Annotated in this window: 37 protein-coding genes (2 of these 37 cut by a window edge); 26 read left to right on the plus strand and 11 right to left on the minus strand. The window is 33.3% G+C overall.

Going from position 1 to position 57,671, the window contains the following annotated elements; translation table 11 throughout:
* Positions 1–85 carry the 5' end (the start) of a DUF2490 domain-containing protein gene (locus AC1Q5Z_RS13100; RefSeq protein ID WP_492445179.1) on the minus strand. Its footprint begins 683 nt before the window's first position, so 85 of the gene's 768 nt are visible here — the first part of the coding sequence; the start codon lies at positions 83–85; its stop codon lies beyond the left edge, outside the window.
* Between the two features lie 297 nt (positions 86–382).
* Here AC1Q5Z_RS13100 and AC1Q5Z_RS13105 point away from each other — a divergent pair, with 297 nt between their 5' ends.
* The 17 genes from AC1Q5Z_RS13105 (at position 383) to AC1Q5Z_RS13185 (ending at position 33,816) form a co-directional block, all read left to right on the plus strand.
* Positions 383–1,003 carry a TetR/AcrR family transcriptional regulator gene (locus AC1Q5Z_RS13105; protein ID WP_198856232.1) on the plus strand — a complete coding sequence of 207 codons (621 nt, stop codon included), beginning with the start codon at positions 383–385 and terminating at the stop codon, positions 1,001–1,003.
* Between the two features lie 24 nt (positions 1,004–1,027).
* Positions 1,028–2,269: a TolC family protein gene (locus AC1Q5Z_RS13110; protein WP_492445180.1), complete on the plus strand. Its 1,242-nt coding sequence runs from the start codon at positions 1,028–1,030 to the stop codon at positions 2,267–2,269.
* A gap of 11 nt (positions 2,270–2,280) precedes the next feature.
* Complete coding sequence (locus AC1Q5Z_RS13115; protein WP_343584447.1) at positions 2,281–3,183, plus strand: HlyD family secretion protein; 903 nt, start codon at positions 2,281–2,283, stop codon at positions 3,181–3,183.
* 9 nt (positions 3,184–3,192) lie between these two features.
* A complete protein-coding gene (locus tag AC1Q5Z_RS13120) occupies positions 3,193–4,143 on the plus strand; it encodes an ABC transporter ATP-binding protein (protein WP_278021042.1) in 951 nt (316 codons plus the stop codon).
* Positions 4,133–4,876 carry an ABC transporter ATP-binding protein gene (locus AC1Q5Z_RS13125; protein ID WP_198856228.1) on the plus strand — a complete coding sequence of 248 codons (744 nt, stop codon included), beginning with the start codon at positions 4,133–4,135 and terminating at the stop codon, positions 4,874–4,876. Before AC1Q5Z_RS13120 ends, AC1Q5Z_RS13125 begins: the two co-directional genes overlap by 11 nt.
* A 1-nt stretch (position 4,877) precedes the next feature.
* The gene (locus AC1Q5Z_RS13130; protein WP_492445796.1) at positions 4,878–5,984 is read left to right on the plus strand and encodes an ABC transporter permease; all 1,107 of its coding nucleotides are present in this window, start codon (positions 4,878–4,880) and stop codon (positions 5,982–5,984) included.
* Positions 5,981–7,105, plus strand: coding sequence for an ABC transporter permease (locus AC1Q5Z_RS13135; protein WP_343584444.1), 1,125 nt, complete (start codon positions 5,981–5,983; stop codon positions 7,103–7,105). Before AC1Q5Z_RS13130 ends, AC1Q5Z_RS13135 begins: the two co-directional genes overlap by 4 nt.
* Before the next feature lie 335 nt (positions 7,106–7,440).
* The gene (locus AC1Q5Z_RS13140; RefSeq protein WP_492445183.1) at positions 7,441–9,429 is read left to right on the plus strand and encodes a fibronectin type III domain-containing protein; all 1,989 of its coding nucleotides are present in this window, start codon (positions 7,441–7,443) and stop codon (positions 9,427–9,429) included.
* A 4-nt stretch (positions 9,430–9,433) separates the two neighbouring features.
* Positions 9,434–14,557, plus strand: a complete 5,124-nt coding sequence (locus AC1Q5Z_RS13145) for a T9SS type A sorting domain-containing protein (RefSeq protein WP_492445185.1) — start codon at positions 9,434–9,436, stop codon at positions 14,555–14,557.
* Between the two features lie 3 nt (positions 14,558–14,560).
* Positions 14,561–20,104: a hypothetical protein gene (locus AC1Q5Z_RS13150; protein WP_492445187.1), complete on the plus strand. Its 5,544-nt coding sequence runs from the start codon at positions 14,561–14,563 to the stop codon at positions 20,102–20,104.
* A 2-nt stretch (positions 20,105–20,106) separates the two neighbouring features.
* On the plus strand, positions 20,107–21,132 hold the full coding sequence (locus AC1Q5Z_RS13155; protein WP_492445189.1) for a hypothetical protein: 1,026 nt from the start codon (positions 20,107–20,109) through the stop codon (positions 21,130–21,132).
* A 264-nt stretch (positions 21,133–21,396) separates the two neighbouring features.
* Entirely contained in the window at positions 21,397–22,242 is an 846-nt protein-coding gene (locus AC1Q5Z_RS13160; protein WP_492445191.1) for a hypothetical protein, read from the plus strand.
* A gap of 20 nt (positions 22,243–22,262) precedes the next feature.
* Complete coding sequence (locus tag AC1Q5Z_RS13165; RefSeq protein WP_492445193.1) at positions 22,263–23,570, plus strand: IPT/TIG domain-containing protein; 1,308 nt, start codon at positions 22,263–22,265, stop codon at positions 23,568–23,570.
* Positions 23,571–23,651: 81 nt separating this feature from the next.
* Entirely contained in the window at positions 23,652–24,995 is a 1,344-nt protein-coding gene (locus AC1Q5Z_RS13170; RefSeq protein WP_492445195.1) for a PKD domain-containing protein, read from the plus strand.
* 7 nt (positions 24,996–25,002) lie between these two features.
* Complete coding sequence (locus AC1Q5Z_RS13175; protein ID WP_343584427.1) at positions 25,003–27,459, plus strand: hypothetical protein; 2,457 nt, start codon at positions 25,003–25,005, stop codon at positions 27,457–27,459.
* A gap of 89 nt (positions 27,460–27,548) precedes the next feature.
* Positions 27,549–32,219, plus strand: a complete 4,671-nt coding sequence (locus AC1Q5Z_RS13180; protein ID WP_343584424.1) for a hypothetical protein — start codon at positions 27,549–27,551, stop codon at positions 32,217–32,219.
* Between the two features lie 199 nt (positions 32,220–32,418).
* A complete protein-coding gene (locus AC1Q5Z_RS13185) occupies positions 32,419–33,816 on the plus strand; it encodes a DHA2 family efflux MFS transporter permease subunit (protein WP_198856217.1) in 1,398 nt (465 codons plus the stop codon).
* Between the two features lie 82 nt (positions 33,817–33,898).
* Here the strand turns inward: AC1Q5Z_RS13185 and AC1Q5Z_RS13190 are convergent, their stop codons facing one another.
* Complete coding sequence (locus AC1Q5Z_RS13190) at positions 33,899–34,465, minus strand: helix-turn-helix domain-containing protein (RefSeq protein WP_492445198.1); 567 nt, start codon at positions 34,463–34,465, stop codon at positions 33,899–33,901.
* Positions 34,466–34,851: 386 nt separating this feature from the next.
* Here AC1Q5Z_RS13190 and AC1Q5Z_RS13195 point away from each other — a divergent pair, with 386 nt between their 5' ends.
* The 3 genes from AC1Q5Z_RS13195 (at position 34,852) to AC1Q5Z_RS13205 (ending at position 37,498) form a co-directional block, all read left to right on the plus strand.
* Positions 34,852–35,430, plus strand: a complete 579-nt coding sequence (locus AC1Q5Z_RS13195; protein ID WP_198856215.1) for a Crp/Fnr family transcriptional regulator — start codon at positions 34,852–34,854, stop codon at positions 35,428–35,430.
* Positions 35,431–35,592: 162 nt separating this feature from the next.
* A complete protein-coding gene (locus AC1Q5Z_RS13200; RefSeq protein WP_343584401.1) occupies positions 35,593–36,450 on the plus strand; it encodes an SDR family oxidoreductase in 858 nt (285 codons plus the stop codon).
* 40 nt (positions 36,451–36,490) lie between these two features.
* Complete coding sequence (locus AC1Q5Z_RS13205) at positions 36,491–37,498, plus strand: VOC family protein (protein WP_492445200.1); 1,008 nt, start codon at positions 36,491–36,493, stop codon at positions 37,496–37,498.
* A gap of 65 nt (positions 37,499–37,563) precedes the next feature.
* Here AC1Q5Z_RS13205 and AC1Q5Z_RS13210 read toward each other — a convergent pair whose 3' ends face one another.
* From AC1Q5Z_RS13210 to AC1Q5Z_RS13225, 4 genes are all read right to left on the minus strand, one after another.
* Positions 37,564–38,355, minus strand: a complete 792-nt coding sequence (locus tag AC1Q5Z_RS13210) for an SDR family NAD(P)-dependent oxidoreductase (RefSeq protein WP_343584396.1) — start codon at positions 38,353–38,355, stop codon at positions 37,564–37,566.
* A 50-nt stretch (positions 38,356–38,405) separates the two neighbouring features.
* On the minus strand, positions 38,406–38,987 hold the full coding sequence (locus AC1Q5Z_RS13215; RefSeq protein WP_492445202.1) for a TetR/AcrR family transcriptional regulator: 582 nt from the start codon (positions 38,985–38,987) through the stop codon (positions 38,406–38,408).
* A 277-nt stretch (positions 38,988–39,264) separates the two neighbouring features.
* A complete protein-coding gene (locus tag AC1Q5Z_RS13220) occupies positions 39,265–40,080 on the minus strand; it encodes a hypothetical protein (protein ID WP_198856212.1) in 816 nt (271 codons plus the stop codon).
* Between the two features lie 86 nt (positions 40,081–40,166).
* Positions 40,167–40,967 carry a helix-turn-helix domain-containing protein gene (locus tag AC1Q5Z_RS13225; protein WP_343584390.1) on the minus strand — a complete coding sequence of 267 codons (801 nt, stop codon included), beginning with the start codon at positions 40,965–40,967 and terminating at the stop codon, positions 40,167–40,169.
* A gap of 264 nt (positions 40,968–41,231) precedes the next feature.
* Between AC1Q5Z_RS13225 and AC1Q5Z_RS13230 the strand changes: the two genes are divergently transcribed.
* From AC1Q5Z_RS13230 to AC1Q5Z_RS13245, 4 genes are read left to right on the plus strand one after another with little or no spacing between them, the layout of a single operon-like run.
* Complete coding sequence (locus AC1Q5Z_RS13230) at positions 41,232–42,485, plus strand: TolC family protein (RefSeq protein ID WP_198856210.1); 1,254 nt, start codon at positions 41,232–41,234, stop codon at positions 42,483–42,485.
* Positions 42,486–42,535: 50 nt separating this feature from the next.
* Complete coding sequence (locus tag AC1Q5Z_RS13235) at positions 42,536–43,546, plus strand: efflux RND transporter periplasmic adaptor subunit (protein ID WP_198856209.1); 1,011 nt, start codon at positions 42,536–42,538, stop codon at positions 43,544–43,546.
* 48 nt (positions 43,547–43,594) lie between these two features.
* Positions 43,595–43,894, plus strand: coding sequence for a DUF190 domain-containing protein (locus AC1Q5Z_RS13240; RefSeq protein WP_198856208.1), 300 nt, complete (start codon positions 43,595–43,597; stop codon positions 43,892–43,894).
* A 4-nt stretch (positions 43,895–43,898) separates the two neighbouring features.
* Positions 43,899–47,015 (plus strand): efflux RND transporter permease subunit, encoded by a 3,117-nt coding sequence (locus tag AC1Q5Z_RS13245; protein WP_492445205.1) that lies wholly within the window; start codon positions 43,899–43,901, stop codon positions 47,013–47,015.
* A gap of 51 nt (positions 47,016–47,066) precedes the next feature.
* Here AC1Q5Z_RS13245 and AC1Q5Z_RS13250 read toward each other — a convergent pair whose 3' ends face one another.
* The gene (locus AC1Q5Z_RS13250; RefSeq protein WP_492445207.1) at positions 47,067–47,534 is read right to left on the minus strand and encodes a hypothetical protein; all 468 of its coding nucleotides are present in this window, start codon (positions 47,532–47,534) and stop codon (positions 47,067–47,069) included.
* A gap of 636 nt (positions 47,535–48,170) precedes the next feature.
* On the opposite strand from AC1Q5Z_RS13250, the gene AC1Q5Z_RS13255 reads away from it, so the two are divergent.
* Both AC1Q5Z_RS13255 and AC1Q5Z_RS13260 read left to right on the plus strand, forming a co-directional pair.
* Entirely contained in the window at positions 48,171–51,257 is a 3,087-nt protein-coding gene (locus tag AC1Q5Z_RS13255) for a SusC/RagA family TonB-linked outer membrane protein (RefSeq protein ID WP_198856205.1), read from the plus strand.
* A gap of 10 nt (positions 51,258–51,267) precedes the next feature.
* Entirely contained in the window at positions 51,268–53,232 is a 1,965-nt protein-coding gene (locus AC1Q5Z_RS13260) for a RagB/SusD family nutrient uptake outer membrane protein (protein ID WP_343584378.1), read from the plus strand.
* Between the two features lie 189 nt (positions 53,233–53,421).
* Here AC1Q5Z_RS13260 and AC1Q5Z_RS13265 read toward each other — a convergent pair whose 3' ends face one another.
* The 4 genes from AC1Q5Z_RS13265 to AC1Q5Z_RS13280 form a co-directional block, all read right to left on the minus strand.
* The gene (locus AC1Q5Z_RS13265; RefSeq protein WP_492445210.1) at positions 53,422–54,360 is read right to left on the minus strand and encodes a LamG domain-containing protein; all 939 of its coding nucleotides are present in this window, start codon (positions 54,358–54,360) and stop codon (positions 53,422–53,424) included.
* A 55-nt stretch (positions 54,361–54,415) separates the two neighbouring features.
* On the minus strand, positions 54,416–55,807 hold the full coding sequence (locus AC1Q5Z_RS13270; protein WP_492445211.1) for an endo-1,4-beta-xylanase: 1,392 nt from the start codon (positions 55,805–55,807) through the stop codon (positions 54,416–54,418).
* A 132-nt stretch (positions 55,808–55,939) separates the two neighbouring features.
* Entirely contained in the window at positions 55,940–57,043 is a 1,104-nt protein-coding gene (locus AC1Q5Z_RS13275) for a hypothetical protein (protein WP_343584372.1), read from the minus strand.
* A gap of 8 nt (positions 57,044–57,051) precedes the next feature.
* Positions 57,052–57,671, minus strand: the 3' portion of a protein-coding gene (locus AC1Q5Z_RS13280; RefSeq protein ID WP_198856200.1) for a RagB/SusD family nutrient uptake outer membrane protein. It continues 904 nt past the right edge of the window; only the last 620 of its 1,524 coding nucleotides appear in the window; its start codon lies off the right edge, out of view; its stop codon occupies positions 57,052–57,054.

Genomic DNA, 57,671 nt, shown 5'->3' on the forward strand with positions numbered 1-57,671 from the left:
GTTGGTTAATTTCTTTTTTCTGAGTTTGCCCTAACGCACATAGAGGAAGCAGTGAAATTAGGACTCTGATAAAATTGTTTTTCATAGAGAATACGATAGAAATAAGTTAAAAAGTAAATTTCTTCTAAATCGGTCTAAGGCAATTATGGAAACAATTATAAAGAGTAAAGGTATTCTTTTTTGATGAGAACTTGAATTGTAACTTTAATATTTAAATTGTTTTATGTCAGATAATTAGGTGTTTTTTTATGTTTCATTTTTAATCGGCAACGTGTGCATTAATTTTATTTTTTAGATGTTAATCAAAATATTTAATCATTTGATTAAAAAAAGTGTTTAGCGTATTTAAAAATAATTTACATTTGCATATAAATCATTAAAAATGAATGCTTCAGTAAAAGATTCTACGACCGAAGAAAAAATTAAAATAGCGGCAAAAACTGTTTTTTATAAAAAAGGTTTTGCGGCTACAAGAACAAGAGATATTGCTGAAGAAGCAGGCTTGAATCTTGCTTTGCTGAACTATTATTTTAGAAGCAAGGCTAAACTTTTTGAGATTATAATGGCAGAAACCTTATCAGGTTTTGTAAACAGTATGAAAGTGATTTTGAATGATGAAAAAACTTCTTTAGAAGAAAAAGTAAAAGTTATTGCCGAACGATATATTGATTTTATTACTGCAGAACCAGAAATTCCAACTTTTATTCTCACAGAAGTTCGAAATAACCCAGAGGGACTTTTAAAAAGATTGCCAATCAAAGAAATTGTAAATGAATCTGTTTTTATTAAACAATTTCAAGAAGCTGTTCAAAATAAAAAAATAACAGAACCAAACCCGTTGCATTTTATGATGAATCTTATAGGATTGGTTGTTTTTCCATTTGTGGCAAAACCGATTGTTATGGGAAGCAGGAATTTGGATAGTGCCCAATTTCACGATTTAATGCAAGAGCGCAAGAAAAAAATCCCGATATGGATTACTATGATGTTTGCAGCGGTCTAATACTAACTAGAGTTAATTTATTTTATGATGAGGAAATTATATTTTAAATATATCGGAATCTTGTCCTTTATGACGGCGCAGGCGCAAACCTTGACCATTGATCAAAGTTATAAGCTAGCTGTTGAAAATTATCCTTTAATCAAACAATATGAACTAATTGAAAAAAGTAAAGAATATACTTTGAGTAATGCAAATAAAGCTTATTTGCCTCAAATAAGTCTTACAGCTATTGAAGGATATGTTTTTGGTGATTTTCCAACTTTAGGAAATTCTGGAAATGATAGTAAGTTTAAGTTTATTGGTCTTGGACAAGTAAATCAAACCATTTGGGATGGGGGAGCGACCAAAACGCAGAAAAAGATTATTGAGGCATCATCCAATGCAGATAAAGCCTCACTAGAAGTTTCGCTTTATGATCTTCGATCGAGAGTGAATCAGCTTTATTTTGGCGTATTGCTTATCGATGAACAGCTCAAACAATTGCAAATTCAAAATGCTATTCTTTCCAATAATATTGATAAGGTTAAAAAGCTTCATGAAAATGGTTTAGCCTACAAAACAGATGTTGATGAAATGAGAGCCGAACAGCTGAATCTCAGCCGACAGAAAAAAGATTTTGAATACACTAAAGCAGGTTATCAAACAATGCTTTCTTATTTGATAGGGAAAAATATCAGTCAGGAAAAATTGGGTAAACCTTTAAATTCTATCGGTATTGATACCATTATTAAACGTCCAGAGCAATTACTTTTCGCGAGCCAGCGAAATCTCATAAATGCGCAATCAGATATGCAGAAAGTTAGCCTGATGCCAAAAGTTGGATTATTGGGCGCAGGCGTAGTTCTAGCTCCAGGAATTAATTTGGGAGCTAATAAAATTTCGACTGTTGGAGTTGCCGGACTAAGTGTTGGTTGGGATATTAAAGGATTATATAAAAATTCAAACGAAAAACAGCTGACCCAACAGGAATTGAAAAAAATAGAAGTTCAGGAAGAAACTTTTCTATTTAATACCCGATTTCAAATGAATCAAAAGACAGCAGATATCGAAAGGCAAAAAGCAATCTTAAAAGACGATGATGATATTGTAAAACTGCGCCAGACAATTCGAGAAGGATATCAGTTAAAATACGATACTGGCGTAGGACCACTAATAGATTTGTTGAATTCTGTTGAGAAAGAAGGAAATGCACGAGCTGAAAAAGCCATGCACGAAATTCAATTGCTTATGTCAGAATACGAGTATCAAACAATCAAAGGAAATTAACTCTATAAATTATGAAAAAGATAAAGCTTTTATATTTTCTTATGCCAACGATTTTGATGTTTTCGTGCCATAATAAAGAGAATGATTTTGATGCTTCTGGATCTTTTGAAGCTGTCGAAACGATTTTATCAGCCGAAGCAAATGGCCAGATTTTGCAATTGAATGTAGAAGAAGGCCAACAATTGCAAGCGGGGCAAAAAGTTGGTTTTATAGACAGTACACAATTGGCTATTAGTAAAATGCAATTGCGCCAGAATGAAAAAGCGATTTTAAGTGGCAAACCTCAAATACAAATTCAGACTGAAAGTTTGAAGAAACAACTTGATAATGCCATTTTAGACCGCAATCGAACAGAAAGATTAGTAAAAGGCGGAATAGCTTCGCAAAAGCAACTTGATGATGCAAATTCTAAAGTTGCCGCGTTGCAAGCTCAAATAACCGCACAGAAAAGTTCGTTGGAAACCACAACTGAGAACTTGACACAGCAAGGGAATACAGTTGGAGTTCAGTTAAAAGGAATTCAAGATCAATTGAGCAAAAGTGTGATTGTAAATCCGATAAAAGGAACAGTATTGGCAAAATATGCAGAACAATATGAAATGGCTGTAATTGGAAAACCATTGTACAAAATTGCGAATCTCGAAACTCTAGATTTAAGAGCTTATATTACAGGGACACAATTGCCTCAAATTAAAATCGGACAGGAAGTAAAAGTACGTATTGACCAAGGCGAAAAGAAATATAAAGAATATCAAGGAACTATTAGCTGGATTTCGAACAAATCTGAATTTTCTCCAAAAACAATTCCGACCAAAGATGAAAGAGCCAATTTGGTGTATGCCATAAAAGTAAGAGTGAAAAACGATGGTTACTTGAAAATAGGAATGTATGGTGAAGTTCTTTGGTCAAAATAAAACGGAAATATGGCTTCAGTTACGCTAAAAAATATTACTAAAAAGTATGGCGATTTTGTCGCTGTAGATGAGGTTTCTTTTGAGGTGGAGAAAGGAGAGCTTTTTGGATTAATAGGTCCAGATGGCGCTGGAAAAACTTCTATTTTTCGCGTTTTAACCACATTATTATTACCCGATGGCGGAACTGCTTCTGTTGAAGGGCATGATGTGGTTAAGGAGTTTCAGGAAATTAGAAATAAAGTGGGGTATATGCCAGGAAAATTTTCTTTGTATCAAGATCTCACTGTAAAAGAAAATATTGAGTTTTTTGCGACTGTTTTTGGTACTACGATTGAAGAAAATTATGAATTGATAAAAGATATCTACGATCAGATAAAGCCTTTTAACGATAGACGTGCCGGAAAACTTTCGGGCGGAATGAAACAGAAGTTGGCTCTGTGTTGTGCTTTAATTCATAAACCTGAAATTTTATTTTTGGATGAACCTACTACTGGTGTTGACGTAGTTTCTCGAAGTGAATTTTGGGATATGCTAGCTAAACTTAAAAAGCAAGATATTACCATTGTAGTTTCAACTCCTTATATGGATGAGGCAAAATTATGCGACCGAATTGCTCTTATTCAAAACGGAAAAATAATGACGGTTGACACGCCAAAGCAAATTATAAAAAGTTTTCCGAAAACACTTTTTGCTGTAAAAGCAGATCATATTTATAAGCTTTTGCAAAATCTTAGAGTCGAAAAAGAAATTGAAAATTGTGATGCCTTTGGAGAATTTCTTCATCTAACATTAGTATCAGAACAGGCAAATGTTGAAATGGTCAAATCGATTGCACAAAAGTATAATCCTGAAAATTTAGAAGTAAAAGAAATAGAACCAACGATCGAGGACAGTTTTATTCGTTTGATGCGAGAGCAAGATAATTCAACAGAATCAAAAGTAATCCTGCATGAAAAATAAAGCTATAATTTGTAAAGATTTAACCAAACAGTTTGGTGATTTTAAAGCGGTTGATAAAATTAGTTTTGAAGTCAGCGAGGGTGAAATTTTTGGTTTTCTAGGCGCCAATGGAGCGGGAAAAACGACAGCGATGCGTATTCTCTGCGGACTTTCTTATCCGTCTTCTGGCGAAGCAAGTGTAGCAGGATTTGATGTTTATAAACAGCAGGAAAAAATTAAAAAGAATATTGGTTATATGAGTCAGAAGTTTTCTTTGTATGATAATCTGACTATTCTTGAAAATATTGAGTTTTTTGCTGGCGTATATGGCGTTTCTCGACCTGAAATTAAAGAAAGGAGCACTGATTTAATTTCGACTTTAGGTTTAGAAAAAGAAGCAAAAAAGTTGGTTGGCGGATTGCCTTTGGGCTGGAAACAAAAATTGGCTTTTTCGGTTGCAGTATTTCATCGTCCGAAAATTGTTTTTTTGGATGAACCAACTGGCGGTGTCGATCCTATAACTCGAAGACAATTTTGGGAAATGATTTATGAAGCCACAGCCAACGGAATTACCGTATTTGTAACCACTCATTATATGGATGAAGCCGAATATTGCGATCGAATAAGCATTATGGTTGATGGGCGCGTAGCCGCAATAGATTCTCCGTCTGCATTAAAAAAACGTTTTGATGCAACTTCTATGGATGAGGTTTTTTATGAATTGGCGAGAAATGCCAAAAGAACATCAGATTAATATGAAAAGATTTTTGGCTTTTATTCGAAAAGAATTTTATCATGTTTTTAGAGATCAGAGAACGCTTTTGATTCTCTTTGGGCTTCCTGTTGTACAAATTGTTCTTTTTGGTTTTGCTTTAAGCAGTGAAGTCAAAAATATTGGAATTGCTATTCAGGATAATTCACATGACATTCATACAGAGAAAATTATAAGAAAGATAGGATCAAGTTCTTATTTTCATGTCGAAAAGTCAATTTTGAATTACAAGGATATTGAAAATAGGTTTAAAGATGGAAGCATTAAATGTGCGGTTATTTTTCCATCAAATTTTGGTTCGAATTTGCAGCGTCTTGGAGGAGCAAAAATTCAAGTAATTGCCGATGCGTCAGACCCAAATACAGCAACAATTGTAACGAATTATTTAAATGCAATTGTGAGAGATTACCAGCAAGAATTAAATCCTACGACAAGATTCAATTATCAGATTTTGCCTGAGTTAAGACAGCTTTATAATGAAGAACAGAACGGTTCGCTTAATTTTATTCCAGGTGTAATTGCTTTAATTTTTATGATTGTCAGCACTGCCTTAACCTCGGTTTCGGTTGTTCGAGAAAAAGAACTGGGAACTATGGAAATTTTGCTCGTTTCGCCTTTTAAACCCATAATGGTTCTAATTGCAAAGGCAATTCCGTATTTAGTGCTTTCCATTATCAATTTTGTTATCATTATTTTCCTTTCGGTTTATCTGCTCAATGTTGAAATAAAAGGAAGTTTTCTGCTTCTTTTTGCAGAAAGTATTTTATTTATCATTACTTGTCTTTCGCTTGGTTTATTGATTTCGAATGTAACGGCTTCGCAACAAACAGCGATGCTAATATCGATGATGGGAATGATGTTGCCCACTTTACTGCTAACAGGATTTATGTTTCCGCTAGAAAATATGCCTTGGATATTTCAAGCTATTTCTCATTTAATTCCTTCACACTATTATTACATCATCGTAAAAGCGGTTATGCTTAAAGGTTTAGGTTTTTCTTATATATGGAAAGAAACTTTAATACTTGTTGTAATGACGATTCTTCTGCTGACTATTTCTCTGAAAAAATTTAAAATTAGATTGTCATGAAAGTGCTGCGTTTTATATTACAGAAAGAATTTCGCCAGATCTTTCGAGACAAAACAATATTGGCAATGATGTTCTTTGTTCCGATTTTTCAGCTGATTATTTTGCCTTTGGCGGCCAATTTTGAAGTCAAAAGTGTAAATATTGTTTATGTAGACCACGATCACAGTTCGTATTCTCAAAAGTTAATTAATAAAATTGGTTCTTCGGGATATTTCCATATTGTCGGAACTCCCTCTTCTTATCTAGAAGGCTTGAAATTTATTGAAAGAGCAGATGCTGACTTGATTCTAGAAATTCCTTCTGGATTTGAACGAAACTTAATTAGAGAAGGAAGTCAGAAAGTTAATATTGCTGTAGATGCCATTAACGGAACCAAATCAAATATTGGAAATGCTTACCTAAATGTTGTATTGGCAGATTTTAGCAATGATTTAGATATTCGGGTTAAATTGCCACAGCAATTAAGCGCAGTTTCTCCGTCAATAATTACCTTAAACAGTACAAATTGGTACAATCCAAGAGCAGAATATAAATATTATATGGTTCCTGGTATTTTAGTATTGCTGCTTACTTTGATTGGCGGATTTATTACAGCGCTAAATATTGTAAAGGAAAAAGAAATAGGTACAATCGAACAGATTAATGTAACGCCTATTCAAAAGTGGCAATTTATTCTTGGGAAACTGATTCCTTTTTGGATTGTTGGAATGACTGTATTTACAATTGGCCTTATTGTAATGTATTTAATCTATGGGATATTTCCGCTTGGTAGTCTTTTGGTTTTATATCTTTTTGCAGGAGTTTATTTAACTGCATTATTAGGTTTGGGACTTCTGATTTCAACTTTTGCTGATACGCAGTTACAAGCAATGTTTATTGCCTTTTTCTTTATGATGATTTTTATGCTAATGAGCGGTTTTTTTACCAGCACCGACAGTATGCCAAATTGGGCAAGAATAATTTCTGAATTTACTCCTGTTACACATTTTATAAAAGTGGTTCGCCTTATTGTTTTGAAAGGAAGTGGCCTACAAGAAGTGGGGACAGAATTATTGTATCTGATTGTTTTTGCAATTGTATTGAATGCTTTGGCGATTTATAATTACAGAAAGACAAATTAAATGAATTTTTAAGGCTTTGTTTTTATCACTAGCAAATGTCTTCTTAATAGGAAATATTTTATAAAAATATTAAAAATGATATTTTTTGATTGAATTTATAAGAAAAAAATCGTAAGTTTTTAGTGTATGTTTCTGTGTGTTAGTGTGTTGCATGTTTTTTGTTTGCATGTTGTTACATTGTAGTACGGGAAACCGTATTTAAATAATAATTAAAAAAACTACTTTTGTTTTTTTTAACATGGAAATAATTACATCTTATGTCCCCAAATAAGTTTATTTTTTTCTTTTTATTGTTTATATCCGTATCCTATTCGCAGACTAAACGTGCTGCTGTTATGGTGAATGCCAGAGCACAAAAGGATCAAATCTTAATTCGCTGGGCCGTTAACTCTCCAGCCGAATGGCAGAAAGCAAATAAAAAAGGATTTACAATTACCAGAACTACAGTTTTACGCGATGGCGTTGTCTTACCTAAACCTGAAAAAACGCTTCTTACTCAAAAGCCATTAACTCCCGAACCATTAGATTCTTGGATCGATTTTGTACAGAAAGATAGTAATGCAGCTATAATTGCACAATCTATTTATGGCGAAAGCTTTGAAGTAACTGGTGCAAAAGAAGGTGATCTAGCAAAAATAGTAAATATGGCCGACGAGCTTGATCAGCGATATACTTTTGCTTTATATGCTGCAGATATGAGTTTTGAAGGAGCTGTAAAAGCAGGTTGGGGATACATAGATAAAAATGTAAAGAGTAATGAGGTATATGCTTACCAAGTAAAGGTTTTTGAAAGTCCGCAGGTAAAAGAATCCTCTTATATGATTGGCTTGAGAGACTATACTGTTCTTCCTGCTCCAACAGATTTTATTGCAGTTCCAGATGATAGAAAGGTACTTCTTTCTTGGGATTATGAAACCTTCAAAAGAATTTATACCTCGTTTATGGTAGAAAAATCTTCAGATGGAATTAATTATACTCCAATATCCAATACGGCACTCGTTAATTTAAATGATAAAGACGAAAATCCGTCTAAAAACATGTATTATGTTGATACACTTAGTGTAAACGACAAAGTCTATCATTATAGATTATATGGTGTCACTTCGTTTGGAGAAAAAGGAGAATTTACAAAGCCTATAACGGCAAAAGGCGTTGCAGCTATAGTAACTCCTGCAAGAATGGTAGATTATTCTATTTTAAATTCAAATGAAGTCAATCTTGAATGGGATTATCCTAAAGAATCGGAAAGTTTTATTCAGGGTTACGAAATTAATTTAGCGAATAATGATAAAGGACCATATAAGGTTGTTTCAAAAATTATTCCGCCATCTCAAAGAAAACTCAATTTTAAAGAAAGTCTTTATCCATCTAATTATTTCACGATTTCGGTTGTCGGAAAAAATAATCAAAGATTAACCTCGCAAAGCATGTTGGTTCAGCCTGTCGATTCTATACCGCCAGCTAAACCAATTGGTTTGGAAGGTGTGATTGATAGTCTCGGAACGGTTAGACTAAAATGGAAACCTAATCAAGAAAAAGATTTACGAGGATACAGAATTTTAAGAGCAAATACGTCAGGTGAAGAATTTGTAGATATTTACCATCAATCTTATATCGGTACAGAGTATAAAGATAGTGTGAGTTTAAAAATGACCAATAGCAAAGTTTATTATAGAATTGCTGCTGAAGATATGCGTTATAATATTTCGGATCCTTCTGATATTTTGGTATTAGATAAACCAGATAAAATTCCGCCGGCAGCGCCAATCTTTAAAGATTATGACAATAAAGATGGCAAAGTGCACTTAAAGTGGATACGAAGCTATAGTGAAGATGTTGTAAGTTATAGCCTGAGAAGAAGAGAAAAAGGACAGGAAAAATGGCTTGAAATAAAACAGATAAACGATACTATCCAAGAATTTACAGATGATAGAATAGAGAATAAAAAGACCTATCAATATGCTATTTTGGCTAAGGATAAAAGCAATCTTTGGTCTTCATTAGATCATTCTGTTATAACGGTTAGTGTATTAAATTTTACGCCAGTAAAGGTTATTACATTTTTGCAAGGAACGGCAGATAGAGAAAACAGAAAAATAGTTCTTTCTTGGGATTATGCCAAAAATAAGAACAAGGTTTTGGGTCTTAGCATTTATAAAAATGAAAAAGGTCTTCCGCCAACTTTATGGAAAGAATTAAACAGCACTGTTTTTACTTTAGAAGATAAAAACTTAAAAATTAATAAGGAATACGAATATCATCTGGTTCCAAATCTAGAAAATGATAGTCCGGCAAAAGCAGAGACCCTAACAGTAATTTATTAAGCCTATGAAAAAATTTTACTTATTTGTTATTTTGTTGGTTTATGGATTAGGGCATGCTCAGGTAAATTTATCGGGAAGCGCTAATTACCATGCAATAATTACTGCCGAAATGGGAAATGCTACTGGTGATGGTTGTAATAATGGTGGATTAGGAAGAGTTAGTTTAGATGGTATTGGAGCTTTAAGTTCTTTAAAAGATGATAGCGATTTTTGGCAAGATAAATCGGGTAGTTTTGAAAGAGATTATACCGAAAGTAATTTGGCAACCAGTGTTTCTTTGTATACCAGAAGGAGAACAAGAAGTGGAGGATGTAAGATTACACAAGAAAAAGCAGTCACTGTTCCAGTAAGCAGAAAACAAGATATTACCTATAAAGATTGGGACGATGCCAATGTCACAGGTGTTTTTGCTTATTATGTTTATGGAACATTTAGAGTTCAAACTTATCCTGTAATCAATTTAACTAACCCAAATACTCTTAATAATATAATTGGTACCGAAAGTTTAATTAATATACCAGCAATTTCGGGTGTTAAAAAGGAATATTTCGATTGGATGTACCATATTGAAGGCGAAAGAAGACAAATTAAAATAGGTTTTATAACGATTTGGGTAGATGTTTGGAGAAGTCTTCCTGTCCAATACCAAGGCATAAATTCACTAAACATATTATGCAAAGATTTTTTGCCTTATGAAGCGGTTGGTAAAAAAATAACGTTAAGAGCTAATGAATATGGCAGTACTGTTGAATTGCTTTATGTAAGATCTGCTCCGCATATTTTATCGGTAGAGCCTATTGAGACAAGTTGTTTTGATACTAATGATGGTAAGGTAAAAATAAATTTTAGCAGACCCTTAGATCCTGGAGAAATTTTATCGCTTGATTTTGACGGAATGAATGGAGAAGATGTTCCTAACATTACCAAAGATGGAATTCTTGACGGGAAAAAGTTAGAGGCCGATAATTCCTATACAGTTGGAAGTTTAAACAAAGGGTTAACAACCCTTAAATTGCTAGGGTATTTTCAACAAGGATCTTTTAAGGCTAATACCTATGTAATGGATCCAGAACACCAAACGAGTTTCACAATTGTATCTCCAACACCAGTAGATTTTTCTATTGAAAAGAAAGATATTAGTTGTTTTGAAGGAAAAGATGGTGCAATTGATGTAGTAGCTACAGGAGGAACTGCGAATGGCATTTACCAATATTCACTAGATAGTGGAGCTACGTGGATCACTTTTTTAAATGCAGATAAAACTACGATAAGAGACCTTGGTCTTGGAGAACATTTTGTTAAAGTTAGAAAAATAAAAGATGTTAATGATACTATTGGCTGTATAGCAAAAACATCAGATGATAAAGAAAAAGTATTGTCAAAGATAATCGATCAGCCTAAAACTCCTCTTGCTCTTTCGAGTGATATAATTCTTAGTCACCCTACTTTTTATAGAGCTCAAAACGGATCTGTTATAGCTTCAGTAAAAGGAGGGACTCCAATTAACGGTAATAAATATTCTTATGAATGGAGAAACGAAAAAGGTGATCTTATAGATGCAACCAATTCAACGGCAAGTTTTTTTGATGGAATTTATACAATCAGGTTAAATAATGTTCCTGAGGGAAAATATACTTTGATAGTGACAGATAATTTTAGCTGTGATTTAACATTAAAAGATGCTGCTATTTTAGATGATCCAGAACCAATTTCGATAAAGTTAAAAGTTAAACAAGACATTTTTTGTAATTCAGCAAACCTTGGTGAGGAAGGGAATAAAAAAACTGAATTAGCATCAAATGGTAGTTTAGTAGCTTTAGCTTCAGGAGGAAAAGTATTCGATAAAGGATTGCCTTATATTTTTCATTGGAAGAAGTTGGTTTCTAAAGATGTTTGGGAGGATTTGAATGTAAATGATTCAATAATAAGTGAACGTCCTAAAGGAACTTATTCGATAAATGTGGAAGATGCTAACGGAATAATGCACGGAACTTATACATTAACAGAGCAAACTCCAATAGCAGTTGAGATTTCTATAGATGAACCTGAAGCAATGGAGGTTGTATTTGACTCAACAGATGTTTCTTGTTTTGAAGGCGCCAATGGTCGAGTTAAAGCATCTATTAAAAACGGAAAATCTACCTATACTTATACTTGGTACGGACCAGGCAAAAATGCTGTAGTAGGAGACGAAATAAAAGATTTGGTTGCCGGAACTTATTATGTTGATGTTATCGATCGCATAAAAGGTTGTTTTGTAAAAGACAGTATTGAAATAAAGCAGCCTCTTAAAGAGGTAATGATTGATTATTCAACAATAAAAATCCCTACTTTTTCAGGTGCAAACGACGGAAAACTTGTAGCAAAGATTACAGGAGGAACAGCATTTGATCCGGCAAAAAATCAAGATAGACTATATGATTACGAATGGAAAAATTTAGAAGGGATCGTACAAAATGCAACTGCCGAAATTGAAAATGGTGTATATACCATTACTTTAGATAATGTTCCAGCAGACTCTTATTTTTTAACCATCAAAGATAAAAATTACAATGAAGCAACTGGCCAGACAGTTAATTGTAGTGTAGTAGAATCTAAATTTAAATTAACAGAGCCAGATCCTTTAAAAGTAGTTTTTGAAATTGTTAGGGATATTTCGTGTAACTCGAAAAATGAATATGGAGATAAAAAAGATACAACTCCAAAAGATGGACAGCGTGACGAATCGCAGGACGGAATTTTGCTGGCTCACGTTACAGGCGGTACTCCTTTGGAAGCTTCAGCAAATAACAGATTGCCTTATTATTTCTCTTGGAAAAAACAAAGAGATAATGGCACTTGGGAAGATTTAGCTGTACAAGATTCTATCATTTCTAATCTTTCTTACGGAAATTATGCCCTTAATGTTAAAGATAGAAATAATGTTATTTTAGGGACTTATACAAATGGAAATTGGATCGCAAAAGATTCAATTCAATTAATGGAACAGCCTCCGGTATTATCAGTGAAAATTGATAAAGGAGATGCATTTTGTTATGGAGGTAACGATGGATGGGCAACTGCAATTGCAGAAGGAGGAAGCGGAGGTTATACTTACGTATGGTCTAATGAATATAAATCGGACAAAAATACGGTTCTAAAGAAAGGAGATTATTGGGTTATCGCAACAGATAAAAAAGGTTGTACTGCGTATGCTGAAGTTTTTATTGATGGACCCGATGCACCACTTTCTATTAAATATACTGAAGTTTTAAATCCGAGTTTTTATAAAGCCACAAATGGAAAAATTGTAGTTGAAGTAACAGGCGGAACAATAGCAGCAGATAATACTTATTGGTTTGAATGGAAAAATAGTAAAGGAGTAGTGCAAACTACCACAACGACAAGTTTTAGTGATGGCATTTATACAATAACCTTAAGCGGACTTCCAGAAGAAACTTATAGTTTAACAGTTCGTGATGCTAATTACAATGTAGCAATAAATAAAACAAGTTGTATAGTAGCCAATTCTGTTACAGAATTAGACGATCCAGATCCGCTTGAAGTTACTTTTGAAGTGATTCGTACTATTTCATGTAATGTGAGTAATGAATTTGGAAATGAAACAGATGCTAATCCATTAGATAATCAACGAGATGAATCGCAAGATGGTATTTTAAAAGCGCATGTAACGGGAGGTATTAAACTTGCAGGAGGAAAAAATAACGGATTACCATATTATTATACTTGGAAGAAAAAACAAGCCAATGGTTCTTGGACTATTTGGAATAATACAGGGGATACAGCAGAATATCTTTCAGAAGGTACTTATGCGTTAAACATTGAAGATGCCAACGGAATTAAACTGGGTACTTATGTGAATAATGTTTTAGTTAAAGAAATAGACCTTGAGAAGTATATTCCACAACCAGATCCGTTGAAATTGACTTTTACTAAGTTTGATGTGGGTTGTACAACTGGAGACGATGGTTGGGCAGATGCGCATGTAACAGGTGGAACACCTCCTTATACATACGAATGGACAAACGGAGAAACAACTCATAAAATAGAAAATATTACAACAAACAATTATTTTGTAATAGTAAAAGATGCAAAAGGATGCGTGGTTCAAGGAAGTATTTTTGTTGGAGATCCTAACGGAATATTTACTACAGAAACAGTAAAAGATCCTATTTGTTATAAAGGAAATGACGGATCGATAACGCTTAATGTTACAGGAGGCAATTTGCCATATTCTTATGTATGGAATACAGGTGCAGTTACAAAAGATTTGAATAACCTTACTGCTGGAAATTATGAAGTTACTATAACTTGCCCAGATTGTTGCGTTTACAAAAAGAGATTTGTTTTAAAAGACCCAGATCCTGTTATTGTCAATGTTGGTCCAGATAGAACTTTATGCATTGATCAAAGTTTAGATTTAGATGCATCAATTAAAGATCCGCAGGCACAATACAGTTGGACATCTACAAACGGATTCACTTCAAATGAAGCCAAAATCAATGTGTCAAAAGCAGGAACTTATCATGTAAAAGTAACTACCGCTCTAGGATGTATTGGCGAAGACGAAATTGTAATTAAGACAAGCCAAACAGCAATTAGTGCAGAATTTTTATTGAGTTCTCAAGCTTATTTAGACGAAGAAGTAATTTTGGTTAATACAAGTAATCCTTTTGGAGAAAGTACAGATTGGGTTGTTCCAGACGGAGTAAAAGTTGTAGAACAAAAGGAAAAATACATCACTTTAAAATTTGATGCAACTGGAGTTTATTCAATTGGCTTAAAGCAGACACAAGGAGAATGTTATGCAGTTTACACCAAAAACATTATGGTAGAACAGCGCGGAACGCTACCAAATACTGACACTGCATCACAATTTATTATAGATTTTATTGTAACCCCAAATCCAAGCAATGGTAATTTTAAAGCAATTGTAAATTTAGAAAACAGTAGTGCGATAAATTTAAGACTGTTCTCATCTTCAGGACAAAATACCATGATTCAAAAACAGGAATCAGGAAAGAAAAAGTATGAGGTAGATTTTAATACCTCATTACAATCTGGTATTTACATAGTCGTACTAGAGACTGGACAGCAAACATTGGTTAAAAAAATTATCATCAATTAAAAAATGAAGAACCTTTTCAATAACATATATTTCTTTGTTCTATTTCTGTTTTTTAATGCAGTTGGATATGCACAATTATATCCAGTTCAGTTAACACCAGTTTTTAATAGTCCGTACAGTGTCAAAATATCCGATTATGCAACAAGCATGGATACAAAGATGCAATTGTTGATTAATCCGACCGATATTTCGATATCGCAAAGAAGAGTACGATTAAAACTATACATACAAGGCAACGGACTAAATATCCAAACGTCTGATTATGCACAAGAACAAAGGCCGATATATATAAATGGAGGGGAACTGCAAACCTTAACCAATGTTGATATTGCATCGCTTTTTAGGTTAGAAAACCTGCAAGGAATGACTCCAGCGCAATATGCGAATCCGTTGCCAGAAGGAATGTATAATTTTTGTTTTGAGATGTACGATTTTGTAACCAATCAAAAAATATCTCAAAAAAGCTGCGCCAATTTATATTTAATATTAAATGATCCACCGTTATTAAATACGCCGCAAAAAAACGAGCAAATTGCTTCGACAGAGTTTCCTAATATTTTATTTACATGGACACCACGTCAGATCAATGCAACAAACATATCCTATAAATTTGAGCTAAAACAGCTTTTAGATCCAACATTAGATCCTCAAATTGGGTTTCAAATGTCGCCAACTTTATATGAAGAAACTTTGTATGGCACAGCTGTTTTGTACAATTTGAGTATGCCAATACTTACTCCAGGTTTGCGTTATGCATGGAGAGTAAGGGCAATTTCTACAACTGGACTTTCAGAAAATTCTGTTTTCAAAAATGATGGATATAGCGAAATATATTCTTTTAAATACACCGCGTCTTGTGCTGCGCCAACGTTTTTATTAAGCGAAGCCCAAAGTTCAAAAAGTGTAAAAATTACTTGGGAAGGAATTCCAGAACACACAAGATATCAAGTACAATATAAAAAACAAGATGTTCGTAATGCACAATGGTTCTCGTCAAATAGTTTAAATAGGCAGAGTTTAATTACCAATTTAGAGCCAGGAGTTACCTACGAATTTAGAGTTGGATCAAGTTGTGATCCAGCCGAAGATGGCGTTCAGTCGTTTACTTACTCCAACACTAGTACTTTTACAACACCAACTGAAAGTAATGGAGTTCCTGCATACAATTGTGGTATTGTACCGCAAATCAATATCCAGAATCAAAAACCGCTTACCAATTTAATTCAAAGCGAAACTTTCAAGGCCGGCGATTTCCCTGTTACAATTTTAGAACTGCAAGGAAAAAACAGCCCATATTCAGGACGTGGTTACATAATTGTCCCTTATTTAGCCGATACTAAAATTGCAGTAGAGTTTAAGGATATCGTAATAAATACCGATTATCAATTAATAAGCGGGGTTGTTGAGACCAGTTATAATCCAGATTGGAAAAATGTCACTGATGTAGAAGATTTTACTGGAGAAGGAAAAGGTGGGCAAATTGAAGAGAAAGTTCCTTTTATAATTAAAGATATCGTCATCAATGCCAATGGCGATATAGTTGTAAATGGTGAAAATGGCGAGCAAATCACTATTCCAGGAGGAAAAGATACCGTAATTACTGATAGCGGAGTTGTAGATAAGGATGGAAAAGTTATAGTTCCTCCAAAAGTGTATACCGTAGACAGCGAAGGAAATGGAAGCAATCAAGGTGTTGCAGTTGCCGAAGGCGGAAAACCATTACCAGAAAATACAGATGGTGTAGATAAAAGTGGTCAAGCTACAGGATTTACGGCAAAAGGTATTTCGATTGCTTTTTCTGGAAACGGAAGCAAATATGCTTTTGACGTAATGCCAGATAATGCATCTGCTGCTTTAAAGAAAATGTACGCAAAGGCTGGTGATAATGTATTGCCATATAAAGCAGTTTTAAATGGCGATTCAGATACGGTTATAGCGACAGTAAAACTTACAGATTCTAACATAAAATTAGACAGTATAGTTTTTAAAACCCAAAACGGAGCAAAAATTGACTTTAAAAGAACTGATAATGTATTTGTTCTTACTGTAAAAGGAAATTTAAGTTATGCCGAAGAAGAAATATTAGCTACTGTAAAGCAAGGCAAAAAATGGCAGGTTATTGGTGCCTTTATGCTAGTACATATCTCGTCTAAAGATGTTAATGTTGCACTTGTTCCTACTTATGATAATTCTGAAAATAGGCTTAATGAAATTGTTGCTAAAACTCAGGAGATTTACAGTAAAATTGGAGTTAAAATTAACTTTAAGAAAGAGGCAAAATTAAAAGATTTTGATGATGTTGTTTCAAAAGATGTAAGTGTAATTCAGACAGAAAAGAATACTATTACATCTACTTACAGTACACAGCAACAAGCTATAAATGCACTTTATAAAGGAGGTAGCGGTAGTTATGTTCTATTCGTAACCAATAAAACTTCAAGTACAGGACAAGAAGGTTACATGCGTTTGAATGGTCAATTTGGATATGTATTTACAAAGGCTAATAGTCAGGAAAACCTAAATACAACGGCTCATGAGCTAGGGCACGGAATCTTTAAACTAGAACATCCTTTTGAGAAATATAAAACTGTAGAAGGAAGTACTGATTTCTTAATGGATTATAGCTCAGGAACTGTTTTAAATCATATGGATTGGAAACAGATTAATGATCCTGCATTTAAATTGTATGCATTTCAGAGTCAGAGTAGTGGTGAAAAAGTGGATAAGGAATTTGTACTTAAAGAAGACGGTTACTTCTTAACTCCTGCAAACAAATTGATAAAACTGCCAAAAGGTACAGAGATTATCTTTACTTGTGATCAGCCACAAAGTATTAATAATGGTGCATTATATTCATTTAAAACTCCGGATGGTATTTACTGGCACAGTACTTTAAATCCAAATAAAGGAGTTACTGAGACATCGTTTAAAGGTTATTTTAAAGCGACAGCCGAGAATTGGATTAAGGCTAAAGGACAATTAATTTCATATTCGGATTCAAATTTCAAGTATAATTCTGCTGGGAAATATGCAGTGTATATTATCAATATGCTTTCTATTGATAATCAGAAAAAAGAATACCGTATTTTAAAACAGGAAATGCAACTTAGTGCTCAACAAATAAGTGCAACAAGCTTCTTTGATGGGAATATTACTAAGTTATCATATGAAGGTAATAATGGTCTAGTTGAAACAATATCATCAACAGGTTGTTCTACTAAACCGGGAGAAGAAAATGATGATAACATTGCAGACATAAGTTATAAAGATTATTTAGTTGGTTTAGGAAAAATTGCAAATAAAGGGTATAAAGAAGACCTTGTAGAAGTAAATGCTTCCGAGTCTCATTTGTATGATTATTCGGGAGTTATTTCTGCGAACGAAAAATTAAAAGTTTTTGCTCAAATACAGAATATTAATGATACATCAGGTTTAGTTACAAAAATATTTATTACTGACTCACAAACTCTTCCGTCAAAGAAAAAAGAAGTGACAGATTACTTAGCAAGTTTATCAGGTTCACAGATAGCACTTTGGGTTGATTTTGATTCATCTGGAAAAGCAACAGTAAAAACTATTCTTGGAAATAGTGTTAGTGGCAGTGGGAATAAAGATGTAAATAAATTTTTGGCTCTTCTAAGTGAAGTTATTCCTAAATTTGATGGTACTTACAAATATTTTAACCCTCTTACAGCAATTTTGGATGGCGTAGCAAGTATTGTTACAAAAGTTAAAATACCAGAAAGATTTTTTAATCCTGAAATTACAAAAGATTATAATCCTGTTTTATTTTATTTAAGTTTAGTCGACCCTTTTGCTTGGAGCCTTTTAATTAATGATCAAGCTCTGGCAGCATGGAATATAAATATCACAAATTCAAAAGAGGTAACTATGAATCATATCTACTTTGCATTTAAATGTGGTATGTGGAATGGCTTTGTAGATCAAGTAAAAGGTCTTGCAGAAATGGCAGCTATTGTTACTAATATTATTGATGGTGGTGAGCGAGCGGGAGAAATGTGGGAAGGATTAAAAAAACTTGGTATTTTTTGTACAGCAACTACAGAGGAAGAGGTCTGTATTTGGTCGTTAATAAAAAAATCACATACGGGTCAAGCATGCCAAATTGCTGAAACTGTTGGTTATGATCTGGCTAATATTATAACTATTGCGGCATCATTTACAAAAGCTGGTAAACTTGCGCAAATTTCTCAAGTAATGGAGTCTTTAGACGCCATAAACCTGATAATGAGGGCTGCTGGAAAATTCATAAAAGTAACCGTAAAAACTTCTGGCACCGTTCTTAAATTTAGTTATGCTGTTACCAAGGCTTTTATTATACCTGGATTTAAAATTGTAAAAAATGGAGTTCCTTATTGTACCGTTTTTCCTATTATCATCGATTTAACTGAGAATGTTGAGAGTGCGGTCAAAAAAGCTAACGAACTTCTTAAAAAGACTCAACAAGATTTTGGTAATCAATTAACAATAATATCTCCAGCTGATATGGATGGAAATATTATTGCTGAAATAGTTGAAAATGGAAAAAAGACAAAAGTATTATTAAATGAGAATGAAGATAAATTAAGAAAAAGTGTTAGTGAACTTATTGAAGAAGCAAGCGAAACCCTTTTAGCTCGTTTAAAAGAGTTAGGTTTAACGGAAGAAGAAATAAAGAATGTTTTAGATAAAATAGGTAATTCGCTTGACAATACTAACAAATTAACAAACATACTTGAAAAGGCTCCTTTTAAGGATGATATTGCTAAATTAAAAGTTTTTGTCAACGATATAACTCAAAGTGCAGATTTACAAGCTTTAATTAGAGAAGGGAAAGATTTTAGTAAAGAATGGCTTGTTTTAGAAGCTTATCCAAGCTTAAGAAAACTTACTGTTCATATTGAGAAGGTTGAAGTTTTATTAGCTAAAGGGCATGTTAGTGCTGATGATCTAACAACTATTCTTACTGTTAATAAAGGTTTAGGAAGAAGAGCAACAGATTTAACCAATTTCTTAGACGATTTGGATAATTTTGCCTTATATAAAAATCAAGATGGTTTTAGTACTATAGTTTCAGGATTAAAAGCTCATTGGTTTAATGGAGCTGGAGCTGACGGAGCCAATTGGGTAATTGCTGTTTTACGAAAAGAAGGCGATAAAGTTTTTATACCTTCGAAAACTAATTTCGAAATAAGCGCATTAGGAAACACTCGTAGATATGATGCAATAGTAGGCGAAGTTGGAAATAAGACAGCAAAATATTTTGAATTCAAATCTTACAGTAAAGTTCCACCAACTGATTTTGCAAAACAATTTTTAGGTGATTTAAGTAATGGAGATATTGTTGATTTAAAACAATTACAATGGTTATTTGATGCAGGTAAAAACCCTCCAAATTTTGAGAGTAATTTGAAGAAGTCAATTGATGCAATTGAATTAACTGATGATATGGCAAAAAAATTCTTGAAAGATGTGGAAAATCCAACTGTTTCAAAACTTAGAAAATATATAAAAGATGATTTCGATGAAATCTTTAAATTGAAATAGATATGAAAATTATTAGTAAGATAGATAATGTAAAAAGCGATTTGTGGAAAATAGATTCCAATATTGTTATACAGAAAAAAGATAGTCTAATTAATTTAGTTACTGAAAAAGAGTTTTATTACGAGAATGAAGTAATAAGATGTTTTTATAGTAACGATTATATTTTTACTATAAGAAAAGAAGAAATTAATATACTTAATAGTGACTTTTCAGTTTTAAACTTTATAAAATATAGTAAAGCAACTGGTATTTCTATTTTTAATGTAAACGATTATGCTATTTGGTTTGAGAATGAAAATGAAGATGAATTTTTTAATTTATATCTAAATAATAAGTCAAAAGGCATAAGTGAGTCTTTTTTCGGGAAATTTCTAAACTCAAATTATAGCTATAGATTTAAAAACAGGAGAAATAGAGAATCGTTTAGATTATCTAGTTTATTGAATGATAAAGATTTCTTCGAATTTCAATGTACAACTGATGAAGAGATAGTTGGAGAAATTATTAAACATGAAGAAAGGATACTATTTTACACCAAAGAAAATGCTAAAGAGTTATACGATTCTAAATTTTGGATTAATGTTTTAGATATCAAAACAGGTGATATAATTTACAAAATTCTCGTTGAGCATTATGGAGCAAGTTTTGATTATGAAAAGGGACAATTTGTTTCGATACAGGGATCAAATCAGAATAAAGAAATAATAAAGAGATATGAGATTGTGGATGTTAATAATGGCAAGTTAGAAAAGGGCAACTTTCATTTTTCAGAAGAAATGCATGCTGTAGGTACCGCGGTTCAATGTATAGATAACAATAAATTATATTTTGTTGATAATATATATTCTTATGAAGAAGAAAAAAGAAAATCTCCAAAAATTGGATCTTTTGATATATTGACAAAAGAAATAGTCTTTTTTGAAGAGTTAAACGAACCTGAAGGAGTTTCTATAAATCAGATTATTGTAAATGATAATATTCTTTATGTAAAAACAGAAAACAACAATGTTTATGTATTAAAAGCCTAGTTTTTATGGAAGTAAGATTATTAATTTAAAGAAGAGAAAATATGAATTATAAATTTTCACTGAAATAAAAAAACACAGTTTTGTAGGAGGTTGAAAAGAGCACAAAGTCGGTAGAGCTCGCATAGTTGGTAATAGCTAGAAGAATAACTAATACTAATTAAAATGGAATTTGTTTTATCAATAATAAGCTATTGATTAAAAGTTTCCCCATTAGCATTTTGTTCCTGAACACAATATGATTTTGAAAAAAATAAAAATTTACACATGAAAAAATATTATTTAACCCTAATAGTAATGCTAATTAGCCTTTGCAGTTTTGCACAAAAATTAAAAATTGACAAAGGAGAAATAAAATTAGACGATAAAACAATAGGATTTGTAGAGGGCAAAAAGCCGTTGTTTACAATTTTCAGTGTAGATAAAAATTATTCCATAACGGCAGAATTAAAGAAAGCTCCAAACGAAGAATCTTTGGTATTGCCATGGATTGAAATTAAAGATGAAACGACGGGAAAATCAAATGAATTAGAATTTAAGAACAAAAGCAGAAAATTCAGTGCCTTCAATTACGATCGCAGTATTGTCTATGAATTATTAGACAGAGATATGATAGGAGTAGAAGGCTTAAACAAAGAAGTAATCGAAAGTTTTATTAATGGGACATCGGCAGGTATAGCGGCGAAGCGCTTGGGAGTTCAAGGAGAAATAGATAATGCTAATAAAATTGCAGATACGTATCAGTTAGCGATTGATGATTATGGTACTATTTTTAGCATTAAAGCACAAAATGAGAATATAGACGATAAAAGAATTGGGTTTATAAAAGTGACTTCACCTTCTCCAAACGGAGATTTAAAGTATGAGGTTATAGATCTTGATAATAATTTAATTGGTACATGGTTCGCCAGAGGCGGAACTTTTAGCGGATATGAAAAGTTGTTAAATCAAGAGGTAATTACATTTAACGGAAAAGTCTTTAAAGCAGCTTTCGAAAATAGAGGAAATCCAGTAGGTTACAAAATGAGCCAAGATATTACAGCAATGAATGTTGTAAGAGCATTGGTTGGTAATGGTTATACTTTAGGTAGCAGATATAATACAGCTAAATAATTATAGAAATAGGTAAAATAATGAAAAACAAAATTTTAGCAATTACATTATTACAATTCTTATTGGTGTTAAATGGTTGTAGTTCAGATTCAAATGATTCAACACCAGAACAGCCAGAAGTGGTGGTAAAAACACCAAAATTAACGGCGTATTCTAAAAACGCTGGTGAAGTAGGTGAAACAATTACAATAACTGGAGAAAATTTTCCAGACAAAATAAGTGACATCAAAATAACTTTTGATGGATTGGCAGCAACAATTGTTTCGACTTCAGCTACCGAAATTAAATTCGTTTTGCCACAAACCGAAAAAATACTACCACAGATTATTATAACAATCTTAGGTAAAGAGATCTATAATGAGATTGCGAATGGTTATAACGGAAATGTTGCTATTCTTCCAGCTCCTTCACTGACAAGTTGGGTAACGCAAGAGAATACGCTAAAAGAGGATGGTGGAATACCACGCATTATGGTTATTAATGATAAAGTAATGTATCTAAACTCAGATATAACTGGGGCTCGTGTTTATAGAACATTAGATGGTGGAGTTACTTGGAATCAATGGGCAGTTAATGGTTTTAGTGCTGGATTCTATGCTACTAAGAATGATGAAGGGTGGTCTCACACAGGTTTTGGAATTTCAAAAATTGCTAAAGGAGGTTATTTAGGAATTGACACATTTGCAAATTTTGGTGAAGTAAAAGATGTGCAGACTTCATATTGTTTATATGTAGACGATAATATGACAAATGGAACTATTGTTACGCAATTTGGAGATGTTTTCACAACTTCTAACGGAGTTGACTTTACACAAGTCTATAATGCACATTTAAACGATGAAGGTTATGATAGAGGATCTGTCAATAAATCTATAGAAATTGATAACAATCATATCTGGGTAGCTGGACAAAAAACGATAAAAACAGTAAGATACCCATTTGTTTTGTTTAAAAATAATGAAACAGATGGTTGGAAAGAACACTATTTGGAGAATGAAGCAAATTCGTCTGTTAATGAAATATCTTTCGCTGATAAAGCAAACGGTTTTCTTTTAATTAATGGAGCAACTTCTAGCACCTTTTATAAAACTACAGATGGTGGCGATACTTGGGCTAAAGTTTATACAGGAGAAAAATTTACAAAATTCACTTTTAAAGACGGTAATACAGGCTGGGCTGTTTTAGAAAATAAAATCTACAAAACAGTAGATGGCGGTGTGACATGGACTCTTGATTATACACATGGACAGCTTATAAAATCAATTGCTTACAAAAATAATATTGTTTGGGCTTTAGCTACAGATAAAATCATCAAACGTTACTTGTAATTTTTAAGGGATAGAAATTCAAATTATACAATAAAAAGCACTGCGGTTTTTTAATAACTGCAGTGTTTTAAAATGCACTGAATGAAAAAAACTTTACTCTTATTCTTATTTTTTGTTATTACTTCTTGTTATCAAGAGACTGCTATAGCCATAGAAGGTGAGTTTACCACTTCTTATGTCGATCAGGATGAATCTATACCCGTTATTATTAAAATTGATAATAAAGTAACGGGTGCAGATACGTATGAATGGACATTTGAAGGAGGGAATCCTTCTGTTTCAAATTCTAAAAATCCTGGCGAGATTTTATACAGCAAGCAGGGAACTTATACCATTAAATTAATAGCAAAAAATGTAGACGGAGAGAGTCAAGAATTCACTAAAACTGTTGAAATAAAAGACGGAATCAATATTGAATTTACTCATGAAATTGTAAAAAGCAATTATTCTCCTGTTGAGGTAATTCTAAAGAATTCAACTATTGGAGAAGGATTAACTTTTAAATGGGAATTTCAGGACGGTTCGCCAGCTTCTTTTACAGGAAAAACACCTCCAAACGTAATATTTACAACTCCAGGAGAACATACCATAACTTTGACGGTATCGAATGGCTTTGAATCTGATAAGCAGACTAAGACTATTACAGTAAATCCATATTTGGTGAGTCTGTTTACCTATGAACCAAAATTTGAAGATGATGATTATGAAGCTCCTGTAACAATTGATTTCACAAACAAATCAGTCAGTGCAACAAGCTATAAATGGACATTTGAAGGCGGAAACCCAGCGGTCTCTACAGAAGAAAATCCAACAGTTGTTTTTGCAAGTTCAGGAACTCATGAAGTTATTTTGGAAGCGTCTAACGACAAAACAAGCCAAGTTTTCAAATCGACAATTAAAGTGTTACCAGACACAAACCTTCGCACATTTACCAATATAAAATTAGGAATTAACACAGCACATAATGGCAACAACATTGGTGCAATGTTTTCTACAGTAACACGCGAAGTTTACAAAGCAAACGAAATTAACAATGAGAATAGTGCTTTAATAGATATTGTATTTCAAGGGTTAAACAGCAATTTTACATACAATAGATTTATCTCTCCAGATCAGGCCAATAACTACGGGTTTTTAGCATTAAAAAATGCGCAAAGCACCATTTTTGTAAACTCACAAAACTTGTGCAATTGCGGTTTAAATTTTACCGAAGCGCAGTTTGATAGTATGGAAAATGATACGCCTATAAAAGCATTAAATATAAGTTACACCGCTGGAGGAGCACAGGAATTTGGTTTTACCTATCCGAAAATTATTTTATTTAAGACACAAGACGGCAGAAAAGGCGCCATTAAAATTAAAGAAATGGTAAAGAACGGTACAAGTTCTTACATTTTATGCGATATCAAAGTCCAAAAACAATAACCAGTAAATGAAGATAATAAATAATAAAATCTTGTTTTGGTTATGTATCGTTTTGGCCTGTTGTTTTTGCAGGAAAGGATATGCACAGGATATAGATTTGCAGAATTTTTATAAACCTAATTTTAAGGTAACAGGTAATATTAATGCCAATATGATGTACTACAATTCTAATATGGAAAATTCACGTGAACCTTTCACGTATCTCTTTTCAGGAAGTTTGAACATTAGTGCTTTTAATTTTAGTGTTCCGTTATTTTATAGTTTTACCAACCAAGGAAATAATTTAGGATATACTGCTCCATTTGATTTTAATAGATTAAGTATTATGCCTAAGTACAAATGGGTAAAAGCATATATTGGAAATGTAAGTATGACATTTTCTCCTTACACATTAAGCGGTTATCCGTTTAAAGGAGTCGGATTAGAGTTGACGCCAAATAGTCCCTTTAAAATATCTTTGATGGGAGGACAGCTTCTTAAAGCAGTTTCAGCAGAAAATGCTTCTGGCGGAGTTCCGATATATCAGCGTTTTGGTTATGGAGCAAAAGTAGGTTTTGAGAAACCGCAATATAAATTAGGGTGGATTGGTTTTTATGCTAAAGACGATGCGAGTTCATTAAACATGGTAAATGATAATGGAGTTACGCCAAAAGAAAACTTTGTAAACAGTTTGATTTTTAGTACTTCTTTGGTAAAAAACTTAAATCTTAATGTAGAGTATGCTTTGTCTGTACTAACAGATGATACAAGAAGTGAAAGTATTTCTGGCGGAGGTTTTCGAGATAAGATATTTTCTGGCAAAGAAAGTACAAGCTACATGAACGCCTTCAATGTTAATTTTGATTACAATATTCAAAAAAGTACTGTTGGATTAACCTATGAGCGTATTGACCCAAATTATAATACGCTTGGTGCATTATATTTTAATAATGACTTGGAAAACATTGCGTTGCGTTTTGCAAGACCTTTTTATCATGATAAAATTACAGTTTCTACCAGTTTAGGATTTCAAAAGGATGATTTAGATAAAGTCAAAAAACAAGATACAAAGCGTGTCGTTGGATCTATTAACATGAATTACAGAGTTACAGATCAAATCAACATTACGGGAAGCTATTCTAATTTTTCTACTTATACCAATAAAAAGTTAGATCAGTTTGAGCTTATAAACAATCCAAATGTTGTGCAAGCAGATACGTTAGACTACAGACAATTGTCTCAAAATGCCAATGTAAATATGTCGTATGCTTTCGGAAAAAAAAGAAATCAAAATTTAAACTTCAATTATAGTATTGCAGGACAAGCTAATGAACAAGGAGGTGTAATCAGAAAAGGTCAAGCAAGCACGGTTCAAAATTATAATTTGGCGCATACGGTTAGTTTTCTTACCACTAAAGTTTCCTTAAATAGTTCGCTTAATTATACTAAAAATGAAGTAAGCAGAAATAACAATTCTTCTTTGGGTGCTTCAGTTGGAGCTTCTAAAAAACTATTTAAAGACAAGCTGAATACCAATCTTGGCTTCCTTTACAATAATTCGCAAGGCAATATGAATTCAAGTTCTGTTTTTGGAATTAAGTTTAATAATAGTTATGTAATGTATCAGAGACATAATTTTGGTTTAAATGTCATTTCAATGTTTAGAAGCAGTACCAATACCGAGAAATTCAACGATTTAACAGCTACTTTAAATTATACTTGTTCATTAGATAAAATAAAACTGCCAGCCAAAAAAGAGCCTAAAAAAGAAAAAGAAGAGGTTTTAAATCCTATTCTAAAAATAAATTACAAAGATAAAACATACGAAGGAACAAGAGACGAAATTATCAAGCAACTACAGGATATGCAGTCAGCACTTCGTCCGATGCCTAAAGAAGATTCAGAGGAGTTACAGCATCTATTAACGCTAACTACTTTGACTCCCGATGATGATAGCTTCAAAGAAAAAGCTTTAAATTATTTAAAGGCGTACGATTTAAATAATGACATCTTAAATAAATACGACAATTATATTCATGAAACTGTAAAAAGTTTGAGAGAAGAAATGGTTCGTAAAGACGAAGGATACGAGAATGACTATGTTATGGCTTTAGGAAGAGTTAATAAACATAAAATGCACGGTGTAGATGCAAAAGATGTAACAGATAAAGTGAGTTACAATTCGTATTTGAAACTCGTAGATCGAAAAAATAAAAAGTTACAGCCTTTACTAGTTCATCGATGGATGTATAATGAGATGGGAATACTTTCAAATACACCTGTAGATCAAATTCATCAAAATGAAAATCTTTCTGCTTTTAATAAAGAAGAACTTGGGGATTTCTTTAAAATGATGAAAGAGAAAAAAACAGAGGCAGCTATAATCGAAGAAATAAAAATCAAATTAATTCCATTCTATCATGATTTAGCACTTAAAAATGTTAAAGATGATGAAGTCGATTTTAAGTTTATAAAGAATAATTAATAGAAAAAAAACTCTTTATAGTTCGAAAGAGTCAAAATATAAAAGAAGTTGGTATGCTTTATTTTTCAAAAAAACAGAATGATTTGCTTATGAAAAAAAAATACAAAATACATTTTGCGGCACTGCTTATCATGCTTTCGGTTGTTTTTTCTTATGGACAGGAGATTGCACCTCCAAAAGAATTAAGCGCTGCTTCAAGTTCAATACAAAAGATTGAAGCCGCTGACCGTTGGGTAGATAAATTTTCAAATCAAGATTTGGTAGAACTGCCTATTGGTATTCGTAATACAGTAAATAACATTCAATATTCTATTGGAGTTACAAAGGCCACTTTTACGCCAGAGTATACAACTTTGACTGTTTTCTGTAGAGTTGATATTCCGCAGAAAGATAAAAAAACTGGACAGCCCATGCAGCTTTTCTTTGGTGCAGATAATGTAAAATTATCGCATCAGGGAGGTATTATGGGTGAAGCCAAATTGGTATTGTTGGGTAATGTTGACATTCCGTTTAATGAGGATAAATGGCAAGTTTCTCTCTATGGAGGTTTCGATATGGCGACAGGAAACGTAAATGATCTGACTTATGTAAAGATAGATTGTGATGGTTTTAAAGAAATGAAAATTTCTGGGGCAGTTGAGTTTTCTAGAGATTTAATTCTGCCAATTGATCCGTTGACAAAAACAGTTGATGAAGCAAAAACAACAATTCCTAAAACATATTATAACGGAAAAACTGTTCCAATACCAAATAGAGTTCGAGGAGAATTTAGTTTTACAGCAGGAAGTTGGAATGATATTTTGTTGAATGTAAGTTTGCAACCATTCGTTTTAAAAGACAAACGAAACGGAAAAGATTTTGATGGCAATTTTCAATTTTTGGTAAACAATGCTGTTTTAGATTTAAGTGATTTAAAAAATGATCCTGTAGTTGTTTTTCCAGAATATTATGCAAAAAACTCGCTTTTGGTTCCAAGTCAGGAATCATGGAAAGGGGTTTTTGTCCAGACTTTTGATGTAGGTCTGCCAAAAGAATTTCAAACTACAGATACTGCTTCAAGTAAAGAAAGGCTTCATGTAGGTGCGCAAAATCTTATTATCGATAAATTTGGAGTTTCGGGAACTTTTTATGCAGACAATGTTTTTCCTTTAGATCGAGGAATCACCAGTCAAGAAAAATCATGGGCCTATTCTTTAGACCATATAGATGTAACTATTGCCGCTAATACTTTTGTAAAAGCAAATTTAAAAGGACAGATTCTTTTACCAATTAGCAAAGCTGCACCAGAGAAAAAAGAAACGGCTACAACTCCAGCAACCAATACAGGAACCGATTCTGCTAAACCAAAACAGACCAATAGAGCTGGTTTAGAATACAACGGATTTATTTCTATGGAAGAACAACAATTAGTTGTTATTACCAAGGATTCTATAGCTTTTGATATCTGGAAAGCCAAAGCATTATTGTTGCCCAATAGTTCTGTCGAGTTAAAATTAGTCAACGGACGATTTTTGCCTAAAGCCAATCTAAACGGTTCGGTTTCTTTTGGAACCAATAAAGGAGCAACTGACGATAAAGATGTCGAAGGCAAGAAAATGGTAGACTTTAAAGGAATTTCGTTTGAAAACCTTCAATTGCAGACTGTTTCGCCTATTATTTCGGTTAGAAATATGGGGTACAAAGGCACTGTTGGTTTTGCTAATTTTCCTGTTTCTATCGGAAACATTAATGTAGCCATTAATGGAGATGATTCCAGAATTGATTTTGATTTAGGAATTAATTTAATGGAAAGCATTGGAGCAGGAGCTACAGCTAGAATTGGAATAAAAGGTAAGATGTACGATGATGGGTATAGGCAAAAAAGCCGATATGACGGTCTGGATCTTTCGGCCATAAACATAGATTGCAAGTTTAGTGGATTAATTATTAAAGGTGGTCTTATCCTAATGGAAAATGACCCTGTATATGGTAACGGATTTAATGCTGACTTGATGGTTGATGTTGTTGGTGTTGTAAATGTTCAGGCAAAAGCTATTTTTGGGCGATCTACTTTTAGGTATTGGTACTTTGATTCTGCTGTAAAATGGCCACCTGTGCCTTCGCCATTTATGATTAATGGTTTTGGCGGCGGAGCCTATTATAAAATGCGAAGAAATCAGGATCTGTCCATTGCAGATTTTTCGCTATCAGGATTGAGCTATACTCCAGATGAAAAGATAAGTTTAGGACTTAAAGCTTTAATTTATTTTTCTATTGGTACAGAATCTGTTTGCGATGGTGAAGCTGGTTTTGAAATTGCATTTAACTCAAATGGAGGAATAAACAGATTAGCTATTTTTGGTAAAGCCAATGTTATGGCCAAAATTCCAGGACTTAAAAATGTTACCGATTTAATGGGTAAAGTAGCTTCAAATGTTACAGCCAAGAAAAGCTTTTTAGGAATAACAGAAAATGACCTTAAAGGTTCTTTTGCCAGTAAATATATTCCAGCAGCAAAAGAGTCAATACCAGGCGATTTATCTGCTGCAGTAGGAATAAAAATGGCAGCAGCTATCGAATTTGATTTTGAAAATAAATCGATGCATGCCACTACCGATGTGTACATTAATACACCAGGAAATTTCATTTCGGGAATTGGAGAAGGAGGTAGAGCCGTTTGGGGAGTTTTCCACAAAGATCCAAAAGATTGGTACATGTACATGGGAACGCCAGACGATCGATGCGGTATTAAAATAGGAGTTGCCGGAATGTACTTAAAAACTACCAGTTATTTTATGGCAGGAACGGTGCTCCCTGGAAGTCCGCCGCCGCCGCCGCAAGTAGCTCAAATTTTGGGTGTCGATTTAAAAGAATTGGACTATATGCGCGACGAAAATGCGTTGGCAAATGGAGGAGGTGTTGCCTTTGGAGCTAGTTTAGATTTTGATACAGGAGATTTAAGCTTCCTGCTTTTTTACGCACGTTTTCAAGCAGGAATGGGATTCGATATTATGCTAAAAGATTACCAAGAAGCAAGATGTTCTAATACAGGAAGTAAAGTTGGTATAAACGGGTGGTATGCCAATGGACAATCTTATGCCTACCTGCAGGGAGAACTTGGAATTAGAGTTAAATTATCATTCTTAAAATTAAAAGTTCCAATTATTTCTGGTGGAGCAGCCGTTTTATTACAGGCAAAATTGCCAAATCCAGTTTGGATGAGAGGCTATATGGCCGGAAACATGAATATCTTAGGCGGATTGATAAAAGGAAAATTCAGGTTTAAATTTGAAATTGGTGAAGAATGCCAATTTGAAAATGCATCGCCATTAGGAGGTGTAAAACTGATAACCGATGTAACTCCAAAACAAAGCTCAACAGACATAGATGTTTTTGCTGTGCCACAAGCCGCATTTTCAATGAAAGTTAATGAAGCTTTTGTAATTCCTGAAGATTCAGGCGATGTGACTTACAAAGTAATATTAGAAAAATTTAAAGTATTTGACGGAACAAAAGAAATTCCTGGAACTTTTGAGTGGAGCGCTTTAAAAGACAAAGTTAATTTTGTTTCAACTGACATTCTTCCGCCTCATAAAGAATTGAAAGTTCAAGTTGAGGTAAGTTTCCAAAAAATGGTAAATGGCGCATTCCAACCTATAAAAGTAGACGGAAAAATTGCTACAGAATACGAAGAAAGAATGTTTACAACCGGAGGAGCACCAAATCATATTCCGCTTAATAATATTAAATTTTCGTATCCAGTTGTAGATCAAAAGTATTTCCTTGAAGAAGAATATCCTAAAGGATACATTCAGCTTAAACGCGGTCAAGATTATTTGTTTGAAGACTCAAGTTGGGAGACAAGTATTAAGGTTGATCAAGACGGAACTTCGAACTCAAAAGCTATCGTATTTAATTATGATACGTCTTCAAATGAAGTGTATTATAACTTTCCAAATATTGACCAGGAAAAGAAATATAATTTCTCAATTGTTAGTAATCTAAAGCAGAATAATGCATCGAAAAGTACAACATCGAATACAAAAGCAAATACGATTAGCGACGAAGGTAATGATATACAAATAAAAGAAAATCAGGCAGATGCTTTGTCTAAAGCTGAAGGAAGTATTGATCGTTTAACGTATTCATTCAATACAAGTAAATACAAGACTTTTTCGTCTAAGATGAATGCAATCAATACACAAAGCTATAACTTTGGAGTTTTATATTCAGATGTTATTTATTTAAGTAACACTATTTCAAGTCAAGAGGCTTTTGATTTAGTAGAATTAAGAGGAGTTGCTTATACTGACAATAAACCTGTAATAACGGCAGAATCTAAATTAAACGATCAATATTTTACAACAGATATCTATCCTTATTTATACAAAGATTATCCTTTAAATGGCACTTTTTCTATAACAAATAGAGATACTGCTGAGTTAGGAGTTATTCCTGCAAAAGCAATTCCGTTAAATGCGTACTATATGACCAGCTTAGAAAACGATATTAATCAGGCATGGACAAAAAGTAATTTTCCATTTAAATACAATATGCCATTGCTTTACAAAGAAGATTGGGTCGATTTAAATAACCAAATAATCAACTCACACATTAACGGAGAACCTGGTTTTGCAGCACTCTCTCAACGATTTGTTAGTAGTATTTTCCAATTTATGCGATATGGAAATTACGAAATAGTAATGAAGTATAATTTGCCAGGAAATAAACAAGCAAATGAATATGTTTACAAATACAGAAACAATAATAACTTTAGGTAAGTTATAGAAACAGACTCTAAAACTTTATGATTCTTATTTGAAAAAAGATCGAAATAAATAGATAAATAAGCGCAAAACCCGTTTGAGAATTCTCAAACGGGTTTTGACATTCTAGACATTTAGATTTCTTAACGATTTTTAAGTTTTTTTTATTAATTTACGTAGGCTTAAAAATCAGTGTATTATCTAAAAGTAAGAAATGCAGGATAACAAAGAAGAAAAGAAAGAACAAAATGCAGTATATCTGCTTCCGTGGGTAACGGCAATTGCCATGTTTATGCAATCATTAGATGGTACAATTCTCAATACTTCGTTACCGTCTATAGCCAAAGACATGGGATATTCGGCAACCGAAATGAATTCGGTTATTGTAACCTATACGCTCACATTAGCTATGTTTATTCCGCTTTCTGGCTGGCTGGCAGATAAGTTTGGAACTAGAACGATGTTTATGATTGCTGTATTTCTATTTATCATGGGATCTTTGTTTTGCGCTCTTTCCGTTGATTTAAGAACACTCAATATGGCGCGTGTTTTACAAGCAGTTGGCGCTTCTATGATGGTGCCCATTGCCCGACTGGCTATTTTGTATCAATACCCCAAAAATCAACTGCTTAAAACAATGAATTTTATTACCTTATTTGGATTATTAGGAATGGTTGCCGGTCCAAGTTTAGGAGGTTTTCTTTCTGATAATTTTAGCTGGCATTGGATTTTTCTAATAAATATTCCAATAGGCCTTATCGGAATTTCGATGGCGTATCGTATTATGCCTAATTTTAGACATGCAGTAGGAAGATTCGATTTTAGAGGATTGGTGTATTTTAGTTTGGCATTGATTTCTATTACTTTGGTTTTAGAACTTATAGGAAGCGGAAGAATGCATATGATTGTAATATTAAGCCTATTGTTTCTATTTGGGCTGCTTTCTTTGTTTTATTACATTCACTATAAAAAAACCGAAAAACCTATTATCGATTTGCATCTTTTAAATATTAGAACCTTAAAAATAGGATTAATGGGAAGTTTAATTACTAGACTAGGAATTGGCGGACTGCCGTTGCTTTTGCCGCTAATGTTGCAGACTAGTTTTGGTTATTCGGCTTCTGTTTCAGGTTTATTGCTGTTGCCTTCTGCTATATCCAATGTTGCAGTGAAACCTTTTATGGTAAACATCATAAAGTTTTTTGGATACAGAACTGTATTAATAAGCAACACCATTTTGCTCGGAGTGGTTTTAATTGTTCTCGGATTTGTAACAAAAGAAACCCCGATTGGTTACTATATTTTGCTAATGATATTTTACGGAGTTTTTACCTCTATACAAATGTCTGCTATGAATACCATTACGCTTTCAGATTTAGATCAAGATACCGCCAGCGGAGGAAATACAATGTTAGTTATCATGCAACAGCTTTCAGTAAGTTTTGGAGTTTCTGTTTCTAGTCTTGCACTTTCTTTATTTCAGGATGGTATATTTAATTTAAACCCTATAAAAGCATTTCAATATACTTTTATTGCATTGGCTGTCTTTACCATTTTTTCAAGTTTTACTTTTTCAAAATTAAGTAAAACTGACGGAGGAGGATATGTATAATTTTAAGTTGCCTATATAAGTTGTAAATTTCTGTAATTTGCAATTTATATAGGCAATCAAAATGGTTTATTATTAGTTTATTCTAATTGTCAAAGAAATAGACAATCAGCATTTTGCACGGCTTAGAGCTTTTGTTTATTGGCACGTGTTTTAATCTTCCATCAAAGAAAAGAGAATCTCCTTCTGTTAAAGTATAAGTTTCATTGGCAATCAAATAATCTACTTCGCCAGAAAGAATATACTTATATTCATAAGCATCTGTCGTAACTTGATCTCTATAACTATTTGGTTCTAAAGTCAAAAAGACGATATCTACGGTCGAATTTTTTATTGTACGAGTCAAGAAACGTTCATACAAGAAACCATTTGAGCCTTCTTTTTGAAATTGATCATAAGTATCTTTCCTTTTTATAATAACCAATTCTTCTTCTTGCGAAATATCTTTAAAAAATTCGCTAAGATTTACTTGCAAGGCTGTAACTATACTCAAAAGAACCGTTAAAGATGGTATGCTTTTTCCGTTCTCAATTTGAGAAATCATTCCTTTTGTCACACCGCTTAAATCTGCAAGTTCCTGTAACGTAAAGCCTTTCTCGGTTCTATATTGTTTGATGCGTTTACTAATTTCTAAAATTGTAACTCTTTCCATGCTTAGTATATGTATACAAAGTTTATTTTAATTAGATATTATCACATCTTTTGTTTATATATAGTAAACAAAGGTGTAGTGATATTGCACGGTAAAAATAAACAAAAAATATGGAATTAACTGTGTTTGATAAAGGCTGGCACTACAGTCCAAGACGAAAATAAAGTTGGAAAAGTAGGAGATACTATGTCTCTTACAGCAAGGAGAAAATGCAAAATGTAGCTTGGTAGTTGGAGTTACAACGGGCGCATATCTTTGTGTTAAGAAAAGTGATTTTTTATTTGGCAAAAATTGTTTTATATAATGTTAGATAAAAAAAGAAACGTAATTTCTATTAGCTTGCAAAAATTTGTTCTTCAAATGCCTTTTGTATAATTTTACATGCTATGTATGAAATATTCCAAAAGTATCTAGAAGAAAAAACGGAACTGACACAATCAGAATCAGAACGTATTCAATCATTTGCTATTATTAAAAAACTACGTAAAAGACAATATCTGCTTCAAGAAGGAGATGTCTGGAAATATGATGCTTTTATTACGCAAGGCTGTGTTAGAACTTATACAGTTGATGAAAAAGGAAGCGAACACGTAAACAGCTTCAGTATTGAAAATTGGTGGACAGGAGATCGTGAAAGTTTAATGATGCAACAGCCATCTCGTTTTAATATTGATGCTATTGAAGATACAGAACTTGTGCTTTTTACCCACGAAAATTTTGAATTGCTTTGTAGAGAAATTCCAGCTTTTAATAATATGGTAAATAACATTCTGCAAAGAAGTTTTATAGCTGCTCAAAACAGAATTCAGGCGTCATTGACTTTAACAGCCGAAGAAAAGTATCTAAACTTTGTAAACAAATATCCAGGTTTTGCTTCTAGAATTCCGCAAACCATGATTGCCTCATATCTTGGCATGACACCAGAAACACTAAGCCGTATTCGGAAACAAACGGCAAAGAAATAATATATAAGGAGCTTTTAAAGCTCCTTTTTTTGTGCCTTCTTCAAACTCTTGATCTATATCAAGTTTTTACTTATTTCTAATCAATGTGCAGGTTTTGCATTCGTCGCAACTTTGTAATGTTCAAAAGAAACAAACATTATAAACATTTAAATAATAGAAATCATGTCAAAAACAATTTTCATTACAGGAACAAGTACAGGCTTCGGGAAATTAACAGCTGTAACATTAGCAAATGCAGGTCATTCGGTAATTGCAGGAATGCGCAATACGAATGATAAAAATGCCGCTGTTGCGAAAGAATTGCAAGAAATCGAAAACATTGAAGTAGTAGATATCGATGTTACAGATGATGCATCAGTTAGTAAAGCAATCGAAAAAGTATTAGTTAAATACGGAAAAATTGATGTTCTAATTAATAATGCAGCAGTAAGCGGTTTTGGTTTACTTGAAGGATATTCAATTGATCAAGTTCGTAAAATGTTTGACGTAAACGTTTACAGCGTACTTCGTATGTATCAAGCAGTGCTTCCTTCTATGAGAAAAGAAAAAAATGGGCTTGTAATTAACATTACAACTGGGGCAAGCGGACATACACTTCCCTTTATGGTTCCGTACATCGCATCAAAATTAGTTGTAGAAAGCTTTACGGAAGGTTTACAAGATGAACTTGCAGATTACGGAATTGAAAACGTAAGTATTCAGCCAGGCGTTTATCCTACAGAAATGAATAACGGTTCTAAAGCTGGAATTCATGCCGATAAAGAAGCAATTATTGAAGAATATGGAGAGGCTGCAACCGAAAAATTCAATGCTTTAGGAACAGCATTATTTGGTAAAATGGCCCAGTTTGATATGAATCCACAAACTATTGCAGATGGTATTTTAGAATTGGTAAGCATGAAAAAAGGAGAGAGACCACTTCGTTTCCCATTAGATGCCATTGCACAAGGAACCGATAAAGAATTTATTGAAGCTCGTGCCAACATTAAAGCAAAATGGGTAGCAGCTTACACGAATTAATTTTTCAAAACACTAAATAATTAAAAACATAGAAATAATCATGAAAACAACTCATAATAAATCAAATAAAAAAATACAAACTTCGGCAGCCGCAATGCTTAATTTATTAATACTCTTTTCTGCTTCAGAGAAAACTGTAGCGCAAACTAGCGCAGAAATAGTCGGAATCGATCATGTCGGAATCAATGTTCCAGATCTTAATAAAGCCGTTACATTTTTTAGTGATGTACTTGGATTTGCACCTGTGACACAATTAGGACCAATTCCGCTTGATGCTGATTGGAAAAAACTAAATAACATTAATCCAAATACAGGAGCCGTTACCATAAAAATGATCAATGCAGGAAACGGTTCAAGTATTGAAATATTTGAGTACGCAGACAACAAAGGAAGTAAAATACACCCAAATACAGATGATATTGGAGCATCTCACATCGCTTTTTATGTAAATGATATTAAAGCATCAGTTCAATATTTAAAAAGTAAAGGTGTAAAAATTTTAGGAGAACCTTTTACAATGCCTTCTGGCGATACAGCTGGAGAAACTTGGGTGTATTTTGAAACACCTTGGGGCTCTAAAATGGAGTTGGTTTCGTATCCAAACGGAAAAGGATATGAAAAAGCGAATCCAAAAACAGTATTATGGTCCCCAAAAAACGCAACAGAAAAAAAAGTTTCTGAAGCAGATTTTGATGCTAAAAAGAATACATCAATAGTAGAAAATCATCTAAAAATCTGGAATGAAAAAGATGAGGTAAAACGTAAAGCTTTATTAAATCAAGTGTATGCTTCGAATGTCGAAATGGTGGATCGTCATTTTATTGCCGAAGGAATTGAGGATATCAGCAAGTTTATTGTAGAACTTCAAACTAAAAATCCTGATTTTAAATTCACTGTAAAATCTCTTGAAACCAATCATAATATTGCCCGATTGTATTGGCAATTTGGTTCGAAAGCAAAACCAGCTGTAGTAAGCGGAATGGATTTGTTTGTGATTGAAAATGGAAAAGTGCAGAAACTTTATGTTTTTGTAGATCAAAAAGAATAACTTTTGATTCATTTTAAAAGTTTTAAAAAGCCAGACCAATAAGGTTCTGGCTTTTTAAGTTTATATTAAATGGTTTTTAAAACTCCACCATCAGCTCTTAGAGAAGCACCATTTGTTGCTAGAGAAAGAGGACTTGCAAGATAAGTGGCAAGCGATGCAATTTCAGATGGATTTATGAAACGCTGCAATAAAGAATGCGGATTGGTTTGCTGCATAATGCTATTTTTCATTTGTTCTACCTCGATATTCTGCAAGGAGGCTATGTGTTCTATGACAGCCGCAACTCCATCAGAATAAGTTGGTCCGCCTAGAATGGTATTTACGGTTACTTCTGTTCCAATGGTTAGTTTAGATAAGCCATTGCTCACAGCACTCATTGCTGCTTTAGTCATTCCGTAATGAATCATATTTCCGGGAATATTGACCCCTGATTCACTACTTATAAAAATGATTCTTCCTGATTTTTTCTCCAGCATTTGCGGTAAAAGTTTCTTGGAAAGACGAACAGCACTCATCACATTAACTTCAAATATTTTATACCAATCTTCATCTTCAATTTCTTCGAAGTTTTTTAGATCAAATAGGCCAACATTATTAATTAGAATATCGATGTTATTTAATTGACCAAGTAGTGCTTGTATTTCCTCTTTTTTGCTAAAATCTGTTGCAATTCCCGACACTTTACAGTTAGGAAATTCAGTTTTCAATTTTTCGACCGCCAGATTTGTTTTTTCTTTATCTCTTCCGTTGATAATTACTTCTGCTTTTTCATTTAGTAATTGTTGTGCAATTGCAAAACCAATTCCTTGAGTTGATCCGCTGATGAAAGCTTTTTTACTTTCTAATTTTAAATCCATTTTTTTATTATTTATTTTTGTAAGGATTGATACATAAATAGTCAAAAAAATTAGCTGATGACAGCTAATTGCATTTCGATCTGATCTTTTAATATTTTCTTGTCAGGATACATTCTGCGGAGTGTATTAAGTCCGCACCAAAACGTGATGAGGTATTTTCCTAGAATCTCAGAAGAAGTTTTAGATTGTATGTTTCCTTTTATTTGTTCGGTTTTTATGGTTGCTGTAAACATCTGTTCGACTTCTTTTAAAATCTGCGCAGCATTTGCTTCAAGATCTTCATCTATATAAGTCATTTCGACAACTGTATTAGCGATAATACATCCTTTCAAATGTTCATTTGTGTCGGCTTCTGCGATACTTCTAAAAAACTCTTTAATTAATTCCAAAGGCGAATCACTTTTAGCAAGTTCATTTTTAAAGGCATTAAAAGCTAGTCTGCGTTCTTCAATAGCTTTTTTAAAAACTTCTTTTTTTCCGCCTTTAAAAGTATTGTAAAAACTTCCGGCTCCAGCTCCAGTTGCTTTTTGTAAATCGCTTAAAGAGGTTGCACTGTAGCCTTTCTGCCAAAAAACTTCCTGAGCCTTTTTTATAATATTAGAATCTTGATAGATTGTGGGTCTTCCTCTCATTTGATTTTATTTTGTAATGATCGATACAAAATTATATGAAAATAATTATTCTGCCAATTTAAAAAAAAAAAAAAATGTTATGCTTTACGAAGATTTTTCTCAGATGTTCGTGTGCTGGGTATTCTATTTTTTCGATTGGAAAAATTCATAGCAAGTAATTTAACACCAAATAGTTTCGTCTAATTGAACTATAAAATTAGACGAAACTATTCGGTGTCTGTTATATAATTACGTTTGCTAATTGTTTAATTAAGAGGTTATAAGCGATAGGAGTTGTTTACCTAATTCGCTTAAATTTAAGAGTATCTGTTTTGGTTGTAATAATTAAATCGGCTTTATGCAACCTATGTTTTCCTTTTAAATATTCTTCAGTGTTATTGTCGCCTGATTTTAAAATTAAAGAATCTTTTGTAAACGAATATTCTCCATTTACAATGCTTTTTGCCTGATCTGTTTTGTTAATTTGAAAATTATTCATGTTTTCAAAATGTAACCTTTCCTTGGTTTGAAGATTTTCCCAAGTTCCATAAAATTCGTCTTCTTTCATATATTTATTTTTCAAAATACTGAACATGATAAAAAAACCGATGAATACGGCAGGAATATAAACAAACTTGATTACGCTAATCTTATTAAGCCAGTTAGGTCTATCACTGTTTTGGTACAATGGAGGTTCTTCTAAGAAATATTTAAGGAAGACTTTATAATCAGAGAAAAATACAAACAACGCCATTAGCGTCAATATTATCGCAATTTCTTTTGCATTAATATCATATGCAAAATCTGTTAGAAGAATATTGACCATAAACGTAAGGAAAAGTATAATTCCTATTCTAGTTGTTTTTCTAAAAAAGAGTAGAAGTGAACTTATAATTTGTGTAACAGCAATAACAATTGGATACCAATAACAGTAACCATAATAATACCAAGTAAGACGGAAACCATCTAGAGAGCCAATAGGCATATCATATACGCTTGGCTGTGATACAAATTGAGTTTTTAATATTTTGCCGTAAGCATACATGATTATAATTGTAGCTAAAAAGTATCTACAAAATGTGTGTAAAAAAAGATGGATTTTTTGCCAGTTCATATTTGGTTTTTTTTGGTTTTACGTAGTTTCGAACTTTGTAAAAGTATATTATCCCAAAATGGTAGAATTGTACAAATGGAAACAGTTTAGACAAATAGCCAAATATTATCTTTTTTTGTATCTATATTTTTAAAAAATATTTGTGGATTGCTGTTTGTCAGTTCTTTAAAATTTCGAATAAAATGAGATTGATCATAAAAATCGTACTGAGATAATTCAGAAAAATTCTTGCTTACTTTCTGTTTTAGAATTGAGTTTCTAAAGCGATGTATTTTTCGATACTCCGAAGGCGATTTGCCAATATGTCTGGTAAATATTTTATTCAAATACTGTCTGCTAATTTGATGCTTTAGAGCAATTTCTTCAATCTTTTCGTCAGTTTCAATATCGGCAAGTATTTTTTCAATAAAAGAAAAATCTTTGACTTGTAATTTAGAAAGCAGATAATCTTCAAGCTCCTGACTTTGTTTGTCTTTAGTTAAGCTAAAAATTTCAATCATTTTATCATTAAAATCAGGCATAAAAGTAAAATCTAAAATAGTACTTTCTGAAAAAATAGTTTTTGAATCTGATAAAAACTGACTTATTCCTAATGGTTTAAAATAGATTGTAACTTCATTTATAAGCTCTTTGTAATGAATTTTAATAGGTTTGGTATATCTAGAAACCACACAAGTCATGATGTTTTTATCTGGCGATGACTTTATAGTGACTTCGTTATTTTGTATTTCGACATTAATATCTTCATTGGTCGTTAAAATGCAGAAATTATTTGGGAAGGTCAGATATTGTATAGAGCCCGAAGTTTTATCTTTTGAGATGAAGTAATATCCCTCGATATATTTTTTTAAAATTTCATTTTTAGGCTGATAAAAATCCAGATTCATGTTCTCTTTGGGGAAATGGTATTTATGAAACTAAAATAGCAAATTAAAAGTTTGCACAAGTGTTACCTGCTCATTTTTTAAATATAAATTTTAATTGGATATAACTGTTTTAAATTCCAATTTATAAAGGGATAATTGGTTATTTGAAACGATTGTTTTCATTTTGTAATATAAGAATATGTACCATTCTGTTTTTTAGATATCAATGGTTTTATAATTAGGTTTTTTCGTATATTTATAATGTAATAAATAAAGAATAGACCCATGCACAGACACTACTTTCTTTTATTTGTTTTGTTGACTTTGTCGTCAGTCAATGGAATTTCACAAATTAATTACAATCTTCAAAAATCCCTTCAAACAGCAAAGAAAAATAATCCCGTTCTCAAAGGGCAATATTATGACGTAGATATTGCTGAAAGCGATATTGTGACGGCAAAGTTAAGACCAAATCTAATTTTCGGATTTAATTACATTGGTGTTGCTGCAGAAAAAAACTATGCGCCTAATACTGGTTTTTTTAATAGCGCTAATACGCAAACCAATTTGCAATTAGGAAAAGTTTTTCAGCTTGCTGGAACACGTAAGAATAAAATTGATTTTGCAAGCCAGAATTCGGTTTTGACTCAAAAAAACTACAATGAAATAGAACGTAACTTATTTCAGGATGTAGGCCTAAAATGGGTTGATGTTTGGGCAGCACAAAAACAATTGGAAATTGTTAAAAAAGCTAGCGGCAACCTTGATAGTTTGGTAATTATAAATAAAGTCCGTTTAAAAAATCAAGTCATTACAGAGACCGATTTAAACCGTACTACTCTGTTGGCCAATCAATATGTATTAGAAATAAAAAAAGCTGAACAGAATTTAAAAAACGAATTGCTAAGCCTTAAATATTTACTAGGCACTAAAGAAGAAATAAATATTGATTCTAATGATGATTTTGTATTTGTTCTGCCTTCAAATTTAGATGATTTTTTGCAGGAAGCTTTAGATAAACGAACAGATGTTTTGGCTTCTAAATCAATCTTAGATGTTGCCAATACTAACATCAATCTTCAAAAGTCATTGGCTTATCCGCAGCCTGAGTTGGGACTAATTTACAATCCGCAAAACATGATTCCTTATGTAGGCTTATACGGTACAATTGAACTTCCTTTTTTTTCAAGAAATCAGGGAGAAATAAAAAAATCAAGTTATCTAAAACAACAGGCCGAACAAAATCTGGAAGCTACGCAGGTTTTAATTCGAACAGAAATAACAAATGCATACAATGCTTATCAGACTCAAAAAAGTAATCTTGAAAATTTTGGCGGACTGCTGACAAGATCGGAAAACATTTTAAAGAGTGTAAAATATTCTTATTTGCGAGGAGGCACAACCATTATTGATTTTCTGGAAGCGCAGCGCAGTTGGCTTGACATACAACAGCAGTATTATGATTCTATGCAAGAATATAGAAGAAGTTATATCACATTGCTCTACGCTTCAGGATTAATTAATCAAATAGCACAATAATGATTTGAGAGAACTGTCGAGATTCATTAAAAAAAACAAACTATCTACATATGAAACATTTAATAAAGTATAGCGGCATTATAGTTTTATTTCTTTACGCCTGCAGCGGAAAAGAAAAGAAACAAGATCAGGTAGTAAACAACTTGCCACAGGTTACAAACAACGGAAAAACCATTGTATTTCCTACAGACAGCAGTGCTGTTTTTTTCGAAACAGAATCTATAGGAAATTCGGTTCTTAACAATCAAATTATGGCTCCTGCAAAAGTTTCTGCAACGGTCATGAAATCTCAAGAAGGAGCATCACAAAATATCATTTTATTTGAAAATCCTGATTTGGCAGCTAGTTATACTCAGCTTATTCAACACATTGCCAATATCAATCAAATTCAGAACAAAAACATAAAACAAAAACAAATAGAAGTAGACCGTGCTAAGGACTTGCTGGCTCATGGTGCAGCAACGGGTAAAGATTTGTTGGAAGCGCAAACAGCATTATCTGTAGAACAGACCAATTTGGCCAATGAAAGAGCGGCTTTGATTGAGTACGAGACGAACTTGAAAGCTGGAGGATTTGAACCCGAAGCGCTCAAAAGAGCAAAAGCAGGAACATCATTTATTATTTGTGATATTCCGGAGAATCAGATAAGCAGAATAAAAAGTGGTGATAACTGTACCGTTCAATTTACCGCTTTTCCTAATGAAAAATTTTCTGGAAAAATTGATGACATTGCCGACATGATTGATCAATCTACCAGAATGGTCAAACTCCGAATCAGCTTAAATAATGCAAGCGGTAAATTTAAGGCTGGTATGTTTGCTACAGTTTCTTTTGGCATAAGCGAAGGAGATAACATAAGTATTGATAAAAACTCGTTGGTTACCGTTCAGGCAAAAAATTATGTTTTTGTAAAAAAGAACAGTAAAGAATTTGAGCGTACCGAAGTAACAATCGGAAATCAGATAGGAGACAGAGTTGTCGTTTATAATGGTTTGATGAGTGGCGATGCTATAGCTGTTAAAGGTGTTATGCAGTTAAAAGGCCTCAGTTTTGGGTATTGAAAACAAAGATTATGTCTGCAAAATAGCTAATACTTAAATGAAAAAACAATGACACAAGCACAAGTATATATAGATAAAGATGAACTAAAAGGAACACAGCCTTTGTATGAGTACATTTTAAGATTTTTAATTGAGCACAAAATTAAGGGAGCAACTATATTTCATGGTAAAATAGGATATGGAGCCAGTAGGTATCTTAACAGGCCTCATGATTTGTTCAGTTTTGATAAAATACCTTTGCTGATCAATTTTATAGATGAAGATGAAAAGGTAAAATCTGTTTTAACGGCTTTACGAAAAGTCTACAAAGGAGGTTTTATAGTTACGAATCAAGTAGAAAAATGGTAAACAGATGATTAAAAATTTACTCATATTCAGCCTTCGTAACCGCTGGGTTATAATTGCAATTAGTGTTGTTTTAATGGCAATAGGTTTTTGGTGTTTTACAAAATTAAAAATAGAAGCATATCCAGATATTGCAGATACGAATGTAATTATAGTAGCACAATATGACGGAAGAGCAGCTGAAGAAGTAGAACAGCAAGTTACTATTCCTATTGAAAGAGCTTTGCAGAATACACCAAATGTTTTAGATCGAAGAAGCAGAACTATTTTTGGTTTGTCGGTAGTGCAGCTTACTTTTAAAGATGGCACTGATGATTATTTTGCACGACAACAGGTAACAGAACGACTTGCAGAAGCTGAATTGCCAGATGGTGTTGCGCCTTCACTAGCGCCGCTTTCTACTGCTGTTGGGGAGATTTTTAGATATGTTGTAGAAGCGCCTTCAAATTATAGCCAAGCAGAGCTTAGAGATCTTCAGGATTGGGTTATAAAACCTGCTTTGCTGCAAGTTCCTGGAATTGCTGATGTAACTACTTTTGGTGGTCCATTAAAGCAGTTTCATATTATTACTTCGCCAGAAAAACTGAGAAAATACAATCTTACGCTTAAAAACGTAATGGACGCAGTAGATGCAAACAATTTAAACACCGGTGGAAATATTATTGAAAGAGGCGGGCAAGGTTTTGCAGTGCGTGGTTTGGGAGCAATTAAAACGGAAAGAGATATTCAAAATATTGTTCTTAAATCTGAAAACGGAGTTCCTGTTTTTGTTCGTGATGTAGCAACTGTAGAAATTACGCCACCACCGCCAAGTGGTGTAATGGGATATACCGTTACCCAAGACAAAAAAGATGTAAGCAGCGGCGTTGAAGGTATTATTCTTTTAAGACGATATGAAAACCCAAGTGAGGTTTTAATATTGCTAAAAGAAAGAATGGCTGAGTTACAGGAAAATGATTTGCCTCAAGGTGTAAAATTGCGCCCTATGTATGACAGAACATTCTTGATCGATCATTCGCTAGAAACTGTTGCGCATACCTTGTTTGAAGGAATTTCTATTGTAATTATTCTATTGATTCTGTTTCTTGGAAGTGTTAGAAGTGCATTAGTTGTAGCTTTAACTATTCCGTTTTCATTATTGTTTGCTTTTATTTTAATGAGGCTTACCGGTATTCCTGCCAATTTACTTTCGCTGGGAGCAATAGATTTTGGAATTATTGTAGATGGAGCCTGTTTAATGGCCGAACATCTTATAAGGAAATACAGAACAGCCACACCAGAAGAAAAACAAGATGGGATTGTGCAAATCACATTACAAGCAGCTCAAGAAGTGGGAAGAGAAATTTTCTTCTCTGTAACCATTATCATCTTGGCTTATATGCCTATACTTTTAATGACTAGAGTAGAGGGCAAATTGTTTTCTCCAATGGCTTTAACTTTGGCTTTTGCTGTTATTGGTTCGATGTTGGGAGCACTTACCTTTATTCCAGTTCTAATTTCGTTTGTTTATAGAAAAGCAATGCTCGATATTGATAAACCTATAAAAGAACATAAAAATGTGGTGTTAGATTATTTGACTAGATCATACGAAAAAGCATTATCTGGTTTTTTAAATAATTATAAAAAAACTACAGTAATTGGTTTTTCGATAGTAGCAATATTTATTTTATGCGGCTTAAAACTAGGAACCGAATTTTTACCCACATTAGATGAAGGATCGATCTTTTTAAGGGGAAATTTTCCAGCTGGAATTTCGATACAGGAAAATGCCAAATATGCTCCTAAAATCAGAAAAATAATAGCGAAATATCCTCAAATATCTTACGTGATAACGCAAACAGGGCGTAATGATGATGGTACCGATCCGTTTCCTGCCAATAGGAATGAGATTTTAGTAGGATTAAAAGATTACAAACTCTGGAGCGATACCATTGCTAAGAAAGATTTGGTCGAAATAATTAAAAAAGATTTGCAGCAGCAAATTCCATCAGTGCAATTTTCTTCAGGACAGCCAATTATCGATCAGGTTATGGAAATTGTAAACGGAAGTGCAGCAGACCTTGCAGTTTCTGTTGTGGGCGATGATTTGGAAATGATGAGAAAAAAGGCAGAAACAATTGCACAAATTGCTAAAAATACGCAAGGTGCTGAGAATGTCAATATTGAACAAGAAGGAGAACAAGAGCAATTGGCAATTGATATTAATAGGGAACAAGCTGCGAGATTTGGAATTAATGTAGCAGATATTCAAAATATGATCGAGGTGGCAATTGGCGGAAAAACAGTTTCAACTTTATATGATGGAGCAAAACGTTATGACATTGTAGTTCGTTTTTTACCACAATACAGAAGTTCTATTGATGCGATAAAAGATATTTTAGTACCATCTTCAAATGGCGCTTTAATTCCAATGAATCAATTGGCAAACATACATTTTGTTGAAGGACAAACGAATATTTATCGTTATGGAAGCAAACGAATGATTACCGTTAGAACCAATATTAGAGGAAGAGATCAGGGAAGTTTTGTAAAAGAACTGCAAAGTAAAGTAGGTAAAAATGTAACCGTGCCAAAAGGATATAGTATTATTTATGGAGGACAATATGAAAATCTCGAAAGAGCAGGAAAACAACTAGCATTTACCATTCCGCTTACCATTATTATGGTTTTCTTGTTTCTATTTATGCTGTACAAAAACTTCCAGCATACCATGATTACCATGAGTTGTATTTTGTTTGCCTTAGGAGGCGGAATTGTAGCTTTACTTCTTAGAGGTTATTACTTTAATGTTTCTGCAGGTGTTGGTTTTGTGAGCATTTTTGGAATTTCGGTAATGTCGGGCGTACTTCTTGTATCGGCTCTTAATAGAAAAACAATGTTTAAGAATGATAATCTGCAAGAAAATGTATTGACAGCTTCAAAAGAACAATTAAGAGCTTTATTATCAATTTTGGTTGTGGCTATTGTGGGGCTAATTCCAGCAGCTACATCTTCTGGTATTGGTTCAGATGTACAGCGACCGCTTGCAACGGTAATTATAGGCGGGTTGAGTAGTACATTAATTTTTGCTCCAATATTAATTCCTCCTTTATATTTTTGGTTAAATGAGAGAAAAACGAAATAAAATCTAACATAAAAAAAAGTCCCAATATTTGATTGGGACTTTTTTATGGATCTAATTTTTTTTATTTTCCAATTGCACCTCGAATTTTCCCCAATAAGGATTTTCCGCCATTTGAGAATGTCCAATAATTAGGATATAATCACCAGTTTGTTTGGCCTCTATTTTGAGTTCTGTACCAAAAGGCCCGTCTGCTGTTTTGTCTGGATAGATAATCTGGTTAAAACGAATATTGGCATTAGTTTTCTCCGGTATAATTCTTCCGTTTAATTCACTCGAAAATTCATTTTTAAATTTGACATATATTCTAGAATGTATAGAATCTACCTTGCCATCTGCAATAAATACATTTTTTTCATTTTTATAATTCATAAAAATAGTATCGCCAATCTGTTTATTTTCTTGTTTTTGTGGCTCTTCAGTTGCAGTTTGCACTGTTTGAAGGGGAGTATTTTCGTTTCCTTTTTGCTTCTGGCAAGAATATGCCATAATGCATATCATAATTATTAAAAGACTTTTCATAACGGATTGATTTAGCGTTGACTCAAATTTAAGTGTAAAGTATCGATTGCTGTTACATAATTACATTTTGATTTTTAATGATCTGGCTTTTTCTAAAAATTACTTATTGATTTTATTTTGTTGCTCCTGTTAATTTGATTTAAAAGTAAAAGGAGCTGAAATATTTTATCTGCTATTTTGAACAGATTCAATCTAAAAAATAATTGATAAATCAACAACCGATTGTCTTTTTAATTTTTTTAGAATCTATTTTGTGCTGTTTTTTGATAAAATTGTAATTATTATCTGATTTATTGGTGTTTAGGTGTTTTTTTTTATTCTAAATAAGAGTTTTGATTATTTTTTTATCAACGTTTATTTTGTTTTTTATTCAATTATAAGGCAATTATCGTTTCTTTTTTTGCGAGATTCTACAGTGTTTTATTTGTTTATGTTTAAATAATTTAAGATTAAAATAAGTATAATGTTTTTTTAGTGGATATTTTTTGAATAATAAATAAAAAAATAATTACACAACCGATTGTTTTTTTGAAAAAAGATATATATTTGTTCAAAGACTTATTGCTTTTACCCAGAAATAAGTTTTGAAATGCTAACTAAACCATAAACCATATTTTAATTATTAAATCAATTTTTATGACTAACTTTTTTGTTGCAAGTCAATCAAAGCTTCTCAAATGCTTTGGTTTTTTGATCTTAATGTTTGTCTTTTCGATTCAGTCGAATGCACAGACAACAGTCACGGGAACAGTCTCAGATGCCAACGGGCCAATTCCTGGTGCTAATGTAAATGTAAAAGGAACAAAGACAGGTGTTAGTACCAGTTTTGATGGTACTTATTCTATCAGTGTTCCTTCTAATGGAGTGCTTATTTTCAGTTTTTTAGGTTTTACAAGCCGTGAAGTAGGGGTTAATGGACAGAAAACCATTAATGTAAAACTAGAAGAAGATTCTAATAATTTAAAAGAAGTAGTAGTTATTGGGTATGGAGCTCAGCGTAAAGAAGCGGTTACAGGATCGGTAGCTTCTATTAAAGGTAGTGAAATACGTGAGGTTCCTTCTGCAAATATTACTCAGTCTATGCAGGGACGTCTTCCGGGGGTTCAAATAACGCAGACTTCAACGAAGCCTGGTGCTGCCATGCAAATTCGTATTCGTGGAACGCGTTCCTTAACAGCAGGAAATGATCCTTTGGTAGTTCTTGATGGTATTCCGTTCTCTGGTACTTTAGCAGATATCAGCCCTGAGGATATCAAAAGTGTCGATATATTAAAAGATGCATCGGCGACAGCTATTTATGGATCGCGAGGCGCAAACGGAGTTATTCTGGTAACAAGTAATAGAGGAACAAAAGGACAAAGAACTTCGATTGCTTATAATACTTATACCGGATATAAAACTGCTGTAAAATATCCAATGATGCAAGGACCTAAATATGTTGAGTTCCGTAAGCTTGCGGGAAAAAACCTTGTAAACGGAATCGATGAAGCTGATGATGTAAATACAGATTGGCAAGATCTTTTTTATAGAACAGCAATCGTAACAAATCACGATATCGCAGTGACAGGAGGAACAGAAAATGGAAATTATAATGTTGGAGTTAATTATTATAAAGACCAAGCGGTTATTCCAGGATCTGAGTTTAATAGATATTCTATCCGTGCGGCTTTAGATCAAGAGATCGGTATTTTTAAAATTGGTTTTTCTTCTAATAATAATTACAGTATAACTGATGGTGCTAGTTTAGGAATGTACGGAGTTTTAAGTATGTCGCCTATTGCAAATCCTTATAACGAAGATGGTTCGTTAAAAAGAACAGTAAGAATGCCTCAAGATGAAAATTGGGTGTACACTAAAGAAAGTATGCGAAATCTGGGAGACAAATGGGCAGATACAAACAAAGCTTTCGGTTCTTACAATTCTATTTATGGGGAACTTAAAATACCAGCAATTGACGGATTAAAAGCTCGTGTGAATCTAGGTGGCAATTACAGAACAAGTAATTCGGGCTCTTACACTGGTATTGGTGTTTTTAATGCTAATCCAGATAATCCAAATGTGGCCTCAATTGGAAATACGCAATCTACAAGCTGGACAGTAGAAACGTTGCTTACTTATGATCGTACATTTGCTGAAAAGCATAAAATAAACGCGTTGGCAATGTATTCTTCTGCGCAAGATACTTACAACAGCTCATTAATTTCAAGAAGAAATATTGCCGGAGACAGTTTTCAGTATTTTAATTTAGGTCAGACTTCTACAGGTGATAATGATGACATTACTATAAACAATGGTAATCAGACTTATACTCAAAGTGGTTTGATTTCTTATATGGCTCGTGCTATGTATTCTTATGCAGATCGCTATATGATAAGCGCTACAGTGCGTTCAGATGCTTCTTCGCGTCTAGCGCCTTCTAATCAATGGCATACATATCCAGCATTCTCAGCAGGATGGAATATTAGCAAAGAGTCTTTTATGAAGAATGTAAAATGGATCGACGCATTAAAACTTAGAGGAGGATACGGGCAGACGTCTAATCAATCAGTGGCGCCTTATGCTACGTTGGGGTATTTAAGCACAAGACCTTATAATTTTGGATCTAATAATGCAACAGGATATTACGTTTCGACGCTTCCAAATCCGAATTTAGGATGGGAATATTCTATAACATCTAATTTTGGTTTGGATTTCTCTCTTTTTAATAACAGATTATCGGGAACGGCTGAATATTATACGACAGATACGAAAGATCTTTTGTTAAGTGTTAATCTTCCAGTTACTTCTGGGGTTAGTTCTTATGTTGGAAATGTTGGATCAACTCAAAACAAAGGTTGGGAGCTTAGTCTTAATGGGGTAATTCTAGATAATTATAATGGATGGACTTGGGACGCAGGTGTTAATATTTACAGCAACAAAAACAAACTGGTATCTCTGGCTTCAGGAATGACTGAAGATCAAAATAACTGGTGGTTTGTTGGAAAGCCTCTTAATGTGATTTACGATTATAAAAAAATAGGAATATGGCAGACTGATGCGGAAGCAAAACAATACGAAGGCCCGGCAGGTCAAGCGGGTATGATTAGAGTGGCGTATACAGGAGATTATAATCCAGATGGGACACCAAAAAGGTTAATTGGGGCAGATGACAGACAAGTTCTAAATGCAGATCCTGATTTTCAAGGTGGTTTTAATACTAGAGTAGCTTATAAAAATTTTGATATTAGTGTTGTAGGTCTTTTTCAAAGCGGAGGTATCTTAAATAGTACACTTTACGGTTCTAATGGATATTTAAATATTAATGATGGGCGACGCGGACAAATAGATGTAGATTACTGGACACCAGAAAATACAGGAGCACAATTTCCAATGCCAGGTGGTCCTACAGAAAGTAATAATCCGAAATATGGTTCTACTTTAGGTTATTTTGATGGTTCATTTGTTAAGTTAAAAACGATTACTCTTGGATACAGTTTAAACAAGCAATGGATTAAAAGTGCAGGAATGGAAAAACTAAAACTTTACTGTACTATTCAGAATCCGTGGGTAATTTATTCTCCTTATCATAAATTATCTGGACTAGATCCTGAAACGAACTCTTATGCAAATGACGCTTCAAATATGGCAGTTGCCTATTCAGGAAACTTAAGTCGTTTATTAACTGTAGGATATAATACGCCACAGTCGCGCAATCTGATTTTAGGACTTAATATAATTTTTTAAAAAGACAGTAATGAGACATATTAAAGTAAAAAAATATATTGTAACGGCACTTGCTTCAGTTTTTCTAGTAGGGTGTTCAGATAATATTTTGGACGAGAAGCCTAGAGCTATTTTTACTCCAGACTATTTTTCTACTCCAGAAGGGGTAATGGGAGGAATAACATCAATGTACGGCCATTTGAGATATATGTATGGAAGTGGTTATTTTTTAAATACTGGACAAATTGCAACTGATGAGTCAACTTGGGGGCAAAACTCAGATGGAAACGTTAAGAATCTAGACTTCTCAGGAGTTGGTGTAATTAATGCTCAAACTAGTAATACAGGTATTGTGTGGGGAGCTACTTTTCCAAATATTAATACAGCTAGTGGTGTAATTGAGAATGCATCTAAAATTGGAACGATTTCTCCAGCGCTAATCGCAGAAGCAAGATTTTTTAGAGCTTTTGATTATTTTTTGTTGGTACAGACTTTTGGCGGTGTGCCATTGGATTTAGGAGCTGGAGAATTAAAATTTAACTCTTCAACTGTAAGAACTTCTGTGCGTAATACAGTTCCTGAAGTTTACAGTAAAGCAATATTCCCAGATTTAAAACAAGCAGTTGAAGATTTGCCAGTTGCAGGACGTGTAACGGGAGGACTTACTAAAACTGCAGCACGTTTTTATCTTGCTAAAGCGTATTTGACCTTTGCATGGTGGCTTGAAAATCCTAATAATATTCCAACTTATCCCGCAAGCGATCGTAAAGATTTGGACGGACATGATGCGGCTTGGTATTATCAGCAGGCTTACGATGTTGCGGTAGAAGCAATTAATAACCCAGGTCCTTTTGCATTGCTCCCTTCTTTTTATGAAGTTAGCGTAGGTAAAAACGATCGAAATAAAGAGATGCTTTTGTATGCTGATCACACAGAAACTAGCTCTCTTTATAATGGTGGCGATATAGGTTATAGCGGTGGTGGTTTTAGTACTGATTATTTTGCTGGATGGTTTGGGCAATTTAATTACACTGGAGTTAGAAGTTCTTCAAGCAGCACTGGTTGGGCAGCGGTAAGTTCTGTGCAGCGTGAAGCAGAACAGCATTTAGGAAGACCTTGGACTATGTTGGCACCTCCTATTGAAGTGTTTAAAAAGACATTTGCCGATAAAACTAATGATTCTCGTTACGATGGTACTTTTACCACAGTTTATCGCGGAAACTGGGCAAAGGCAGGAATTACTGCTCCAGTATTATATAATGCAAATTATCTTCCTATAGCAAATGGTGAGCCAGTTCTGACTTTCTTAAATGAGGATACATCAGGAATTGATTATTCTAACTCAGTATTTAACAGTTCAATTGGAGCGGGAGTATTGCCAGGAAGAGCCGATTTTGTAATTGAACCAAGTGTAATCTCTAGGATATGTTATCCAGGAAACTGGAAATTAGGACCTTATCGTACAGATAATGGAGCAGGTTTAGGATCTCCTAATGGAAGTAGTACGCGTCCGTTTCCAATAGCTAAATTCTCAGAACTGTACTTTGTTGCTGCCGAAGCTGCGGTTAAAGGAGCTTCTGTACAGGGAGGAAAAACAGCAAGAGATTTAATTAATGTTATTCGTGCTCGTGCCGGAAAATGGACTTTTGACAACAACGGAAACAAAGTAAAAACGCAAGATAATAGTGCGGCAATGACTGCAGCAACTCCAATGGTTATTGATATTGATTATATTTTGGCAGAACGTTCAAGAGAATATTTTGGAGAAGGCTACAGATGGTATGATTTAGTGCGTACTCAAAAATGGACAGAATACGGAAATTCATTTTCAATCGCAGGAGCTACTAATCCAAACGATTGGAAAGATCACACTGTTAAGGTGTTTACAAGAACAATTTCTCCACAGAATTACCTTCGTCCAATACCAACAAGCCAACTTGATGGTATGCAAATGTCAGCCGAAGAAAAAGCAGCTTATCAGAATCCTGGCTATTAGCCATTTCACAATAAGGTTAGTTTAAGTTAGTTGAAAAATAGGAGCAAAAGATAAACTTTTGCTCCTATTTAGTTTTTAGAGAACTCTAAGATAGAATTAAACTAATTTCCGATCTCAGCTAAACAGCTATGAATGCTGTTGAGGTAAAATTGTTTTGAAAAAACGCTTGAAAATCAGCTAAAATTTAAATTATATTGGTCTTTTATAAACTGTTACATCATCAACCCACATCATTGCAGTTGAAAATAAATTGATTTTATTTGGGTCAATAAAATTGGAGTCTTTAGATCCAACATTCATATTTAATATAATAGAGTGTGGTCCAAAATTATTGAGATTAAGATTATTGGCACTACCATTAGTATAAGCTGCTACGGTCACATTGTCGACTTTTATGGTTACTGTTACAACATTGTCTTTCATTTTCCAAAAAGATTCATATAAATGCCATCCGCCATTTCCATTGATATCAAAATTGGCAGGATAGTTTCTTTCTGCAGAGTTTCCTATAAGATTTGTTCCAGAAGAGGTTCCATAAAAAAGATTCGAAGTAAAACGACTTGCATTAGGAGCAAAAGAATAACCTTCCATAATATCTATTTCTCCTTTAGTTGGCCAGGCATTTCCCTGCACAGACCAAAAGGCTGGCCATGCACCATAAGTTTCAGTAAAAGACTTGTAAGTACTGCCATCCATAGCTATTAGCTTAATATTAGCAGAAAGCATATACTCTGTGTTGTTTTCTGGTTTGTATTGATAATTTGAGGTAATGAACCCAGATTGATATTTGTATGTGCTTAATTTTGTAGTCTTGATCTCTAAACATTGTCTTCCGTCTCTCCATTGTGTGGTTGGCACAGAGCTATAATAATCGCAATACCAAGAATTATAATCTGCACGTTGCTCTTTTGTCCATTGCGACAAATTAGAACCCACATCAAATGTTTCTTCAAATTGTTTGACCCAAGGTGCATCTGCTACTTTGCTTGTACTGTTTTTTGTAACTGTACTTGCATTTGTATTTTTTGACTGGTCTTGTGCCATCGGACTTGCATCATCTGCACATGATGTAAATCCTAAACTTAATGCACATGAAACTGTTAATGCAAACAAATTTAATTTTTTCATAATTTAATTTTTTGGTTTATTAATAGTTGAAGTAAATTATTATAGCTTAAAAAAATTAATCTAAACCTTCTAGAAATCCAGTATGTGAACTTTTTATTGCAAAATTTGAATCGTATAATAAAGGCCAGTCGTTTCCTGGATGATTGAGTTCTGCACTAAAAGGAATCCATGATTCATTATCCTTCATTCCCCAAATCGTTATAGCGTATTTATTTACTGCTGGAAGTGCATTGTATAGCTGTACAATTTCTTTGTATTTTTCTTTTTGGGCTAGCCTTCTTTCATTTGTAAAAGTTGAAATATCGTTAGATTGATTTACCTGAATATCCAATTCTGAAACATGAATTTTCACGCCTTTTGCTACAGCTTTGTTAAAGTCGGCTTCGATTTGAGCTCTTGTTGGATTTAAATAGTTATTATGCATTTGAAAACCAATACCATCAATGAGATTGCTTGCTTTTAAATCATCGACAATGCTAAAAACTTTATCTTGTTTAAGAACATTTGTTGAAGTTGCATAATCATTATAAAACAAAAGTAAAGAGTTGTCGCCAGCAGCGATTGCTGCATCTTTTGCCCATTGAAAACAGTCTTTTACATAATTGGCACCCATTCGTTGAAGAAAAATTGTATTTCTCATCGTACCTCCATTATCATCTACAGCTTCATTTACGACATCCCAAGATTTTATTTTTCCTGCATAATGCGTAACTACATCTGTAATGTACTTTTTAACTTCTGCTTTAAATTCAGCATCAGTCCCAGAGAAATCTTTTAACCATTGCGGTACCGAATTATGCCATACCAAAGCATGACCGTGAACATTGATGTCATTAGAATTTCCGTAAGCAACAATTTTATCAGCAACAGTCCAGTTGTAAACACCGCTTGAAACAGAAATTTGATCCATTTTCATTTCATATTCGGCAGATATACTGCTAAATTCATTTTTCAATATAACATCATAAGGACTTCCGTTTGTTAATTGCGATGCTTTAACTGCCATACCTACAAAAAACGGATTTGCCAATTTATTGGCTTTTACCTTTAAAAATGTTGGATCCTCAGGAATGTTGCTAGAGCCCGTAGTTACAACACTAATAATATTTGAATAGCCAGAAATCTCTGTTTCATTTTTTGCTCTAACTCGGTAATAATATTGTGTGCCTCCGTTTAAACCTGAAACAACTTCATTTAAATCGATAATTTCTTTTGCATTGTAATTTGGGACAAAAGTGGAGAAATTCTCATTGGTAGAAACATCTAGAAGATAACTTTTTGCGTGGGAAACGTAATTCCATTTTGCTCTAAAACCTTCGTCATTCACGTCTTTTGGAGCATTTGCAATAGGCGCTTCTAAAGCATTAACAGCGACATTGTCATCTTTTGAACAAGAGTTCAAAAAAAAGAAAAGACAGGCCAGCATTAGTAAAAATTTAATTTTCATACTGTATTGTTATTATAGGTATTCTCGTTATTGGTAATACCCTTGTTTATAATTTTTGTATCATTTTAGAGCTTATTTTATAAAAGAGGCCGTTTTATTACGACCTCTTTTTATTTATGCCTAAAAGTCTCTTTATTGGTAGCGAATTTTAATATTGTCAAATTTTATTACACTTGGATTTGGCGTATCTCCTTGAGCAATACCGACTTTAATTTCATTAATTTTAGAAGGATCTAACGTTGCCGCCGAATTTGAACCAAATCCGTAATTATCTTTAAAATCGCTTAATAATATTGTCTTCGTGGTCCAGTTTACATCGGTCACTTTAAAATTATAGCCATAATTTACGCCATCAATAGTATTTAGCTGAATAGCAAATTGAGCACCCACAACATTTGCGCTTACATCAATGTCTATAAATGTTTTTAGGGCATCATTGTTTGAAGAGCTTAGGAAACTAGCTCCACCGCCAGCACTGCTTCCGTTATAACCATTTGCAGTTGAACCAGACCATGCTAATGTTGCATAACTTCCTGTTGGGCCACCAGTGGTATTGGCATTAAAACTATCGATATCACCATAAGCACTCCAATCTTCTCTGGAACCGTTTCCGTCAAAATCAGACACAAGAACTACAGTTGCAAAATTGATTGTTTTTTTTGCAGAACCACCAGGAGTAGTAACGACCAGCTCTGATCCTGAAATTGCGTCTGAAGGTAAACCGATGATAATTGAAGATGACGATTTTAACGTATAACTAAGTGTTTTTCCGCCCAAAGTGATGGAAGAAACATTGTAAAACCATGTTCCTTCAATTTCTAATGGAAACCCAGGAGTTGCTACCTCTGGAATTGTTTTTGTTATGGTAGGAGTAGGTTGTAAAATCTCTATGTTTTTGGTGACCGATCCTGTTCCTGTTACAAACGTAATAGGCTGTACACCAAATCGACTTCCTAGTTTTTCGTCAAAAGGAATAGTAAAAATAAAAGCTTGATCTGAATTATAGTTTGGATTAAAACTGATGTTAATTTTATTGTCCAACGTAATTTTTTTTAATCCTTTTAAACCTTCACCTTCAACTCTGATCTTGTTTAATGGAAAGGCCTGATTAAGCAAATCGCCAGGTTCGGCAACCATTGCATCAACGCTTGCAGTAGGTGCGTCATCATTTTGGCAAGCAGCAAAAGAAACCAGTGCTAGAAGAATTATAATTCTATATGTTATTTTCTTGATCATAGTAAATGTTAGTTAAAGTTAAAAGGAACAGGAGGCTCTAATAACGATGGATTAGTATCAATAGCAGTTTGCGGTAAAGGCAATTCAAAATAGTTGCTTCCAGGAGTTATTTTTCTTGAAATCAATACTGTTCTGTCATCATCAGAATAAAATCCAACTTCTTGTTGTGAAATAATAGCTGTTGCTTCCGCTAGACCACGGCGTTTTAAATCAAAGAAATATTGTCCTTCAAGAGCAAATTCAATTCTTCTTTCGTTAAATAAATCATCTCTTGTAAGAACTGTTTTAGCTGGTAATCCCGCTCTGGCTCTCACTTCATTAAAAGAGTCTAAAGCAGCTGCAGAAGTAGTTGAACTGGCTCCTGCCAAAATAGCCTCAGAATTCATTAGTAAAACGTCAGAATACCTTAGTATGATTGTGTTTTGCGAAGTTCTCATAAAAAACACATCGTTTCTTTCGGCAGCAGATCCTACAATATACTTTCTGAAATTAGCCGCAGTCGATGAGTATATTTTTTTATATCTAAAACCGCCTTGATTTTTTAATAATTCAGGATAAAAGTCGCCATCTGTCATGATTGTGCTCTTTTTTCTAGTGTCATTTGGCTCAAAACCGCTTTGCAATGAAA

The sequence above is a fragment of the Flavobacterium sp. GW823-FHT06G12 genome (assembly GCF_058794775.1).

Coding starts and splice junctions, on each gene's coding strand:
- AC1Q5Z_RS13175 (WP_343584427.1), top strand. CDS start 25,003: ATGAAGATAATAAATAATAAAATCTTGTTTTGGTTATGTATCGTTTTG.
- AC1Q5Z_RS13255 (WP_198856205.1), top strand. CDS start 48,171: ATGACTAACTTTTTTGTTGCAAGTCAATCAAAGCTTCTCAAATGCTTT.
- AC1Q5Z_RS13220 (WP_198856212.1), bottom strand. CDS start 40,080: ATGAACTGGCAAAAAATCCATCTTTTTTTACACACATTTTGTAGATAC.
- AC1Q5Z_RS13120 (WP_278021042.1), top strand. CDS start 3,193: ATGGCTTCAGTTACGCTAAAAAATATTACTAAAAAGTATGGCGATTTT.
- AC1Q5Z_RS13225 (WP_343584390.1), bottom strand. CDS start 40,967: ATGAATCTGGATTTTTATCAGCCTAAAAATGAAATTTTAAAAAAATAT.
- AC1Q5Z_RS13235 (WP_198856209.1), top strand. CDS start 42,536: ATGAAACATTTAATAAAGTATAGCGGCATTATAGTTTTATTTCTTTAC.
- AC1Q5Z_RS13195 (WP_198856215.1), top strand. CDS start 34,852: ATGTATGAAATATTCCAAAAGTATCTAGAAGAAAAAACGGAACTGACA.
- AC1Q5Z_RS13110 (WP_492445180.1), top strand. CDS start 1,028: ATGATGAGGAAATTATATTTTAAATATATCGGAATCTTGTCCTTTATG.
- AC1Q5Z_RS13270 (WP_492445211.1), bottom strand. CDS start 55,807: ATGAAAATTAAATTTTTACTAATGCTGGCCTGTCTTTTCTTTTTTTTG.
- AC1Q5Z_RS13260 (WP_343584378.1), top strand. CDS start 51,268: ATGAGACATATTAAAGTAAAAAAATATATTGTAACGGCACTTGCTTCA.
- AC1Q5Z_RS13230 (WP_198856210.1), top strand. CDS start 41,232: ATGCACAGACACTACTTTCTTTTATTTGTTTTGTTGACTTTGTCGTCA.
- AC1Q5Z_RS13215 (WP_492445202.1), bottom strand. CDS start 38,987: ATGAGAGGAAGACCCACAATCTATCAAGATTCTAATATTATAAAAAAG.
- AC1Q5Z_RS13135 (WP_343584444.1), top strand. CDS start 5,981: ATGAAAGTGCTGCGTTTTATATTACAGAAAGAATTTCGCCAGATCTTT.
- AC1Q5Z_RS13265 (WP_492445210.1), bottom strand. CDS start 54,360: ATGAAAAAATTAAATTTGTTTGCATTAACAGTTTCATGTGCATTAAGT.
- AC1Q5Z_RS13160 (WP_492445191.1), top strand. CDS start 21,397: ATGAAAAAATATTATTTAACCCTAATAGTAATGCTAATTAGCCTTTGC.
- AC1Q5Z_RS13240 (WP_198856208.1), top strand. CDS start 43,595: ATGACACAAGCACAAGTATATATAGATAAAGATGAACTAAAAGGAACA.
- AC1Q5Z_RS13250 (WP_492445207.1), bottom strand. CDS start 47,534: ATGAAAAGTCTTTTAATAATTATGATATGCATTATGGCATATTCTTGC.
- AC1Q5Z_RS13245 (WP_492445205.1), top strand. CDS start 43,899: ATGATTAAAAATTTACTCATATTCAGCCTTCGTAACCGCTGGGTTATA.
- AC1Q5Z_RS13145 (WP_492445185.1), top strand. CDS start 9,434: ATGAAAAAATTTTACTTATTTGTTATTTTGTTGGTTTATGGATTAGGG.
- AC1Q5Z_RS13180 (WP_343584424.1), top strand. CDS start 27,549: ATGAAAAAAAAATACAAAATACATTTTGCGGCACTGCTTATCATGCTT.
- AC1Q5Z_RS13200 (WP_343584401.1), top strand. CDS start 35,593: ATGTCAAAAACAATTTTCATTACAGGAACAAGTACAGGCTTCGGGAAA.
- AC1Q5Z_RS13210 (WP_343584396.1), bottom strand. CDS start 38,355: ATGGATTTAAAATTAGAAAGTAAAAAAGCTTTCATCAGCGGATCAACT.
- AC1Q5Z_RS13140 (WP_492445183.1), top strand. CDS start 7,441: ATGGTGAATGCCAGAGCACAAAAGGATCAAATCTTAATTCGCTGGGCC.
- AC1Q5Z_RS13150 (WP_492445187.1), top strand. CDS start 14,561: ATGAAGAACCTTTTCAATAACATATATTTCTTTGTTCTATTTCTGTTT.
- AC1Q5Z_RS13185 (WP_198856217.1), top strand. CDS start 32,419: ATGCAGGATAACAAAGAAGAAAAGAAAGAACAAAATGCAGTATATCTG.
- AC1Q5Z_RS13205 (WP_492445200.1), top strand. CDS start 36,491: ATGAAAACAACTCATAATAAATCAAATAAAAAAATACAAACTTCGGCA.
- AC1Q5Z_RS13125 (WP_198856228.1), top strand. CDS start 4,133: ATGAAAAATAAAGCTATAATTTGTAAAGATTTAACCAAACAGTTTGGT.
- AC1Q5Z_RS13130 (WP_492445796.1), top strand. CDS start 4,878: ATGAAAAGATTTTTGGCTTTTATTCGAAAAGAATTTTATCATGTTTTT.
- AC1Q5Z_RS13190 (WP_492445198.1), bottom strand. CDS start 34,465: ATGGAAAGAGTTACAATTTTAGAAATTAGTAAACGCATCAAACAATAT.
- AC1Q5Z_RS13105 (WP_198856232.1), top strand. CDS start 383: ATGAATGCTTCAGTAAAAGATTCTACGACCGAAGAAAAAATTAAAATA.
- AC1Q5Z_RS13155 (WP_492445189.1), top strand. CDS start 20,107: ATGAAAATTATTAGTAAGATAGATAATGTAAAAAGCGATTTGTGGAAA.
- AC1Q5Z_RS13165 (WP_492445193.1), top strand. CDS start 22,263: ATGAAAAACAAAATTTTAGCAATTACATTATTACAATTCTTATTGGTG.
- AC1Q5Z_RS13115 (WP_343584447.1), top strand. CDS start 2,281: ATGAAAAAGATAAAGCTTTTATATTTTCTTATGCCAACGATTTTGATG.
- AC1Q5Z_RS13170 (WP_492445195.1), top strand. CDS start 23,652: ATGAAAAAAACTTTACTCTTATTCTTATTTTTTGTTATTACTTCTTGT.
- AC1Q5Z_RS13275 (WP_343584372.1), bottom strand. CDS start 57,043: ATGATCAAGAAAATAACATATAGAATTATAATTCTTCTAGCACTGGTT.